Annotated in this window: 45 protein-coding genes and 5 pseudogenes (1 of these 50 only partly in view); 23 read left to right on the forward strand and 27 right to left on the reverse strand. The window is 59.7% G+C overall.

Features of this window, described 5'->3' with window-relative positions:
- From BSF44_RS00515 to BSF44_RS00540, 6 genes are all read left to right on the forward strand, one after another.
- Positions 1-1739: the 3' portion of a feruloyl-CoA synthase gene (locus BSF44_RS00515; RefSeq protein ID WP_095941791.1), read on the forward strand. 145 nt of this gene lie to the left of the window's left edge; only the last 1739 of its 1884 coding nucleotides appear in the window; its start codon lies off the left edge, out of view; the stop codon is at positions 1737-1739.
- A complete protein-coding gene (locus tag BSF44_RS00520) occupies positions 1736-2977 on the forward strand; it encodes a thiolase family protein (protein ID WP_095941792.1) in 1242 nt (413 codons plus the stop codon). Before BSF44_RS00515 ends, BSF44_RS00520 begins: the two co-directional genes overlap by 4 nt.
- A gap of 122 nt (positions 2978-3099) precedes the next feature.
- The gene (locus BSF44_RS00525) at positions 3100-3552 is read left to right on the forward strand and encodes a VOC family protein (protein ID WP_095941793.1); all 453 of its coding nucleotides are present in this window, start codon (positions 3100-3102) and stop codon (positions 3550-3552) included.
- 265 nt (positions 3553-3817) lie between these two features.
- Entirely contained in the window at positions 3818-4639 is an 822-nt protein-coding gene (locus tag BSF44_RS00530) for a transporter substrate-binding domain-containing protein (RefSeq protein ID WP_095941794.1), read from the forward strand.
- On the forward strand, positions 4636-5481 hold the full coding sequence (locus BSF44_RS00535) for an amino acid ABC transporter permease (RefSeq protein ID WP_095941795.1): 846 nt from the start codon (positions 4636-4638) through the stop codon (positions 5479-5481). The genes BSF44_RS00530 and BSF44_RS00535 overlap by 4 nt, the downstream gene beginning before the upstream one ends.
- Positions 5482-5515: 34 nt before the next feature.
- Positions 5516-6913, forward strand: coding sequence for an LLM class flavin-dependent oxidoreductase (locus tag BSF44_RS00540; RefSeq protein ID WP_095941796.1), 1398 nt, complete (start codon positions 5516-5518; stop codon positions 6911-6913).
- A 213-nt stretch (positions 6914-7126) separates the two neighbouring features.
- Here BSF44_RS00540 and BSF44_RS00545 read toward each other — a convergent pair whose 3' ends face one another.
- The 6 genes and pseudogenes from BSF44_RS00545 to BSF44_RS00570 form a co-directional block, all read right to left on the reverse strand.
- Positions 7127-8299 carry a DUF1624 domain-containing protein gene (locus BSF44_RS00545; protein WP_095941797.1) on the reverse strand — a complete coding sequence of 391 codons (1173 nt, stop codon included), beginning with the start codon at positions 8297-8299 and terminating at the stop codon, positions 7127-7129.
- A gap of 237 nt (positions 8300-8536) precedes the next feature.
- Complete coding sequence (locus BSF44_RS00550; RefSeq protein WP_095941798.1) at positions 8537-8935, reverse strand: hypothetical protein; 399 nt, start codon at positions 8933-8935, stop codon at positions 8537-8539.
- Between the two features lie 634 nt (positions 8936-9569).
- Positions 9570-9935 (reverse strand): hypothetical protein, encoded by a 366-nt coding sequence (locus BSF44_RS00555; protein ID WP_095941799.1) that lies wholly within the window; start codon positions 9933-9935, stop codon positions 9570-9572.
- A pseudogene (locus BSF44_RS00560) lies at positions 9932-10644 on the reverse strand (hypothetical protein). Before BSF44_RS00560 ends, BSF44_RS00555 begins: the two are co-directional and overlap by 4 nt.
- 9 nt (positions 10645-10653) lie before the next feature.
- Positions 10654-11142: a type VI secretion system tube protein Hcp gene (locus BSF44_RS00565; protein ID WP_095941800.1), complete on the reverse strand. Its 489-nt coding sequence runs from the start codon at positions 11140-11142 to the stop codon at positions 10654-10656.
- A 542-nt stretch (positions 11143-11684) separates the two neighbouring features.
- Positions 11685-12350, reverse strand: a complete 666-nt coding sequence (locus tag BSF44_RS00570) for a response regulator transcription factor (RefSeq protein WP_095941801.1) — start codon at positions 12348-12350, stop codon at positions 11685-11687.
- Positions 12351-12553: 203 nt separating this feature from the next.
- Here BSF44_RS00570 and BSF44_RS00575 point away from each other — a divergent pair, with 203 nt between their 5' ends.
- The 3 genes from BSF44_RS00575 (at position 12554) to BSF44_RS00585 (ending at position 19869) form a co-directional block, all read left to right on the forward strand.
- Positions 12554-12841: a PilZ domain-containing protein gene (locus BSF44_RS00575; RefSeq protein WP_095941802.1), complete on the forward strand. Its 288-nt coding sequence runs from the start codon at positions 12554-12556 to the stop codon at positions 12839-12841.
- A gap of 88 nt (positions 12842-12929) precedes the next feature.
- On the forward strand, positions 12930-18881 hold the full coding sequence (locus tag BSF44_RS00580; RefSeq protein WP_095941803.1) for a VCBS domain-containing protein: 5952 nt from the start codon (positions 12930-12932) through the stop codon (positions 18879-18881).
- A 223-nt stretch (positions 18882-19104) separates the two neighbouring features.
- On the forward strand, positions 19105-19869 hold the full coding sequence (locus BSF44_RS00585) for a tetratricopeptide repeat protein (RefSeq protein ID WP_095941804.1): 765 nt from the start codon (positions 19105-19107) through the stop codon (positions 19867-19869).
- Between the two features lie 305 nt (positions 19870-20174).
- Here the strand turns inward: BSF44_RS00585 and BSF44_RS00590 are convergent, their stop codons facing one another.
- Positions 20175-20399, reverse strand: coding sequence for a GDCCVxC domain-containing (seleno)protein (locus BSF44_RS00590; RefSeq protein ID WP_095941805.1), 225 nt, complete (start codon positions 20397-20399; stop codon positions 20175-20177).
- A gap of 201 nt (positions 20400-20600) precedes the next feature.
- On the opposite strand from BSF44_RS00590, the gene merR reads away from it, so the two are divergent.
- Complete coding sequence (merR, locus tag BSF44_RS00600; protein WP_095941806.1) at positions 20601-20999, forward strand: Hg(II)-responsive transcriptional regulator; 399 nt, start codon at positions 20601-20603, stop codon at positions 20997-20999.
- A 142-nt stretch (positions 21000-21141) separates the two neighbouring features.
- Here merR and BSF44_RS00605 read toward each other — a convergent pair whose 3' ends face one another.
- The 4 genes and pseudogenes from BSF44_RS00605 to BSF44_RS00620 form a co-directional block, all read right to left on the reverse strand.
- Positions 21142-22044, reverse strand: coding sequence for a universal stress protein (locus BSF44_RS00605; RefSeq protein ID WP_095941807.1), 903 nt, complete (start codon positions 22042-22044; stop codon positions 21142-21144).
- Between the two features lie 252 nt (positions 22045-22296).
- The gene (gene gfa / locus BSF44_RS00610) at positions 22297-22875 is read right to left on the reverse strand and encodes an S-(hydroxymethyl)glutathione synthase (RefSeq protein WP_095941808.1); all 579 of its coding nucleotides are present in this window, start codon (positions 22873-22875) and stop codon (positions 22297-22299) included.
- 393 nt (positions 22876-23268) lie between these two features.
- Positions 23269-23649 (reverse strand): annotated as a pseudogene (locus BSF44_RS00615) (chitin deacetylase); the annotation flags it as partial.
- Positions 23649-24521: a GNAT family N-acetyltransferase gene (locus tag BSF44_RS00620; RefSeq protein WP_095941809.1), complete on the reverse strand. Its 873-nt coding sequence runs from the start codon at positions 24519-24521 to the stop codon at positions 23649-23651. The gene BSF44_RS00620 and the pseudogene BSF44_RS00615, both read right to left, overlap by 1 nt.
- 460 nt (positions 24522-24981) lie before the next feature.
- On the opposite strand from BSF44_RS00620, the gene BSF44_RS00625 reads away from it, so the two are divergent.
- Positions 24982-26313, forward strand: a complete 1332-nt coding sequence (locus BSF44_RS00625) for an MFS transporter (protein ID WP_095941810.1) — start codon at positions 24982-24984, stop codon at positions 26311-26313.
- A gap of 84 nt (positions 26314-26397) precedes the next feature.
- On the opposite strand, the gene BSF44_RS00630 is transcribed toward BSF44_RS00625, so the two are convergent.
- Both BSF44_RS00630 and BSF44_RS00635 read right to left on the reverse strand, forming a co-directional pair.
- Positions 26398-27432 (reverse strand): AraC family transcriptional regulator, encoded by a 1035-nt coding sequence (locus tag BSF44_RS00630; protein ID WP_095941811.1) that lies wholly within the window; start codon positions 27430-27432, stop codon positions 26398-26400.
- A 445-nt stretch (positions 27433-27877) separates the two neighbouring features.
- Complete coding sequence (locus BSF44_RS00635) at positions 27878-28915, reverse strand: AraC family transcriptional regulator (RefSeq protein WP_095941812.1); 1038 nt, start codon at positions 28913-28915, stop codon at positions 27878-27880.
- A gap of 111 nt (positions 28916-29026) precedes the next feature.
- On the opposite strand from BSF44_RS00635, the gene BSF44_RS00640 reads away from it, so the two are divergent.
- Positions 29027-30070: an alpha/beta fold hydrolase gene (locus BSF44_RS00640; RefSeq protein ID WP_218194536.1), complete on the forward strand. Its 1044-nt coding sequence runs from the start codon at positions 29027-29029 to the stop codon at positions 30068-30070.
- 60 nt (positions 30071-30130) lie between these two features.
- Here the strand turns inward: BSF44_RS00640 and BSF44_RS00645 are convergent, their stop codons facing one another.
- From BSF44_RS00645 to BSF44_RS00655, 3 genes are all read right to left on the reverse strand, one after another.
- A complete protein-coding gene (locus BSF44_RS00645; protein ID WP_095941813.1) occupies positions 30131-31780 on the reverse strand; it encodes a 3-(methylthio)propionyl-CoA ligase in 1650 nt (549 codons plus the stop codon).
- 173 nt (positions 31781-31953) lie between these two features.
- On the reverse strand, positions 31954-32433 hold the full coding sequence (locus tag BSF44_RS00650) for a 2,4'-dihydroxyacetophenone dioxygenase family protein (protein WP_095941814.1): 480 nt from the start codon (positions 32431-32433) through the stop codon (positions 31954-31956).
- Between the two features lie 108 nt (positions 32434-32541).
- Positions 32542-33414 carry a TauD/TfdA family dioxygenase gene (locus BSF44_RS00655; RefSeq protein ID WP_218194539.1) on the reverse strand — a complete coding sequence of 291 codons (873 nt, stop codon included), beginning with the start codon at positions 33412-33414 and terminating at the stop codon, positions 32542-32544.
- A 773-nt stretch (positions 33415-34187) separates the two neighbouring features.
- Between BSF44_RS00655 and BSF44_RS00660 the strand changes: the two genes are divergently transcribed.
- The 5 genes from BSF44_RS00660 to BSF44_RS00680 all read left to right on the forward strand — a co-directional run bounded on the left by BSF44_RS00660 (position 34188) and on the right by BSF44_RS00680 (position 40219).
- A complete protein-coding gene (locus tag BSF44_RS00660) occupies positions 34188-35438 on the forward strand; it encodes an OprD family outer membrane porin (protein ID WP_095941816.1) in 1251 nt (416 codons plus the stop codon).
- A gap of 159 nt (positions 35439-35597) precedes the next feature.
- The gene (locus tag BSF44_RS00665) at positions 35598-36959 is read left to right on the forward strand and encodes an MFS transporter (protein WP_095941817.1); all 1362 of its coding nucleotides are present in this window, start codon (positions 35598-35600) and stop codon (positions 36957-36959) included.
- A gap of 85 nt (positions 36960-37044) precedes the next feature.
- Positions 37045-38019, forward strand: a complete 975-nt coding sequence (locus BSF44_RS00670) for an AraC family transcriptional regulator (RefSeq protein WP_095941818.1) — start codon at positions 37045-37047, stop codon at positions 38017-38019.
- Positions 38020-38114: 95 nt separating this feature from the next.
- On the forward strand, positions 38115-39221 hold the full coding sequence (locus BSF44_RS00675; protein ID WP_095941819.1) for an NAD/NADP-dependent octopine/nopaline dehydrogenase family protein: 1107 nt from the start codon (positions 38115-38117) through the stop codon (positions 39219-39221).
- Entirely contained in the window at positions 39221-40219 is a 999-nt protein-coding gene (locus BSF44_RS00680) for a 3-hydroxybutyryl-CoA dehydrogenase (RefSeq protein ID WP_095941820.1), read from the forward strand. Before BSF44_RS00675 ends, BSF44_RS00680 begins: the two co-directional genes overlap by 1 nt.
- Before the next feature lie 57 nt (positions 40220-40276).
- On the opposite strand, the gene BSF44_RS00685 is transcribed toward BSF44_RS00680, so the two are convergent.
- Entirely contained in the window at positions 40277-40978 is a 702-nt protein-coding gene (locus tag BSF44_RS00685) for an EthD domain-containing protein (protein ID WP_095941821.1), read from the reverse strand.
- A 239-nt stretch (positions 40979-41217) separates the two neighbouring features.
- Between BSF44_RS00685 and BSF44_RS00690 the strand changes: the two are divergent.
- A pseudogene (locus BSF44_RS00690) lies at positions 41218-41517 on the forward strand (LysR family transcriptional regulator); the annotation flags it as partial.
- 135 nt (positions 41518-41652) lie between these two features.
- On the opposite strand, the gene BSF44_RS00695 reads toward BSF44_RS00690, so the two are convergent.
- The gene (locus BSF44_RS00695) at positions 41653-42138 is read right to left on the reverse strand and encodes a DUF6130 family protein (RefSeq protein WP_095941822.1); all 486 of its coding nucleotides are present in this window, start codon (positions 42136-42138) and stop codon (positions 41653-41655) included.
- Positions 42139-42261: 123 nt separating this feature from the next.
- A pseudogene (locus tag BSF44_RS29365) lies at positions 42262-42354 on the reverse strand (LysR family transcriptional regulator); the annotation flags it as partial.
- Between the two features lie 211 nt (positions 42355-42565).
- Here BSF44_RS29365 and BSF44_RS00700 point away from each other — a divergent pair.
- Positions 42566-42904 carry a DUF6124 family protein gene (locus BSF44_RS00700; protein ID WP_224790029.1) on the forward strand — a complete coding sequence of 113 codons (339 nt, stop codon included), beginning with the start codon at positions 42566-42568 and terminating at the stop codon, positions 42902-42904.
- 160 nt (positions 42905-43064) lie between these two features.
- Here BSF44_RS00700 and BSF44_RS00710 read toward each other — a convergent pair whose 3' ends face one another.
- The 4 genes from BSF44_RS00710 to BSF44_RS00725 all read right to left on the reverse strand — a co-directional run bounded on the left by BSF44_RS00710 (position 43065) and on the right by BSF44_RS00725 (position 47432).
- A complete protein-coding gene (locus tag BSF44_RS00710; RefSeq protein ID WP_095941824.1) occupies positions 43065-44804 on the reverse strand; it encodes a dipeptidase in 1740 nt (579 codons plus the stop codon).
- 160 nt (positions 44805-44964) lie between these two features.
- Positions 44965-45264, reverse strand: a complete 300-nt coding sequence (locus BSF44_RS30575; RefSeq protein ID WP_095941825.1) for a hypothetical protein — start codon at positions 45262-45264, stop codon at positions 44965-44967.
- 167 nt (positions 45265-45431) lie between these two features.
- Complete coding sequence (gene gltS / locus BSF44_RS00720) at positions 45432-46646, reverse strand: sodium/glutamate symporter (RefSeq protein WP_095941826.1); 1215 nt, start codon at positions 46644-46646, stop codon at positions 45432-45434.
- Between the two features lie 225 nt (positions 46647-46871).
- Entirely contained in the window at positions 46872-47432 is a 561-nt protein-coding gene (locus BSF44_RS00725) for a YSC84-related protein (protein ID WP_095941827.1), read from the reverse strand.
- 1102 nt (positions 47433-48534) lie between these two features.
- Between BSF44_RS00725 and nirB the strand changes: the two genes are divergently transcribed.
- From nirB to BSF44_RS00740, 3 genes are all read left to right on the forward strand, one after another.
- Positions 48535-51096, forward strand: a complete 2562-nt coding sequence (nirB, locus tag BSF44_RS00730; RefSeq protein ID WP_095941828.1) for a nitrite reductase large subunit NirB — start codon at positions 48535-48537, stop codon at positions 51094-51096.
- Positions 51096-51482: a nitrite reductase small subunit NirD gene (gene nirD, locus BSF44_RS00735; protein ID WP_095941829.1), complete on the forward strand. Its 387-nt coding sequence runs from the start codon at positions 51096-51098 to the stop codon at positions 51480-51482. The genes nirB and nirD overlap by 1 nt, the downstream gene beginning before the upstream one ends.
- A 93-nt stretch (positions 51483-51575) precedes the next feature.
- Positions 51576-52016, forward strand: a complete 441-nt coding sequence (locus BSF44_RS00740; RefSeq protein ID WP_095941830.1) for a CBS domain-containing protein — start codon at positions 51576-51578, stop codon at positions 52014-52016.
- A 26-nt stretch (positions 52017-52042) separates the two neighbouring features.
- On the opposite strand, the gene BSF44_RS30260 is transcribed toward BSF44_RS00740, so the two are convergent.
- The 3 genes from BSF44_RS30260 to BSF44_RS00750 form a co-directional block, all read right to left on the reverse strand.
- Entirely contained in the window at positions 52043-52192 is a 150-nt protein-coding gene (locus BSF44_RS30260; protein ID WP_172435280.1) for a hypothetical protein, read from the reverse strand.
- Between the two features lie 92 nt (positions 52193-52284).
- Positions 52285-53256 (reverse strand): alpha/beta fold hydrolase, encoded by a 972-nt coding sequence (locus BSF44_RS00745; protein ID WP_095941831.1) that lies wholly within the window; start codon positions 53254-53256, stop codon positions 52285-52287.
- Between the two features lie 16 nt (positions 53257-53272).
- Positions 53273-54685: an FAD/NAD(P)-binding protein gene (locus tag BSF44_RS00750; protein ID WP_095941832.1), complete on the reverse strand. Its 1413-nt coding sequence runs from the start codon at positions 54683-54685 to the stop codon at positions 53273-53275.
- A gap of 306 nt (positions 54686-54991) precedes the next feature.
- On the opposite strand from BSF44_RS00750, the pseudogene BSF44_RS00755 reads away from it, so the two are divergent.
- A pseudogene (locus BSF44_RS00755) lies at positions 54992-56439 on the forward strand (TrkH family potassium uptake protein).
- 134 nt (positions 56440-56573) lie between these two features.
- On the opposite strand, the gene BSF44_RS00760 reads toward BSF44_RS00755, so the two are convergent.
- Positions 56574-57473, reverse strand: a complete 900-nt coding sequence (locus tag BSF44_RS00760) for a lytic transglycosylase domain-containing protein (protein ID WP_095941833.1) — start codon at positions 57471-57473, stop codon at positions 56574-56576.
- Between the last annotated feature and the right edge of the window lie 198 nt (positions 57474-57671).

Genomic DNA, 57671 nt, shown 5'->3' on the forward strand with positions numbered 1-57671 from the left:
CGCCGCGACTGCTCGACCGTCTGGTGCATTGGGCCCGGGTGCGTCCCGAGCAGACTTTCATCGCCGCCCGACAGGCCGACGGTGAGTGGCGTCGGGTCAGTTACGCGCAGATGCTCGACAGTGTCCGGGCCATCGCCCAAAGCCTGTTGAGCTACGGCCTGTCGGCAGACAAACCGCTGGTGCTGCTCTCGGGCAATGACATCGAACATTTGCAACTCGCGTTCGGCGCCCTGTATGCGGGCATTCCCTACTGCCCGGTGTCGCCGGCCTATTCGCTGCTGTCCCAGGATTTCGCCAAGCTGCGTCACGTCTGCGACCTGCTGCAACCCGGCCTGGTGTTTGTCAGTGATGCCGCAGCCTACCAGCGTGCCATCGATGCCGTGCTGCCGGTTGAAACGCCCATGATTACCGTCCGGGGCGAAGTCGCAGGACGCCACCAGGTCAGCTTTGCCAGCCTGCTTGAGCAGCCGGGCGCTGCCGAGGCCGAAGCCGCGTTTGCCAGCACGGGGCCAGACAGCATCGCCAAGTTCCTGTTTACCTCCGGCTCGACCAAACTCCCCAAAGCGGTGATCACCACCCAACGCATGCTGTGCTCAAACCAACAGATGCTGTTGCAGACGTTTCCGGTGTTCGGCGAAGAACCGCCGGTGCTGGTGGACTGGCTGCCGTGGAACCACACCTTCGGCGGCAGCCATAACGTCGGCATCGTGCTCTACAACGGTGGCAGTTTTTACCTGGACGACGGCAAGCCCACGGCGCAGGGTTTCGCGCAGACCCTGCGTAATCTCAAGGAAGTGTCGCCCACCGCCTATCTGACCGTGCCCAAGGGCTGGGAAGAGCTGGCCTCGGCACTGGAGCAGGACGCGGAACTGCGGGAGATCTTTTTCAAACGCATCAGCCTGTTCTTCTTTGCTGCGGCCGGCCTGTCGCAAAGTGTCTGGGACCGTCTCGACCGCGTCAGCGAACAGCACTGCGGTGAGCGTATCCGCATGATGGCCGGGCTCGGCATGACCGAGGCTTCGCCGTCCTGCACCTTCACCACCGGGCCGTTGTCCATGGCCGGTTATGTCGGCCTGCCGGCGCCCGGTTGCGAGGTGCGCCTGGTGCCGGTGGACGGCAAACTGGAAGGGCGTTTTCGTGGGCCACACATCATGCCCGGCTACTGGCGGTCAGCGCAGCAGACCCTCGAAGCGTTTGACCCCCAGGGCTTCTACTGTTCCGGCGATGCACTCAAACTCGCCGACCCGAGGGATCCGCAATTGGGGCTGATGTTCGACGGGCGCATCGCCGAAGATTTCAAGTTGTCATCCGGGGTGTTCGTCAGCGTCGGGCCGTTGCGCAGCCGCGCGGTGCTCGAAGGTTCGCCCTATGTCCAGGACCTGGTGGTGACCGCGCCGGATCGTGAATGCCTGGGCGCGCTGGTCTTTGCGCGGATGTTTGAATGTCGACGGCTGTCAGGGCTGGCGGCCAGTGCCAGTGACGCCGAAGTGTTGGCCAGCGCGCAGGTACGGGAGTGGTTCGCCGGCTGGTTGCAGCGACTCAATCGCGAGGCCACGGGCAATGCCAGTCGGCTGGAATGGATCGCCTTGCTCGATGAGCCGGCGTCCATCGACCGGGGGGAAATCACCGACAAGGGTTCGATCAATCAGCGTGCGGTATTGCAGTGGCGCGCGGAACAGGTCGAGGCGCTGTATCGCGGGCTCGATCCGGCCATCCTGCGCGCCGGGGCGAAGTCGTGAACACAGACGGGCAGTACTCGGCCTTTGCCGATGCGGCGATTTTCGATGCGGTGCGAACGCCCTGGGTGGACCTCGGCGGGGCACTGGCCGAGGTGTCGCCGATCGACCTTGGCATCAAGGTCGGGCGCGAAGTACTGGCGCGCGCGAAAGTCGACCCGCTGGCGGTAGACAGTGTGCTGGCGGGCTCCATGGCCCAGGCCAGCTTCGATGTCTACCTGCTGCCTCGGCACATCGGCCTCTACAGCGGCGTGGCGCAATCGGTTCCGGCACTGGGGGTGCAGCGCATCTGCGCCACCGGTTTCGAACTGCTGCGCCAGGCCGCCAGGCAACTGGATGACGGCGTGCAATTGGCCCTGTGCGTGGCCACCGAATCGATGTCGCGCAATCCGATTGCGGCCTATACCCATCGAGGCGGTTTCCGCCTTGGTGCGCAAGTGCAGTTCAGGGATTTTCTCTGGGAAGCGCTGTACGACCCGGCTCCCGGGGTGGACATGATCACCACCGCCGACAACCTTGCGCGGCGTTATGGGCTGAGTCGCGAAGCGGTGGACGCCTACGCCTGTGCCAGTCATCAGCGAGCGTTTGCGGCACAACAAGCGGGCTGGCTGGCACCCGAGATCGTTGCCGTGGGGCCTCAGGCATTTGAGTTGCAAGGCTATCAGCCACGGGGCATCCGCCTGTCACGCGGTGTCGTGACGGTGAGTGAAGACAGCCACCCGCGGCCTGGTGAGATCGCAGCGTTGGCCCGGTTGCGCAGCGTGCACGAAGGCGGGGTGCAAACCGCCGGCAACAGTTGTGCGGTGGTCGATGGCGCGGCGGCTGCTTTGGTCGGGCGCGCTTCGGCCTGCCGGGATACACCGTTGACCTTGCTGCGGGCCAGCGCGGTGGTCGGGGTGGCGCCAGAGTTCATGGGCATCGGTCCGGCACCGGCTATTCGCCTGCTGCTGCAGCGCAGCGGCTTGAGCCTGGAGCAGATCGACCGCTTTGAAATCAACGAAGCCCAGGCCGCCCAGGTGCTGGCGGTGGCTCAGGAACTGGAGCTGGATTGTTCGCGTCTGAACGTCCAGGGTGGTTCGTTGGCACTCGGCCACCCCTTGGCCGCCAGTGGCTTGCGTCTGGTGCTGACCCTGGCCCGACAACTGCGTGAGCACAATCTGCGTTACGGCGTCGCCGCAGCCTGTGTTGGCGGCGGGCAGGGCATGGCGCTATTGATCGAGAATGCGGCCTGGCGTGCCTGATGCCTCATCGGTTGAGCGGGGGGGATCCGCTGGTCAGTTCATTTTGTCGTCTTGCCCGGCAATGCCAAGCTAGGTGTTCGACTACTACGTTGAACGGCTACGTTGGGCAGCAAGGAGACATCATGACGGTCAAGCGAATGGACAACATCGGCATCGTGGTAGAAGACCTCGACACCGCCATCGAGTTCTTCACCGAACTCGGCCTCGAGTTCGAAGGGCGCGCGCCCATCGAAGGCGACTGGGCAGATGGCGTCACCGGATTACGTGACATGCGCGTCGAGATTGCCATGATGCGTACGCCGGACGGTCACAGCCGGCTCGAGTTATCCCGATTCCTCGCACCCCCTGTGGTCGCCGATCACCGCAACGCCCCGGTGAACGCCCTCGGTTACCTGCGTATCATGTTCACCGTGGAAGACATCGACGACACGCTCGCCAGGCTCCACAAACTCGGCGCGCAGCTCGTCGGCAAAGTGGCCCGGTACGAAGATGTGTATCGACTCTGCTACATACGGGGGCCCGAAGGCATTCTCATCGGGCTTGCCCAGGAGCTCGGGCAGCACGCTTCTCGATGAGCTCATCGCTGGATGCTCGCCTCAGTGCCTGAAACATCAGCGGCAGACGCCTACCCCAGCGACACCACGCTATTGAGCAAGGTCTTGACCCGTTGTGCCTGGCGCGTGGGTGTTGCTTGTCACCAGAAGTCAGCGCTGCAAGCACCTGACGCGCTCGATCCAATATAGCTTGAACGCAGTCTTATATTCCATAAAGGAAGTACAAACTATTTTTATAGTGCGTTTTAATCTATTCAGTATTTTGAATCGATTGGAGCACTTGTCTGTGAACACTAAGGCGCTTTTACCTTTTGGCTTGGCATTACTCGCTACCTGCTCGACGGCTTTGGCGGGTGCCACGCTGGATCGCGTAACCAGCAGCGGGGAGCTGACCGGCGTTCTGATGGAAAGTTATCCGCCATTCTCCTTTCTCAATGAACAGAACCAACTGGACGGGTTTGACGTGGATGTCGCCAAGGCCGTTGCGCAACGGCTAGGGGTGAAGCTGAAGCTGCAAACACCGTCCTGGGATGTCATCGCTGCCGGACACTGGAACGGTCGGTATGACATCTGCGTGTGCTCGATGACCCCGAGCAAGGCACGGGCCGAAGTGTTCGACTTCCCGGTGGAGTATTACCAGTCACCGGCCGTGATCGTGGTGAATGCCAACGACAAGAACATTGTCACGGGCAAGGATCTGTCAGGTAAAAAAGTCGGTGTGATCAGTGCGTCGACCTATGAAGCCTATCTGAACAAGGATCTGCTGATCGAGGGCGCCGAGGACAAGCCGTTGAGCTATCCATTCGAAAGCGTCCAGATCGCGCCATACGACAACGAAACGGTAGCCTTCCAGGATCTGGCCCTGGGCACGGGCGTGCGTCTGGATGCCATGGTCACCAACCTCATCACTGCTCGCGAACGCATCGCCCAGGATCCTCGCTTCAAAATTGCTGGCGACACGCTGTATGCGGAGCCCAACGTGGTCGCGATCGAAAAGGGCGATCGGCAATGGAATGCCAAGGTCACTGAGGTCGTCACCCAGCTCAAGGCCGATGGCACCTTGAGCAGGATTTCACAGAAGTGGATCGGTGCCGATATCAGCCAATGACAGCCCTCAATCCACACCCGGCCAAGGCGGTTATCGCCCCCGAAACCCAGACGCGTCGTTTCAGCCAGCTATTTGGTTTTCGCACTCGCCTGTATTTGACCTGGGCAATGCTGTTCGGCCTGTGCGTCATGTTTTTCATGAGCTTCGATCTGAAGTTCTCGATCATTGTGCAGAAGTTGCCCAACCTGGTCGGCCTGCATCCGGGGCCTGACGGTTTCTTGCAGGGCGCCGCGCTGACGCTGTTCCTGTGCTTCTGCTCGATCTGGCTGTCGTTGCTCCTTGGCTTCGTGACGGCACTGGCGCGCCTGTCTCGCAGTGCAGTGGCTTTGGGCATTGCCAGTTTTTATGCGTCCTTTTTTCGCGGTACGCCGCTGCTGATCCAGATCCTGCTGATCTATCTGGGGCTGCCGCAGTTGGGTGTGGTTCCGGGCGCGATCAGCGCGGGGATCATTGCGCTGTCTCTCAATTACGGTGCCTACCTCAGCGAGATTTTTCGTGCCGGCATCATGGCTGTAGCACCCGGGCAGCGCGAAGCGGCGATGGCCTTGGGTCTGAGGCCTGCGGCAACGTTTCTGCACATCATCCTGCCGCAAGCCATGCGCACGATCATTCCACCGACAACCAGCCAGTTCATTTCAATGCTCAAGGACTCATCGTTGATATCGGTGATGGGGGTCTGGGAAGTGATGTTCCTCGCGCAGTCCTATGGTCGCTCGTCCTACCGCTACATCGAAATGCTCACCACCGCAGCCGTTATCTACTGGCTCCTGTCCATTGGACTGGAGCTGATACAGAACCGACTTGAACGCCACTACGGCAAAGGTTTCAAGCCTCAGCGCTGACCCATCCGCTCAATGACTTTTTACAGGTACTACGATGTCCGATCCAAAACCTCTGTTGTTTGCGTTATACGAGCAAGCCAGTGTTGGCTGTGGCGGCGCGCCGAGCCTCTGGACGCACCCGGCTGACGAACGACTGGCCATCAACTCGCTGGGCTACTGGTCGAACCTGGCGCGCATCGCCGACCAGGCTCATCTCGACATGCTGTTTTTTGGTGATGTGCTGGGTTTCTACGATGTGTTTGGCGGTAATGCCGACGCGGCCATGAAGTGGGCGGTGGAAGCACCGGCCAACGATCCATTGATGATCATTCCGGCATTGGCCGCCGTGACGGAAAACCTGGCCTTCGGCGTCACCGTGACCACCAGTTACGAGCATCCTTTCACCCATGCCCGGCGTTTCAGCACGCTGGATCACCTGACCAATGGCCGGGTCGGCTGGAACATCGTCACGTCCTACCTGACCAGCGCTGCCCGTAACTTCGGCCTGGAACAGATGATCAAGCACGATGATCGCTATGAACGCGCCGATGAATTTCTCGATGTGGTTTACAAGCTCTGGGAAGGCAGTTGGGCAAACGATGCCGTGGTTGCCGACAAGTCTCGCCAGGTCTATGCCAAGGGCGATCGCGTGCGACCGATCAATCATGTCGGCGAGCATTACCGGGTGGCCGGGCCGCATTTGACGTCTCCGTCACCGCAACGCACACCCTTGCTGATCCAGGCCGGTTGGTCAGGCCGTGGTCGTGAGTTTGCGGCCAAGCACGCCGAGCTGATTTTCATCGCCAAGTCCAACCCGCTGGAGATTCGCCAGGGGCTGGAAGATATATGGGCGCAGGCCCGGGCACGGGGGCGTCACGCCAGGGATGTCAAATCACTGACCGTACTGCGCATCGTCACGGCCAGGACCGAGATCGAAGCCCAACGCAAATATGACGAGCTGCAAAGCAACTATCACTTGCAGGCACAACTGGTGAGCTATGCCGGTGATACCGGTATCGACATCAGCCGCTACGCGGACAGCGAAGCGTTGTCCACTCATACCGAAGGCATGACCTCCTATGTGATGCGGCCTGATGGCAGCGGCAAGCCCTTGACCGCCGGCGATGTCAAACAGCGCTTTGCCAATGTCACCCGGGGCAGTGATCTGATTCTGGTGGGAACGCCGCAACAGGTGGCTGACCGGATCGAAGAGCACGCCCGTATTTCCGGCACCAGCGGCTACATGCTCAACCCGCTGATCAGCCCGGGTAGCCTTGAGGACTTCGTAGAGTTGGTCATTCCTGAATTGCAAAAACGTGGCTTGTATCGCACCCGGCCGCAGAGCGGTACTTTCCGTTCGCGGTTACGGGACGATGGCGCTAGCCATTTACCGGATTCGGCTTACGGCGCCTCATTCCGCTTTGATAAAGGTTTTCAGGACGGGACAGTCTAGAAAAAAGGGGCTCTCCAAGGGCTAATGCCAATCAGTTAAACGTTTGAACACCGCAAACCTTGTGGGAGCGAGCTTGCTCGCGATGGCGGTTGAACAGTCACATAAGGGGTGCCTGACAGTCCGCTATCGCGAGCAAGCTCGCTCCCACAATGTCCGGGGCTTAACTGGCAGGCACTACTCTCCAGGCGCCCTTTTTGTGAGCGCATGTCCTGATCAGAAATATTTGAGCCATCCGATATCGCGACGGCGTGCCTTCAATGCCGCGAACCAGCGCACGGGTAAATACAGGGATAAAGCCAAGAGCACCGCCGTCAGCCACACCGCCCAAATGCTGTCGAAACCGAAAAAAACTCCCTGGTTCAATCCGAACAACGCCGCGCCGACCAGATACAGCGTCTTGAGTACGTAAAGGTGGAGCAAGTAGAAGAACATCGGCGCCGCGCCAAAGACCGCCAACGCATTGACCCACTTGCGTTGTCGGGCCCGTTCCAGGGCTCGAAGCAGTAACAGGCCCACTCCCAGCGTCAGCGAAAGGAACAGCAGGGAAGGTGGGTATTTTGTAATGTTGAAGAAGCTCATGAGGGTTTGCGTGATGCCTTCATGGGCGACCCAAGGCGCCTCGCCATAACCATTGACGGCTCGCAGTGCGACAAATCCGATCAATGTCCCGACCCCTGCAAGCAGCAGAGCACGTTGACGATCCGCGGCCAAGACCTGGCCGGCAAACCAGGGGCCGATGCTGTACCCAAGAGCAATCACACCAATCCACGGCAGTACAGGATACGAGGTGCGCAGACGCAAGCTGTCGGAGAAATCGATCCAGCCGCGATCATGCAGAATCGCCCAAGGTATATGCATGGGCGAGCTTGCCGCGAAGTGCAGATTATCCAGCAGGTTGTGCCCGGCCACGATCACCAGACCCAGACAGCACAGAATGGGCCTGGGTAACCAAACCAGTCCGGCCAGGGCCATCATGCAGATGCCAATGGCCCAGATCACCTGCATGTAAATGGCCGTAGGCGGGAACTGAAAGGTCCAGGCGAAATTCACCAGGGTGAACTCCAGCAGTACCAGGAACAGACCGCGCTTGAATAAAAAGGCTGACACATCGCCCTTGCCCTGGTGCTTTTGGCCGTACAGGCAAGCGGACAGTCCGGTGAGCAGTATGAAAACCGGTGCACACAAATGGGCAAGTGTGCGGCTGAAAAATAACGCCGGCTCAGTGGATTCGATGTCCATCGGGTCTACTACCTGACGGTGCAAAAAGAACGTTTCGCGCACGTGATCCAACAGCATAAGGAGGATGACTAATCCCCTCAGGGCGTCAATGGACAACAGGCGTTGGTTCAAGCTTGTGATGGGGGGGAGGTGATTAGACGTTGTCATCGAATGCCGCAAGCAGGGAGTGGATGGCTCTGTCAGTAACGCCTGACAGGTTATGTTGATATAGGATATAACATAACCTTTAAATCTGCTTCATGGGCATTCACATGGGGTGGCTGATTTCGGCGTCATCGGCACTTGGAGGAGGGCGGCGTTTGCATATTGCCTTTAACGCCGACGAGGAGGGCGAAAGCGGGGCGCCCGTATCCCGTCGACGTTTTTAACCTGCGGGGCGTCGCACTAGCGTCGATGGTAGCGGCGATCGTCCTCGTAGCGGTACCGCATGGCCCGATCCTGGTGGCGCTCCCAGTAACGATGGCGTTCTGCTTCACGGCGGGCTTGCTCTCTGCGCCAGTTATCCCTACGCCAGTCATCCCGGCGCCAATCGTCTCGACGAGAGTGCCAACGGCCGTCATGCCAGTATCGGTCGTCATGGGCAAGCAACGGTCCTGGCTGCTTGCCGGCCATACTGGCCAAGGTCGGCCAAGGGTTGACCGCAGCCTGGACCGGCACCTGAACGACCGCGACTTCAGGTGCCAAAACAGGGGTTGAGGTCTTCATCTGTGTGGCTGATGCCGAGCCCACTGCCGCGAACGCGAACAGGCCGAAGAGCACCATCCGTGGGTCATGGAATTTCATGAGCGAAGACAACCTCTGATTGATTTCTGGACGTGTGGCCATCCGGCTTCGGGGGAGCCTGCGGGTCCGCGCTTGGCGAATGGATGTGCCTATCCACATAGACCGATAAATAGGAAAAAGTTCTAGGAGGCGTTGCTTAAATAGCTAACGGCGTCAGAGTGCGGGGCTTTTGGGGTTTGCTGGCTTGATGTCCGTTCCTGGTCGGTTTTTGCCTGTCGCGAGAGGCAGAAAACGACCCAAAGCGGTCTCTCACATCAAGTAGCTATCGGTCGTAATCTAACTTCGACCTCTGTATCTGACTGGTTAAATGACGGCGGCGCTTCAAACGCCGCCGTCTATTCTAAAGGTTTGCTGCCAGTCACGTTCCCGCTATTAAAAAGGGTCCGTTAAGGCGTGTTTTGCAGTCCCAGGGGATCGAAAATGAACGATCTGTTGCTAGGTTCTACTTAGAAGTTGACGGTGTCTGAGAATTTGACGGGGCGCGGGTTACCTTGGCTCAGGTAGTCGCCTTTGACCAAGGCCCAGTAGTTCTATCCGTGATTTTCTCCACGTTGACAAGAGCTGGTCCGGTGACCGTGCCAATACCATCTAGCTGGCCACCGACCGGGTAAAGCCAATGCTAGCCGGCTAAGTTTCAACGCTGTGCATAATTGAAAATGGCCAGCGCGGTGAGCAACACGATGTGGATGCCTAACAGGCTCACCAGCAGTCGTCTCATACGGGGCGGGAATCGTTTGACTTCATCGATGTCAATCAAACCCCTGCGCACAAAGATCTTCGGTACAGCCAGCACCATAGAGATCAACCCCGTGCGCATAACCTTGCCCAGAAGGCCTGCATGTTGAAATGTATTTTTATTGCCGGTCACGAAAATACAATTCGTAAGAAACGATTCAAAGCGCTCAGTGTATTTATGAGCAATGCAACACTGTACGATCATTGCCAGTATCATGGGTGCAATGATCAGTAACGCGATCAGTCCAGGGTGAACTTCATTCACTCCGATACCTCACTATACAAAAAGTCACCCAGCATCTCGCCTCCCTTGCTCCCGAAATCACCGAAAATCTTACCGCCCGCTGCTCCACCGATGACAGCACAAGCTAGTGCTCCGGGGCCGCCTGTACTGATCCCCAGAACGACGGCACAAACACCAGTCCCTATCATACCGCCCACATACCCCCCCGCGCTGCCGCCCGCCAGGCTACCCATCAAGGTCGAACTTTCAACATATTTGGCGCGTCGACATTGGTCCTCCCGCCCCGTCGTGCAGGCTTTATGAATCGCCAGGCCGGTGGATGCCACATCCAGCGCGGTACCAATATACGTGCCTTTTTTGACCAGATTTGATGCTCTGGCAACCCCAGACACCTTGTCGGCATAGCCCGCGATTTCACCATGATTCAAATAGCTTCGCGTCGAAATACCCAATGCCTGTTTGATCTTCCCTTGATTACGTAAGCCTGAGCCGTATGCGGCAACGCTCGCCAACTGCTTTTCGAGCTTCATGAACAACAGGGTGCGCTTTGCGTAGAACGCGTCGCGCGCACTTAAGGTGCCACCAGCTCCCCTGCCATGACTACGCTGTTGGTAATGTGGGCATTGAGGACATCGAATTTGCCCCGGGCGTGCCCCGAAACCGGTGTGCTGGCTCTCAAAGACTGGTATGACTGAGTTCTGGGGTTGATGAAGCTCCTTGCTTCAGACATCGTCTTACCTCACGCATACGTCTTGTTGTTGATCCGGTCCCAGCCCCCCGTCACATTCCCGCCAGCGCTACCATCGGATCGTTTCTGTCGCGTGTAAGTGGTCTTGATGCGCCCGTAGTTCAACTGAACGACCTCGATGGGAACGCCCGAGCTGGCGTTCTGCGAGTAGTCGGCAATGATCACCTCTTCCAGGACTATTTCGTAGTACTTAAGCTTGTCTGTGCCTGCCCGGCAAAGCGCAAGCTTCACTTCTTTCAGATGCCGACCCGCACAGCTTGCTTCCAGCAGCTTGCAACTGGCGCTATCGAGAAACTTGGTGAAGGTGAAATTGGTCAGGGTCGTACGGCCTGATGTCGCACCGCCAGAAGAGCTTGCGGTAGCAGACGTGCTTTGATTGACGGCGAAGCCGTAGCTGGTGATCTCGATCCAGTTGTTGTATTGCTCATCCAGCGCTTCGCCAGCAATATCTTCGATTTGGATGTAGGCGTCGAAAGCCATAGTTACCTCTCCTTGGTAGTGATTGGGGTGACTCCTGATGGAAAGGTGTGACACTTGCATCAGCAAAATTTTCCATGGTCCGTTAGCGTTCGGCTAACCGTCTATCGCGATTAGACGTAAGCCTTGCCCAACTTACCCTTGAGTGAGTCAGGCCCGCATACGCGCGCGCGGTAGCGGTTGCCCGATTTCAATGGTCCGCTGCGCTGGCAGCCAGGTCAGTACATCTTTGAGATAGACATACTATCGTGCCTATTCATGCGTGCCGCCTGGATCAAACCCAAGCCATTTCTACCTATACATGGAATTGTGTTCAGTTTGCTGGACGTATTTGAGCGGCGGCTCCTGGCCGATTACCGCCTGCCAAAATACAGTTAACCCCAATTGGCACGTAGTGCCTGTCGCCCGCAATCCGTTTCCCGGCGTACGGTTTGCAATCACCGATTGAGAGAGTCTGGTCACCACCGATTGGAATGAAGTAGTGCCTCCCACTGTGGCCCAATGCAGGAGAAGGGTGGGGTAGATCGGTCGTGTTGCCGCGGCCCTCAGTCGCCTGTGGAAAGCCCATGCTTGTGTGCGTAGGCGTAAAGATCTACACGGTTCGTCAGGCCCAGCTTGCTGTAGATCGATGTCAAATGGTTGCGCAGCGTGTGCTCGCTGATGTGCAGCTTCTCGGCCACCAACTTGCCAGGGGCAGAGGGGTCGCTGGCCAGCGATGCAATGGTTTGCTGTTCGCGGCGCGTCAGCTTGGCGATTTTGTGTTGCTCCGGGTCAATATCGCGCTCGACTTTCTTGCGCGCCAGTTCAAGGAAGATACGGCTGGTCGCATTGCGGTCGATCCAGAGTTCGCCTTCATGCACTTTTTCTATGGCTTTGAGCAATGTTGATGCCGATGCCGACTCCCGCTTATCCACCACGCCACGTGCGCCCGCCAGCACCGCACTGTCATGCAGTGCCAAGTCACTCGACCCTGTCACTACCAGAATCTTGGCCTTGGTCCGGCTGTGCAGCTCGGCCAGCGACTCGATACAGTCCTCGCTGTCCAGGTCCAATACCACCACATCTGGTGTGTATTGGTGCAACGAAAGCAGGTATTGCGCCACCGACGCCGTCGAACCCGCCAGCTTCAACCTCGGTTGAGCGCTTTCCACCAGACGCTCAAGGCCCCAGGCCACGAGCGGTAGAGCGACTAACAGGACTTGAATTGGCATGCGGCTCGCTGCCTCTTTAGGCGGGTTGTGTTAGCTGACCATGATAGCAATCGTTGCAGCCCCTGGCTTTTTTCTATAGCGCTTCAGACATCCCCTCCCATGACATTTGTCCCATAAAACACTGTTTTCATGGGTGATTGACTCCCAGAAAAAAGGGATAGCGCGCTCATGTAAAAAACAGAGGCCGTTTTTAGACTGCTGCCATGAAAGACACACACCGAATTGAGCCCCGTGAACAAGTCACCCTGTCGCTGCAACTGATCGGCGGGGGTAGCGGTGTCATCCGTGACATCAGCGCCTCCGGTTTGTATTTCGAAACCGATAGCGAGCAGCAGGTGGGTAGCTTGATTGACTTCGAGATCGAACTCGACACTCCCGGCGGCCCCATGAAGTTCAAGGCGCAAGGACAAATCGTGCGCATTGAACCGCAGGGCGGCAGGGCCGGGGTGGGCGTGAAGCTGCTGGCCAGCCGGCTGGTACCGGTGGAGTGATGGGTTCGTGGGTGGGGGAAGAATCGGCTTGTGGCTGTTAGCGGCCCACAGCGGTTTTTTGCTCAGGGTGACTTCTAGGGAGAAAGACATGGCTAGCACTACAACTACCAGCGGCGGAACCATTACCTCGTTTTCCAACACGCCGCAGGCGAAGGATGACGTCTTTACCACCACTGAAAATCTGTTGGGGGTCGTGTATTGGGACGTCATGTCCAATGACCTCGGCGGTAACGCGAAGACACTCTGGTCACTCGACAATGCGGTGAGCGATCCTACTGCCACCAAGGTTTATGCTCCGGCCGACCTCCTGACCCAGGATACGGCGAGGGCTGAGGCGACGAGTTCTGACACCAGTTTGAATGGTGCAAAGATCTGGATCACCTCGGACGGTAAGGTCGGCTACGACGCCACTACCTTCTTCTCTGCTTTCAAGGCACAACTCCAGGCGCTGGCTACTGGCGAGTTCCTGACGGACAGCTTTACCTATGCGATGCGTCTGGGCAACGGAACGCTCAGCTGGGCCACCGCGACAGTGCAGTTTTCGGGCGTGAATGATGGTGTGACAATCAGCCTCGCCACGCAGGCCGGCATGGTGACCGAAGATGCCCACACCACTGCTAGCACGACCGACTCGCTGACGACCAGCGGCACGATTACCTTCAACGACGTCGACCTGAGCGATACGCACATGGCGACGTTCGCGCCAGCGGGGGGCAACGCTACTTATCTTGGTACATTCGTGCTCTCGCCGGTAAGCGAAGCCGCGAATGCGGCTGACGGTTCGGTGCAATGGACGTACAACCTGAGCAATGCGGCGGCACAGTACCTGGCACAGGGACAGACAGTCACCGAAACTTACCTGGTCACCATCAGCGATGGCCATGGTTCGTCGGTATCGCAGAATGTGACCATCACTATCACCGGCACCAACGACGGGCCGACGGTGTCGGCGGCAGAAATTGAAAGCGGTGCGGTGACCGAAGACGGCACCACGGTAGCCAGTGGCAGTTTCGCCTTCGGCGACGTGGACCTGGCCGATGACGCCCATGTGGCCAGCGTGAGCGCGCCATCCGGTGCGCTGGGTTCGCTGGTGGCCAATGTCAGCGACGAGAGCACCGGCGACGCGGCGGGCAGCGTGGGCTGGAGCTATACGCTGAACAACAGTGCGGCGCAGTACCTGGCCGAGGGTCAGACCAAGACCGAAGTGTTCACGGTGACGCTGACCGACGACTTCGGGGCGACAGTGACCAAGGACGTGACGATCACTCTGACCGGTACCAACGACCGGCCGACGCTGACCATCGACGACACGGCCGGGGCGATGAACGAAGGCAACGGCGCGGCCACCTTGAGCGACAGCGGAGCGCTGAGCTTCGCCGATCTGGACAGCAATGACGGGGTGACGGTCAGCCAGAGCGCCAACCACGATATCGCCTGGAGCGGCGGCACCCTCGGTGCGGCGCAGGCCGCGGCGCTGGTCGCCGGTTTCTCGGTCAATCAGGCCGGCTGGACCTACAGCAGCGGCGAGAACCTGGACTTCCTGAGCGCCGGTGAAACCATCAGCTTCTCCTACACCGTGGTGGCCACTGATGACAGCGGTACGGGCACCGCGACCTCGGCAGCGCAAACGGTGACGATCACCCTGACCGGCACCAATGACCAGCCGATGCTGACCATCGACGACACGGCCGGGGCGATGGACGAAGGCAACGGCGCGGCCACCTTGAGCGACAGCGGAGCGCTGAGCTTCGCCGATCTGGACAGCAATGACGGGGTGACGGTCAGCCAGAGCGCCAACCACGATATCGCCTGGAGCGGCGGCACCCTCGGTGCGGCGCAGGCCGCGGCGCTGGTCGCCGGTTTCTCGGTCAATCAGGCCGGCTGGACCTACAGCAGCAGCGAGAACCTGGACTTCCTGAGCACCGGTGAAACCATCAGCTTCTCCTACACCGTGGTGGCCACTGATGACAGCGGTACGGGCAACGCGGTCTCGGCGCCGCAGACCGTCACCATCACCATCACCGGCAGCAACGACGCACCGGTGCTCAGTTTCGTGGCGGGCAACGAGGCCGGCGCGGTGCAGGAAGACGGCACGCTCAGCGTGAATGGCCAGTTCAACTCGGCCGACATCGATCACGACGCCACAGCGACCTGGAGCATCAATGGCTCCTCAACAGGCACCTACGGTTCGATCGCCGTCGACACCACCGGCCAATGGACGTACACCCTGGCCAATGGCACCGACGGTGTCGCCAGTGCGGTGCAGTCGCTGAAGGCGGGCGAGAGTCACAATGACGTGTTTACGGTGCAGGTCAGCGACGGCCTCGGCGGTGTCGACACCCAACTGGTGACCGTCACCATCACCGGCAGCAACGACGCACCCGTGCTCAGCTTCGCGACGGGCAACGAGGCCGGCGCGGTGCAGGAAGACGGCACGCTCAGCGTGAATGGCCAGTTCAACTCGGCCGACATCGATCACGATGCCACGGCGACCTGGACCATCAATGGCCCGGCAACAGGCACCTACGGTTCGATCGCCGTCGACACCACCGGCCAATGGACCTACACGCTGGCCAATGGCACTGACGGTGTCGCCAGTGCGGTGCAGTCGCTGAAGGCGGGCGAGAGTCACAATGACGTGTTTACGGTGCAGGTCAGCGACGGCCACGGCGGTGTCGACACCCAACTGGTGACTATCACCGTCACCGGCAGCAACGACGCCGCCGTGCTGTCTTCGGCCAGCGTTACGCTGAGCGAAACCAATGCTCCGCTGACCACCGGCGGCAGCCTGACCATTAGCGATATCGACAGCCCGGAAAGCTTCCAGGCGCAAACCAACACCGCCGGCAGCTACGGCCAGTTCTCCATCGGCACCGGCGGTGCCTGGAGCTACGTCGCCAACTCCGCCCACAACGAGTTCGCCGCCGGTACCACCTACACCGACACCTTCGCGGTGAGCAGTGCCGACGGCACTCTCTCTTCGGTCACCGTGCATATCCTCGGCACCAACGATGCCGCCGTGCTGTCCGCCGACATCGCCAACCTCACCGAGACCAATGCCGCCGTCGACATTTCCACCGCCGGCACCCTGACCATCAGCGACGTCGACAGCGCCGCCACCTTCGTCGCGCAAACCAACACCGCCGGCAGCTACGGCCAGTTCTCCATCGGTACCGGCGGTGCCTGGACCTACGTCGCCAACTCCGCCCACAACGAGTTCGCCGCCGGTACCACCTACACCGACACCTTCGCGGTGAGCAGTGCCGACGGCACTCTCTCTTCGGTCACCGTGCATATCCTCGGCACCAACGATGCCGCCGTGCTGTCCGCCGACATCGCCAACCTCACCGAGACCAATGCCGCCGTCGACATTTCCACCGCCGGCACCCTGACCATCAGCGACGTCGACAGCGCCGCAACCTTCGTCGCGCAAACCAACACCGCCGGCAGCTACGGCCAGTTCTCCATCGGCACCGGCGGTGCCTGGAACTACGTCGCCAACTCCGCCCACAACGAGTTCGCCGCCGGTACCACCTACACCGACACCTTCGCGGTGAGCAGCGCGGACGGCACCCTCACTTCGGTCATCGTGCATATCGCCGGCAGCAACGACTCACCGACGATCACCTCCAACGGTGGTGGTGCGACGGCTTCGGTCAATGTGGCGGAGAACACCACGGCGGTTACGACGGTGGTGGCGACCGATGCCGATCTGCCGGCGCAGACGCTGAACTACTCGCTCCTGAATACGGCCGGGACGGACTTCAGCAAGTTCTCGATCAGTTCGAGCGGGGTGCTGACGTTCAACTCAGCACCCGATTACGAGAATGCCCAGGATGTCGGTGGTACTGACGGCGACAACGCCTACGTTGTGGACGTTCAGGTGTCCGACGGCAATGGCGGAATCGACACGCAGACGATTACGGTGAACGTGCAGAACGTCATTGAGACGCCAGTTGATACCGTGGCGCCAACGGTGATAGTGACAGGGACTGCCTTAGAGAATTCGATGGATGCAACGTCGACGGTCACATTCCAGTTCAGTGAGACGGTGAGCGGTTTCAACCTGTCTGATGTCGCAGTGACGACAACGAGCGCAACGCCACGCGCAACCTTCAGTAACTTTACCCAGGTTGACGGCGATACCTACACGGCAACGCTGACCAGAACGCTGCTCGGTAGCATAAAAGTCGACGTTGCCGCGAACAGCTACACCGACCTGGCGGGTAATCCGGGTGCGGCCGGGAGCAGTGCAAACCTTCCGGCAGGCGTTGCCGGCGAACCCGTCAATCTGGCCCTCAACGTTCCACTGGCCGATATTAGCGGCCCCGTGACGGTGACTATCAGCGGTGTTCCTTCGGGGTGGGTGTTCAATGCAGGAACCGACAATGGCGATGGCACCTGGACCGTGCAGACCAGCGATCCCGGCGCATTGACTGTGACAACGCCATGCGAATTCGCCGGTGCGTTGGTGCTCGATGTCAACATGTACTGGAGCAACGACGACGGCAGCACCGCAAGCGCCTACGTGTTCAACAACATCGAAATCTATGCCCCAGGCGCACCGATCTTCGCCTTGTCCACCGACGACAACCTGACCGGCTCGTCCGGTGCCGACACCTTCGTGTTCGCCCGGCCGATCGGCAACAACGTCATTTACAGCTTCGATGCGGCGGCCGACAAGATCGATTTGATCGGCTTCACGGGTGTCAACGATTTTGCGGATGTGACTATCGCCAACGATACGAACGGCAACGCCGTGCTCAGCATCAGCGCCGACCAGACGATCACGGTCAAGGGCGTGGATGCGGCGGCGTTGGGCGCGGGCAACTTGCTGTTCGATGTGGACCCGGTCACGACCAATACGGGCACCATCACCATTGCCGACGGCGCGATCATGCCGTTTGGTGGCAGCATCGACAACAGCGGCACCATAGCGCTCGGCTCCACCGGCAGCGGGACCGATCTCGAGATTCTGTTCCGTGGCGCGACATTGAGCGGTGGCGGGCAAGTGGTGTTGTCCGACAGCGCGCAGAACGTGATCTTTGGTGGTAGCGCGGACACGGTGCTCACCAATGCCGACAACACCCTCTCGGGTGCCGGCCAGTTGGGAGCGGGGCAGATGATGCTGGTCAACTCGGGCCTGATCCTTGCCAGCGGTGTCAATGCGCTGGTGATCGATACCGGCAGCAGCGCCGTCACCAACACGGGTGTGCTGCAAGCCAGCGGCAGCGGCGGACTGGTGATTGAAAGTGCGCTCCTCAACAGCGGCAGCCTGTGGGCGAATGATGGCAACATCACCGTCCACGCAGAGGCCAGTGGCGCGGGAAGCGCGACTATCAGCGGTTTGGCGATACTGGAGTTCGGTGCAGCCTCCGATCAGCATGTGACGTTCGACAGCGGCGCGGCAGGCACGCTCAAGCTCGATGAGTCGACGGCGTTCAGTGGCAGCGTCAGCGGTTTTGCCGAAGGTGACAAGCTGGACTTTGGCGATGTTGCGTTCGGCGCCAATACGCAGATCACCTATGCAGCGAATGACACAGGCACCGGCGGCATGCTGAGCGTGAGCGACGGTGCGCATGTGGCGCAGATCGTGATGAATGGCCAATACGCGGCGGCGGGTTTGCAGGCGAACGCCGAGGGTAGCGGCAGTGAGCTGGCCTACGACGCAGCGGCGGCAAACCACACGATGCTGGGCGGCCAGGCCAACGACACTCTGGTCGGCGGTGCGGGTGACGATCTGTTCTTCGGCGGGCTGGGCAACGACACGCTCAACGGCGGCTTCGGCAACGATACCTTCATGTTTTCCGCGGCAGGTTTCGGCAACGACTCGATCCAGGGCTTCGATATCAATCCGGCCGGAGGGCAGGACTTGCTCAATATCGCGGGGCTGGGGATCAGTAGCGAGACGTTCGCTGCCAACGTGAGCATTGCGGGTGACGGCGCGGACACAGTGATCGGGATCGGAGTGGACACTATTCGCCTTGTCGGTGTTAACAGTGCAGGTATCGATCAGACGGACTTTATCCTGACGACATGATGTTTTTGCCGCTGACCGCACGTTGCCATGCGGTTGCAGACCCCATCGCGAACAAATTCGCGATGGGGTCTGTTGGCGGTAAAGTTCTGGCTGCGGTGGCCTTTGCAGCGGGAACTTCAGGGTACTGCCCGGGTCAATGGGGGCCCTGTATCGCAGATGCCGAGCAGCGCTTTGGCCTGTTTTACTTCAGTGCCGTCCGAGATCAGCCGAGTTCGCCCCCCTGATGCCAACCAAGAGTTTTCTGTCGGGACTCATCCTGGCGTACTGCGCCGTCGCGTCGCTTTGTTCGGTTGCTGCCGAGCGAAGAGCACCCGCGCAAAGCAACAGCGCATCAACCACCCTGATCGAAACCGCCTCGCGGCAGTATGAAAATGGCCAACTGGACCAGGCCGCTGCCACGCTGGAGCGTGCCCTGCATATTCAGCCGAACAATCCCGCGACGCTGCATTACCTCGGTGTGTTGCGTCTTCAGCAGGGGCAGTACCAGCAGGCTGAAACCCTGGCGGCGCGCTCGAACTTGCGGGTTGGTCGCAACGTCGCGTTACGCAACCGCAACTTCCAACTGATACAGGCGGCGCAGCAGGCCCAGGCTTCGGGTACCCCACCCAATGCAAAAGAGGATCTGGTCGCAGTACAGAAGGGGCTGGAAGAGGAGACCCAAAGGCGCCGCGATGCGGAAATGGCGGTTGTTGAGCAATCCACTCCGGACACTGGGCGCGACGCTGGCAACTTCGCTGGCGCAGAGACAGGTGGGGTTTCGGATGCGCCAGCGGCTGGCAGGGCCGGGCCCGAAGGAAAATTACAAATGGCTAATGTCGAGTCTGAGCGGGCGTACGCTGAGGTTGAGATTCCCCGCGGCCATATGCCGCCTCCGGGTAAATGCCGAATCTGGTTTCCTGATCGTCCGCCGGGGCAGCAGCCTGCACCCGGCAAATGCAAGAAGCTGCGATATCGGGTTCCCTCAGGAGCCTACCTGGTGCGCGGTTGAGGTGCTGAGCGTCCCTTCTGGCTGGGGCTGATCGTCGCGAATGGCTGCACAACCCATTGCAGCCATTGCCCACCGACGCTGATCGGGACAAAGCTACCTGCCGAAAACGGTACCCAATGCGCACTGACCGATCGTCACCTATCGGATCAAAGCCAATACAGGAGCGCAATGGTATACAGCCAGCCGATGCCGAGGGTGATAGTCAGGTAAATCACCACGAGCACCAGAGAGTGATTCCACATGACACTGACCTCCCATAACCACGGTTTGAGGCGCGTCAGGGGCGTCCGATAAACCGAATAAACCTAGATCAAGCCCGTACCACAGCATCCGCGCTGCTCCTGAATCGGCGGGCACTTCACCGTGCCAAACGAACAGAACACACAGCAGTCACCGGGGTTCGGGCGTAGCAGGGCTTTGCAACTGCCACATTCGTAGAAAAACTGACAGGCATCTGTGGGCATGGCTTCCTGCTTGGCAAAACCGCAATGTGGGCAGGTCAATACGGATTCGAAGATGACGATGCTCATGGTTGCCTCACGTGTGAACGGTAGAAGGACAACTGCTCCAGTGAACTCTTGATCGCGATCGGACAGACCGGACAGGTCATGTTCCGAGCGTCGAGCCTGACGGTTTGCACTGGAGCCTGAGCCATCGTTTTCTCCATCGAACTGATCTAACCTAGGGTCACTTTACACTCCGTACCCGGGTACAGAATCAAGGGGCGTGTGATGGTGACAGGGCTGAGTATCGGCAAGTTGGCGGAAACTGCCGGGGTGAACATCGAGACTATTCGCTATTACCAGCGACGCGGCTTGCTGGATGAGCCGCCAAAGCCGCTCAGCGGTTATCGATGCTATCTACCGGAGCAGGTCAAACGGCTGCGCTTCATCAAGAGGGCGCAGGCGCTGGGATTCACGCTGGATGAGGTGGGCACACTGCTGACACTTGATGCGGCTTGCACTTGTCGCGAGACTCGGGCACTGGCCGTGCACAAGCTGGCCCTGATCGATCAAAAGATGGCCGACCTTGCCGCGCTGCGGCAGGTACTGGGCGCACTGGTGCAGGAGTGCGATGCAGGCGACGGCGGGGCCGCTTGCCCTATCATCAATGTGCTGAACAGGGAGTGATGCCTGGTTGCAGCCGTTCCCGACTGGCAGAAATCAACCAAAGGCAGACGGCCAGCCGTGTCCGCCCAGTCAACACTCTTGGTAAAACAAGGCCGTGATTGTCAGCTGCTGCCGTATCGAAGTGCGGACCTGAAGAGTATTCCTACTGATCAACTTGCCCCTTTATCGCCAAAACATTGCAGGGCACCTGATACAGGACGTGCTCTGTAGTACTGCCAATCAGCTTGTGCAGCCCTTTTCGATGTGTACTTCCCATTACGATCACATCGGTTCGGCTATAGGCTGCGAAGTCGGACATCGCTTTGGTTGGCGACCCTTCAATGAAGTGTTGTCGTTCAGAGGGTATGTGGTAACTGTCAGCCAACGTAATGAATGACTTATGCAGTGACCGACGTACGTCGTTGCTGAAGCCTGGCATCGTCACTGCTCCGGCCCCCGCGTCAGAGATATGTGTTTGCGATGGATCGAAGGCGTGCAGCAGGTGCAACTCTGCATTGCACTGCATTGCCATCTGCTGTGCAGCCAGGATGATGCGATCGTTGATGTCAGTGATCTGGTGCTCTGGATGCGATAAATCCACTGCTGCCACTATCACCCGTGGAAGTGGACACCTGACTTCGCTGACCAGATGAACAGCAACCGGGAGATCGCGCACCAGATGCCAATCCAGAGGCGTGACGAATACGCGTTTGATTGCTGATTCGTAGTGTACGTCCTTGATAACCAGGTCCGGTTTCAAGTCCGCCACATGCTGAAGGATTTCTTGAAGTACGTCCCGAGCCAATACAACTTCGGTGGTGACCGTAATCCCATTGCCGCGAATCAGTTGGGCTTCATCTTGCAACCACTTCCGGTTCTCTTGCTGACAGATCTCGCGAAATTGCTCATTCCCGCTCATCAACCCCAAGATGTCGACATCTTCGATAAACACCGTGATATGCAGTACTGCGCCAGTGGCTTTGGCAAGTGCGACTGCGCGCTCTAGCGCCGGCGTGTGACGCATGGCTGGACCGACAATCAGAAAGAGGCGTTGATATTGGCTCATGTCGCACCTCCAGCATTCAGGGGTATTCGTCAGTTTCCGCCGGCACTCTCGTTCGCCACACTATTGGCGACCACCTACCGCCTCAGCTACCCGGATCGACAATATCAATATACGCCCACATTCAATGAACGCGTACGGGACGAGTCGCTCTGCCTGCGCACATATCTACCCCACAGTTAATTATGTGGGGCGCACAACATCAAAGGTGAATCGGAGCCGCGGTCCGGAAAAGAAACCGCGGCGACCGATCAATCAGGCGGCGGGGAGCAAGCCTTTCTGTTTGGCGACATGGGTCGCCAGTGCGTCCATCAAATCCGGGGACAGGCAGTCATAGGGTTCCAGGCCGATCGAGCGCAGACGCTCGCGGATAGCCTTCATTTGCTCTGGCGGTGTGCCGGTTTCGATGATGGAGGACACGAACGCCGCGAATCCCGGCGCAGCCCATCCGCTCTGTGGCGAAAGCTCGGTGTGGACGAAGTCCAGGCCATAAAACGCATGGTCCTTGTTCTCGATACGCCCAAAGAGATGGGCGTGACACTGTTTGCAGGCGTGGCGCTGGATGGTGGCGGATTCGTCGACAATCGCCAGTTTTTCGCCGTGGGCAATGACACTGACCTTGTCTCGAGGCACCACGGCGATGACGGCGAATGTCGCGTTTTGTGGTTTCCAGCATTTGCTGCAGCCACACGCGTGGTTATGCAGAGTTTGTGCGTCGATCCTGACCTCGACCTTGTCGGTCGCACACAGGCATTGCAGGGTGCCGCCTGTGAAATTCGCGGCGGCGGGCTGGATACCATTGTCCAGTGCAGGGTGAAGTTGCAAGGTGCTCATGCTGGCGTCTCCGTTTCAGGGTGTCAGACAAAAGTGCCTGGGGCGTGCCCCAGCCCGGTAGTTCATCGGAACTCCATGACCGCGCGGATCGATTTGCCATCATGCATCCGATCGAACCGCGGCGGATTTCGAAAAGGACACAGTGCATAAACGAGTGACCTCCTTCGGTGCGACCGATCGGTTACCCAGATCAAGAATAGTCTGCGATGACGCCTCGAGCGCGGCCAGGGCCAGCGCTCGGGCGAGTGTGCCGAATTCAGATGGAATCCACACCGTGTTTGATATTGCTCCAGGAGCGTGTACGGACACGATCCACTGCATGGGACTGCGGTTGCAGGGTGAACAGAGTGGCTATCACTTGCGCAGTGAGGTAGATGTTCGGGTTGTCGTTCACCAACGGTAGCCATGCCCGGCAATCTCATGCCCGGCAGCGCAGAGCGCATGGCCGATCGCTAGGGTGAGTTCCAGCGCCCGGCCGACGGCGAAGGCGGTCAGCGGCAGGCCTCGGGCGCTGAACAGCTCCAGAATGCGCCACACACCTGCGCGCGATCCGTATTCATACATGCCCTCGACGCTCAAGTCCGGTTCCCCCACACGCGGCGGGCGGCCCGGTAGCTCGTGAAGCCAGGCCTGCGACTGTGCATCGCCATTGAGGATGCATGACTCGGCGCCTTCTTCGATGTTGAGGACGAACTGGACCGCGACGCGCGCCTCACCGGGCCATCGCGGATGGGGTGGGCAGCCGCCGTAACCGATGAGGTCGCGAGCGGACATCAGCCCAGCTCGAAGGTCGTGACGCCGAACACACGTTCGTGCGCGATCGCCGGAGGAGGGCCGAGGTACATGCGTGCGCAGCCGAACACCTCGATCATGCCCTGTTGGTGCACGAGCGCCATCGCGGCGGGGTTATTCTCCGGGGCATCGAGAAACAGCGGGCCACCCTCGGCAAATTCCGCCAGGCGGGCGTAGAGGGCATTGGCTGCCAGGGCGTCATCGGCGAACAAGGGGCCGATCTTGTAGCCTTCCCGGCAGCGCCTGACTACGCCATAGCCGCTTAGTCTGCCTTCGCGTCGGCAACCCACGGCGAGTGCATCGGCCTGGGCTGTCCACCCGCTCAGGAAGTTTGCGCGCGGGGCGGGGAAGCAGGTGCGGTCGTAATCGACAACCTGACTGAACGGGAAGGAGGCCAACGGGACGATGTCCTGGTCGCCTACCTGCGAGGTCGTCGGACGGGTGGTGAGATTGGCACGAAAACGCAGGTTGCGATGGGAGAAGACGAAACCGCCCTTGGCGTAGTAGTCCTGCATCGCAAAGACGCCGTCCATGCCGATGCTCGCGCCTGGGCGCAGGCGGGCGAGAAGTCGCTCGCGGCGTGCGTGCCAGAGGGTATCGCCCAGACCTTGACCGCGATATTCAGGCCGGACGATGAAAAAGCCCATGAAACCGAATTCGCCATCGTAGGAGGTGATGGCCCCACCGCCGATCAATTCGCCGCCCTGGTACGCCGCGATGAAGGCGGCAGAGTCCGTAGCCCAGAACAGCTCGGCATCGTGAAGGCCGGGATTCCAACCCTCACGGGCAGCCCACTCGACGAGCTCGTCCAGCTCGGGACGGGTCATGTTGCGTATGACCAGCTGATTCGACACCGTGAAGTTCTCCTCAGTCGCTATTGACGGTAAGCCCGACCAGGGTAAAAAAGAGGGTAGCAGGGCACCACCTGTTTGCCATTGACCTGTCTACCGACCGCTTTGACCCAGAGCATCGGAGGGTTCTTCGCGGATAAACAGCGCGAGCATGCCCAAACTGAACGGTCTTTTGTCCCAGTATCACAATATTGTGTCCTGAAAAGCTGAGTGCAAGGCGCCCTCTGAGGGCTACCTTCAAGCCGACTACTGAAAATAGATGGAGGTAGAAAGTGGATGCACTCACTGCAATGCGCATTGGTCAATCCTGACCGCCGACCCCCTGCTCAAGAACGTTCCGCCGGGCAACAACATGACCCTGGCCATGTAGATGCACTCCCGTGCGGGCTTTGAAGAGACTATCGCTCGCCGTCCGGCTACACGCTTGATAACAACAATAAAATAAAGACTTCGAGGAGGCTGCATGGCCTTTCATCCAATCGCCGCCGACGATGACGACGCTGGTTGCGTCAGCGTTTCGCGCCAATATGCCTGGATCGTTTTTGCACTGACGTTCGGCCTGTTGATTTCCGATTACATGTCGCGTCAGGTACTGAACGCGGTGTTCCCGTTGCTCAAGACCGAGTGGGCGTTGAGCGACGGACAGCTCGGCCTGCTCAGTGGCATCGTTGCCCTGATGGTGGGCCTGCTGACGTTTCCCCTGTCGTTGCTGGCCGACCGTTTCGGCCGGGTCAAGAGCTTGGCGCTGATGGCATTGCTGTGGAGCGTAGCGACCCTGGGTTGCGCGTTGGCTCAGGACTACCAGCAGATGTTCATTGCGCGATTCATGGTCGGTGTCGGTGAGGCGGCCTATGGCAGCGTCGGCATCGCCGTGGTGATCTCGGTATTCCCCAAACACATGCGCGCCACTCTGACCAGTGCCTTCATGGCCGGCGGTTTGTTCGGCGCTGTATTAGGGATGGCCCTGGGCGGCGCCATAGCGGCCAAGCTGGGCTGGCGCTGGTCGTTCGCCGGCATGTCGCTGTTTGGCCTGGTGCTGGCGATGCTTTATCCGCTCATCGTCAAGGAAGCACGCATTGCGCCGCCACGTGCCGCGCAAATGGCGAACAAGGCAACGGTGGCGGTCAAGCGTCCGCTGCGCACGCTCTGGTCCAGCCGTTCGGTGGTCTCGACCTACATCGCCAGCGGCTTGCAGTTGTTCGTCGGCGGTACGGTGATGGTGTGGATTCCCAGCTACCTCAACCGCTACTACGACTTGCCTACTGACAAGGCCGGTGGCATGGCGGCGGGCATCGTGCTGTGCAGCGGTGTGGGGATGATTGTGTGCGGCATGCTCAGCGATCGCCTGTGTCGGCACTCCCCGGAGCGCAAGGTCAGCCTGGCCATTGGTTTCTGCCTGGGCAGTTGCCTGTTGCTGTCTTCAGCCTTTGCCTTGCAAGCGGGGCCAGTGCAATTGGCGCTGATCTGCCTGGGCATGTTGATTGCCACCGGCACTACAGGCCCCAGCGGCGCGATGGTCGCCAACCTGACCCATTGCTCGGTGCACGGTACGGCGTTCGCCACGCTGACCCTGGCCAACAACCTGCTGGGGCTGGCGCCGGGGCCGTTCATCACCGGCCGGGTGTCGGACCTCATCGGTCTGCATGCCGCGTTTCAACTGGTGCCATTGATCAGCCTCGTCGCGGCGGCGGTGTTCTTTTATGCCAAGTGTCATTACCACAAAGACATTGCCCGCCTTCAGGGGCAGAGTGTTCCTGAGTCCATGAGCGAATTCGGGCTGGAGGTGAAACTGTGAGTCGTCGTTAACACCCCGACCTGTGCCACAAACACCGTTTTTTGCGGCGACTGTACCAGCAGTCGCCGTTTTTTTGCCGTGTGTTCAGAATGACTTGGAGGCGGCAGCGTCCGAACCGGACTGTTTCTGCGCGCTGCGCCACACCGCCGGCGGCATGCCGAACTGGTTGATGAACCAGCGGGTGAAGGAGCTCGCCATGGAGAAACCGAACATGTCGGCAATGTGGCTCAGCGAGTGGTTCGGGTTTTCCATATAACGCAGTACCAGGGCGCGGCGCACATCGTTGATCAGGTCGCTGAAGGCACAGCCGTGGTCCTTGAGGCGACGTTGCAGGGTGCGCACGTTCATCCCCTGGTGCTGGGCGATCTGCTCAATGGTGGCGCGGCCCATGGGCAACAGCAGGTAGATGGCCTTGCGCACTTCGAACAGTGTCGAGGTGGTCTCGGGGCCTTGCAGCGAGTCAAGGTAGCTTTGGGCATGACGGGCCATGGTCGGGTCGGCATTGAGATTGATCATGTCGAGACTGACGGCAGGGCAAACGATGCCATTGAACTCGCTGCCGAATTCCAGATTGCAGCCGAACACGCGCCGATGCAGGTACAGGTTGTCCGGTGGCTGGTGCATGAAGTTGACGCTGCAAGGGCGCCAGTGCGAGCCGAGCAGGGCCGAGCACAGACCGAACGTCACGCCGATGGCCAGTTCCGTGGCCTGGCGACTGGGCATCGGCGATTCGGTGACCATCTCTTCACGAATGATCACCATCTTGCCGCACTCTTCAACGAAGATGGCCAGCGAGTCGTTCATCAGATGACGGTAGCGCACCATCACCTGCAGCGCTTCGCGCAGGGTGCGTTGATGGCTGAGCAGCAGGCTGACCACGCCGAAGTCCGAAAACTGGCGCGACTCGGCCATGCTCAGGCCGAAGGTCTGGCAACCGCTGGCGATGGCCGAATCTTCCAGCAGACGCACGGCGGCATCGATGGGAATGCGCGATTCCGGGGCTTGCAGCTGAGCCTTGTTCAGGCCTGCGACTGCCATGACGTCGAGCGGGTTGAATCCCAGGTCCTGGCTAACTTCCAGGTATTTGGTCAAAACGGCGGCGCGAACAAGCGTGGGCATGCGTAGGACTTCCCTCGGCCGATGGTGACGTTTCATTTCCATTGAAGATGTGTTGCGCGATCAGGCGCTGTTCTGATGACGTTTGCGTGGCTTGCGCGTCGATCCCGGTGGAGGACTGCAAGTGGCGCGATCAGATCCAGGATCGTATTTTTGCATCACCATCGAATGGGTTGCTGGACCCGAATTCACGAACCGCTGGAGCCATCAAGGACCCAGGATCCTGGGCGGTCTACGTGTATCCGGTAGGTGTTGTGGCCCCCATCAACGGAGCAGGGATCACTGACCCATAGTAGGTTGCACGAGCGTCATGAAATAAGCATTGCGGGACATAATCTTCGCGTATTGGGACGCTTGCCCAGGGATGGCGGGGTCAGATACGTCGGGTGTGCTTGGCTCAGGCAATGTGGCTGGCCAGCAGGCTTGAGTCGGCCATTAACCTGCTTTCTTATTCAGGCGACAGGGGCCCGGATGCCATCTTGCTCGCTCGGTAGGAGACGGCCCAAGCCGAGGGTGTCTTGCCAAAACGGCTGCGGAACCAGCGTGAAAAGTCACCGGCAGAGGAAAAGCCGAGGAGTTCGGCGACTTCATACAATCGGCGCTTGCTGTTGGCCAGATACTCTTCGGCGAGTTCGGCGCGAACGGCATTGATGATCGTCGTGACACTCTCTCCCTCTGCCGCCAGGTGTCGGTTGAGGGTGCGTCGGTGCATACCCAGATGCTGGGCCACGCCATCGACAGAGCACAGTCCGCTTGGCAGCAGCATCTTGACGATCTGGCGTACCCGCTGCGCCGGTTCGTCGCGCAGATTGGCCAACTGCATGTCCAGCGATCGCTTCACCTCGCGATGCAACGCGGGGTCGGCCGTGGGAATAGGCAGGTCCAGATCATGCCGACGGCATACGATGGCATTGAATTCCTGGGAAAACTCGATATTGGTGCCCAACACGCGCTGGTGCACTTCAAGGCTGGAAGGTCGCTCGTGAGTGAAACTGACCCTTACCGGCCGGAAGGCATGGCCGCTCAGGATGCTCAACGTGCGAAGCATAATACCGGTTGCCTGTTCAATCGCCTGGCGCCAGACGCCACGATGGCCCTGCATGTTTACACCCACATGCAGCAGGGTCAGGTCGCCTGCATCCTCGAGCCACATTTGCACACCGGCGTTATGCAAGCGCGTATAGCGGAAGCACGATTGCAACGCTGCACGAAGTGTTGGCTCTTCGCGGATGAGCAGCGCGAGCATGCCAAAGTTGGAGAGGTGCCGGGTTTCCGCAAGCAGCAGCCCGAAGGCCTCCTGACCGGACAGGCGGGCTGACTCCTCCAGCAGCCAGCCTACCGAATCGCTGCTGATCATGATGTTCGGATCGTCGAGGACACTGGCCGGTAGCCGGGTCATGCGCAGCATGCGAAATGGATCGAGCCCCACTGAACGGGCCACCTGCTCAAAGTCGGTAAGGCTGGCGCTTCGCGTCAAGGTATACATGCTTGGCCTCGTGTCCCAGTTTCACCAGATTGTGTCCCGGGAAGCTTAGTGCAGGACGCCAGCCCAAGGCTACCTTCACGCCGACAACGACAACAAAGATGGAGGTAGATAATGGGCACGCACACCGCTACAGGTATCAGCCAACCGCTCGCGGCAAGGGCGCAGGTGGACGCCGACGACCCTGATGCATTCAACCACTGCTTTGCCGAACTCAACGGCATTCGCATGCATTACATCGACGAGGGACAAGGGCCTCTCGTCATCCTGCTGCACGGTTTTCCTTACCTTTGGTACATGTGGCGGCGCCAGATCGCGGTGTTGGCCGAGGCCGGTTATCGAGTCGTGGTCCCTGATCAACGGGGTTTTGGCCAAACCGATCGACCCGATGCCATTGAAGCCTATGACATGAGTCAGGCCGTCGGCGACATGGTCGGCTTGATGGCGACGCTGGGCGAAACATCGGCTGTGATCATCGGGCACGACCTGGGCGCCTGGGTGGCCCAGGCGGCGGCCATGCTGCGGCCGGATCTGTTCCGTGGCCTGGTGATGCTCAATACGCCGGTGCCACCTCGGGGCAAGGTCAAGCCGACCATAGGCTTGCAGGCAATGGCAAAGGGCAGGGTGTACCACCACCTGTATTTCCAGCAGCTCCACAAGCCGGACCGTGAGTTGGCCAGCGATCCGCGCAAGACCTTGCGCAGCGTGTTTTACTCGATCTCCGGCAGCGCTGTCGGGGCTGAACGCTGGCGCCTGTTCGTCGAACCTGGTGAACCCATTCTCAACGCGTTCACTGAGCCGAAGGGCGAGTTCCCGTCATGGCTTAGCGCGCGGGCGCTCGACTACTACGTCGCTGAATACACGCGCACAGGGTTTACCGGTGCCTTGAACTACTACCGCTGTCGCGACCGGAACTGGGAGATCACCGCGTTTCTTGACGGTGCGGTGGTACGCCAGCCGAGCCTGTTCATCGGCGGTGCCGCCGACCCTTCGCTGGAGCCGGTCGAAATCCGCGGGCTCTACGAACAGCTCGACACTTATCTGCCCGGGCTGCAGAAGAAGGTCTTGCTACCCGGCGTGGGCCACAGCGCCGCGGAAGAAAGCGTCGATCAAGTCAATGAATTACTCCTGACCTTTCTCGAGCAACTGGAGCGCTAGAAACAAGTGCACTGTGTGTGGTCGCGATCACTCGCGGCCACGCACAGTGCTTGCACTCCTTCAGCCGGCAGCCTTGACCAGCAGATGGTCACCGAACTGCTCGCGCAGACGGTTCTTCTGGATCTTGCCCGTAGCACCCAACGCAATCGTGTCGACAAAGATCACATCATCCGGCGTCCACCATTTCGCGATCTTGCCTTCATAAAAGTCGAGCAGTTCTTCGCGCGTCAGTGTTGCTTGCGGCTTCCTGACAACGATCAGCAACGGGCGTTCGTCCCACTTGGCGTGTCTGGCGGCAATGCAGGCCGCCTGGGAGACTGCCGGATGGGCCATCGCAATGGTCTCCAGTTCGATGGAGCCTATCCATTCGCCACCGGACTTGATCACATCCTTGCTGCGATCGGTGATCTGCATGAAGCCATCGACATCGATGGTCGCTACATCGCCGGTTGGGAACCACCCTTGGCCCGCGTGCTCGAGCAGCGGTGAATTGTTTGCTTCGTTCCTGAAATAATCGCGCACTACCCATGGCCCACGCACCAACAACTCACCCGAGGTTGCGCCGTCCCAGGGCAATTCCATGCCATCGACGTCAACGATCTTCATGTCGACGCCAAACACCGCCCGGCCTTGCTTGGATTGCACGGTATGACGCTCTGCCGGGGACATTTCGAGATGCCTGGCCTTTAGGGCGCCGACGGTTCCGATAGGGCTCAGTTCCGTCATCCCCCAGACGTGCAATACCGCTACGCCGTAGGTTTGCTCAAAGGTGTGCAGCATGGACGGGGGGCAGGTCGCGCCACCAATGATGCTGCGTTTCATGCTGGAGAATTGCCGGCCGGTTTTTTCCAGATGACCAAGCAGGCCTTGCCACACGGTCGGGACACCCGCGGACAGTGTCACGTGCTCGGCTTCGAGCAGTTCGAACAGCGATGCTCCATCCAGGGCCGGTCCGGGAAATACAAGTTTTGCCCCGACCATGCACGCGATGTAGGGAAGTCCCCAGGCGTTGATATGGAACATCGGCACAACGGGCAGGATCACGTCGTGCGCCGAACAATTCAGGGCGTCCGGCAGCGCGGCGGCATAGGTGTGCAGCACCGACGAGCGATGACTGTACAAAACCCCTTTCGGGTTGCCCGTCGTGCCGGAGGTGTAGCAGAGCGTGCTGGCGGCATCCTCGTCGAATATCGGCCAGGCGTAGCCGGAGGATCCCTGCTCAAGCAGATCTTCATAGCACAGCAGGTTGTCGATGCCGGTGTCTTTGGGCATACGCGCCTGATCGGTCATGGCGATGAACGCCTTGACCCCATTGCAGCGCCCGGCGATGGCCTTGATCAGTGGCAGGAAGGTCAAGTCAAAGAAGATGTACTGGTCTTCCGCGTGATTGGCGATGTAGGCGACCTGGTCTTCATGCAGGCGAGGGTTGATGGTATGGACAATGGCACCCATGCCGGCAACGCCGTAGTACAACTCCAAGTGCCGATAGCCATTCCATGCCAATGTGCCGATCCGTTCGGAAGGCTTGACACCCAGTCGGGTCAGCGCGCTGGCCAGTTGGCGCGCGCGGCGGTGGCAGTCGCGGAAGGTGTAGCGATGGATATCGCCCTCCACCCGACGGGATACGATCTGCGTATCGCCGTGATGGCGGTCGGCATGTTCAATGAGTGAGGAAATCAAAAGCTGCTTTTGCATCATCAGGCCTTTCATGGCATCGCTCCGTTCGCTTGTCTGTGATTGGGGAGCGAGCAGGCGGCCTGGCCCGGGTCAGATGTCGCGTCAAGACCGCGACCCGACACAGCCTGTTTCCCTCCCCTTAATGATTGCTAACCGGCAACTGGCCCGGTCGCCCCGAGGCGCCGGGTTTTCCCGTGAAATCCGGGTCAGTTGAATGCCGTCAGGTCTTTCGGCGCGATGTCATGCTGCTCGCAATAAGCAAGATAACGTTGCAACCCGGTCTTCCAGTTTTCCAGCGCGACGATGTTGTCGTTGCCGTCCAGGAACGCGAGATCGCCATTAACCTGAACCAGCGTGAGCACATACCCGTCTGTGCTTGCCGTGCTGACGACTTCCGGCGTGTGAGTCGATCCGGCCGTCTCATAGACGATGCTGCCGGGGCCGGCGATCCAGTCATGCTCCTTGTATTTCCATTGGCCTTCGATCGTGTAGACCATCACCGTACCCGTGTGGTGATGCTTGGGCAGTTGCATGTCGATCGGCGACTTCATCATGACGATCCATTCACCACGGATGGGGTCAAGCTTGAAGTACTTGAGCAGGACGTTTTCGGCATAGGGCGTAAAGGGAATCCACGGCAGTGATTGGCCATCGATGACGGCGGTGTCGACGTGTTCATAGAGCATGTCATTTCTCCAATAATGCGGTTCAGATCGAATATTTGTCGGCAGTCAGGACCGTCCGACGATTTCTGCTGGTCGGGTGCCCCGGTTGCTCTGGGGAGACTGTCCGGATCAGTTGAGCGGGGTACCCGCGAGGGTCGCGCGCAGCATCTTTCTGGGTGCATTGCCGTAATCAGCCACCGCGTAGTGCTGGACTTGCAGGTTGTCCCACATCGCAATCGTGTTGGTTCGCCACTTCAGGCGAACCTGGTACTCCGGAATGGCGGCCTGAGACATCAGGTAGTTCATCAGGTGATGAGCCTCTGGCATGAAGTCCTGGCCGTAGCGGATATCCTCGAAGTTGAAGAAATTCGAGAAGTGGGTCGTGAACGCGGAGTTGACGAACAAGACCTTTTCGCCGGTCTCCGGATGGGTAAGCACCACCGGGTGTTCAGCGGCGGGGTTCTTCGCAGCCATTGCATGACGATCTTCGCGTGGCAACTGGGCGCCGAAAGTCTGCTCGGCGCCATGCTTTGCATACAGCCCGTCGATTCGTTGCTTGATGGCCTGCGGCAGGTTTTCGTAAGCCATCACCATGTTGGAAAACAGGGTATCGCCGCCGGCCTCCGGCCCCATCTCGCAGCGCAATACCGCTCCGCGGGGCGGCGCCGGCTTGTAGGTGACATCGGCATGCCAGAGGTTTTCGCGGCTGGCCTTTTCGACATAGCTCTTGGGTTTACCCGGATCGAGATTGCGATACAGCATCAGCAGCTTGTCCGCCTCCGGATGGCTCGGTGCCAGGGGGTGGGCTTCCAGTTCGCCGAATTGCGCGGCGAAGTGCTGTTGCTCCAGGGGGGTGATGTCCTGGTCGCGGAAGAACAGCACTTTGTGCTTCAGCCACAGCGCCCTGATTTCTGCGATCAGTTCAGGATCCTGGGCGGCGTCGGCCAGGTTGACGTTGCTGAGCTCGGCACCGATGGCGGGGGAGCAAATCTGCACCTTGATCGAATGCTGGCGCACTGACGACCGGATAATGGCGGGTGCCGAGGTGGGAAGAGGTGAAGGAGCGTCTTGGGTTGCGGCGACTGTTGTCATTGTTGTCTCCAATCCGTGCTTGTGCACATCCGGTATAGGTAGCGGGTCCCTGCCAGTGGGGCAGGGATGCCGGTCCAATAATAGGTGTCGAAGTCGCGATGTCATGGGCATTGCAGGACAGCTTCTTCGCATATTGGGACGCTTGAGGGGAGGGGAGCGATCAAAGTCGCTCGCAGGCCGCAGTACCCAGGCGGTCTGCATCAGGCTGCGCAATTGGAGAATCGCCTGCGCAATCGGGGAGGTTGGCGGGCAGTGCAATCGCTAGCTTAGGGCTCATCCAACAACAAGACCTCGCTAAAGGAAGGCTTATGCAATTCAGGCTTGCCATCTCCCACTGTGTGCCCCGCGCTTTTGAGTCGACTAAGGGAAACCTTTAGCCGGGTTGAAGTTTTCCCCCCAACGGATGCTGTTCATCTCGATATCGGCGCGGCGCCTGCTGGCTTACCTTGGGTAGGCAAGAGGCGTGTCGTCGTGGCGGACTGTTCCATCGAGCCCGCCTGGCGTTTTACCCCATAACAACAATAGGCCTGTCAATGCTCGAACCCACCGTTCTTTATATCCCTGATGCAATCCGCCTTCCTGCGCAAGAAGGCTCGGTGTTCGGCTGCCGGCATTTTTAGTTTTTAGTTCGAATCTGCTCCTATAAATACAGTGCCCAGCACATACAAGTGTGGAGAAGTTAGATGTATCAGGTAAAACAATCTTGCCGTGGGCTCGGTATTGCCGGCGTGTTGGGAATTATCTGTTCGCCATTGGCAGCCTATGCCGATGTCGTTGATGACAGTCACTTGAAAGTGGATACACGCAACTTCTACTTGCACCGTAACTACACCAATAACAATGCGCCGGTTTCTGAAGTGCATAGTTGGTCTCAAGGTTTCGATGCGCAGTTTACGTCCGGGTACACCGACACGGCCCTGGCGATCGGCCTTGATGTGGATGCGCAGTACGCCGTACGCCTGGATTCATCGGGCAACGACGGTTCGCTGCCCTACAGCGTCCGTGACCAGCAGACGGCCGCTGACTACAGTCGCGCCGGTGCAACCTTCAAGATGCGCTACAGCAAGACCGAGTTAAAGGTTGGTGACCTTCGTCCACAATTGCCGGTGGCGTACGATGACACCAGCCGGCAACTGGATACGATCTATCAAGGGGCGGTGGTCGAGTCCAGGGAAGTCGATGGATTGACGATGACCGGTGGCCGGTTCTGGTCTGCCGTGACACGGGAATCTTCCAACCACGAGAAACTGTACAAGTTTGGCTCCACCGATAATCTCGACAGTGATGGCCTGGACTTCGGCGGCGCAACTTACGACATTACCAGGAACCTGCAAGCCAGTTATTTCTACGGCGTGTTGCACGATATTTATCAGCAGCACTATTTCGGCCTGATGCATATGGCTGACTTGGGTCATGGCTACAAACTCAAGACCGACTTGCGCTACTTCAATAACAATGAAGATGGCAATGCCTTGAACGGTGAGATCGACAACCGTTCTTACGGTGGCTTGTTCACCTTGCTCAAAGGCGCCCACATGTTTGGCCTCAGTTACCAGCGCATGCTCGGTGACAGCGTGTTCCCGACGATGAACGGTTTTATCCCGCAACCTTACCTGGTGCACTGGTCGTCCCTGGGGTTTGTTCGCCCGGATGAAAAGTCCTGGGGAGCGCGCTACAGCTATGACTTTGCCGGGATGGGCATGCCGGGGCTGAAGCTCTACACCCGCTATATCAAGGGTACCCACTGGGACCGTGGCAACAACCTGAGCGACAACCAGGAAAGCGAACGCTTCCTGGGGCTCAGCTACGTGGTCCAGAGCGGGGCGCTGCAAGGCCTGGGGCTGGACCTGCGCAACATCGACGTGAAACAGAAGTACGGCTACGACTACAACGAATTCCGTGTCGCCACGACCTACACCTGGAAATTCTGGTAAGCCCGTCCATCCAGGGATTGACCCCATAACAATAAGAGGCCTGACCATGTTCGAACCCTTTGTCCTTTGCATCTGCCCCGCAACTTCCCAATCGGTGTGCTGTGCACCGTTACCCGGCGCGCTGCGCCCATGAGCGGATTCCAAGAGGAGCAAACACTAGTGAATATCCAGGTCGATAACGCGGTCCTGCAACAGCAGAAGAAGAAAACCTACATTTACGAGTGGTACGTGGTCGGCCTGTGCATGATCGCCTACATCTTTTCATTTGTGGATCGGCAGATCCTGGCGCTGATGATCGAGCCGATCAAAGCCGACCTGCAGATCAGCGACACCCAGTTCAGCTTGCTGCACGGGCTGGCCTTTTCGTTGTTCTATGCGTTCATGGGCATGCCCATCGCTTATCTGGCCGACCGTTTCTCCCGGCCGAAGATCATTGCCGTCGGCGTGGTGTTCTGGAGCCTGGCGACGGCTGCCTGTGGCATGAGCAAGAACTTCCTGCACATGTTCCTCGCCCGCATTGGCGTCGGCGTCGGTGAAGCGGCCCTGTCGCCCTCGGCCTACTCGATGTTCAGCGACATGTTCCCCAAGGAAAAACTCGGTCGCGCAGTGGGTATTTATTCGATCGGCTCGTTCGTCGGTGGGGGCCTGGCCTTCCTGGTGGGCGGCTATGTGATCGCGATGCTCAAGGACATGAACACCATAGAGGTCGCCTTCCTCGGTGCGATGAAGGCCTGGCAACTGGCGTTCTTCATTGTCGGCCTGCCCGGTATCGTGGTCGGCCTGTTGATCTGGCTCACCGTGCGCGATCCGGCGCGCAAAGGCCTGCAGGTCGATGCGCAGGGGCGGGCCAAGAAGGTCGCGATGAGCGATGGCTTGCGCTTCCTCGGCCGCCACCGTGCCACCTTCACCTGCCATTACCTGGGCTTTTCGTTCTACGCCATGGCCCTGTTCTGCATGATGAGCTGGAGCCCGGCGCTGTACATCCGCAAGTTTGGCCTGTCGCCAATGGAGGCCGGCTACATGCTCGGCACCGTGCTGTTGGTGGCCAATACCGCAGGCGTGCTGTTCGGTGGATGGCTCACCGACTATCTGGCGAAGAAAGGTCATCAGGACGCCGCCATGCGCACCGGTGTCATCGGTGCCCTGGGCATGGCGGTACCGGCCGTGCTGTTCCCGCAAGCCGATCAACTGTGGCTGTCGGTGACCCTGTTGGTGCCGGCGATGTTCTTCGCTTCGTTCCCGATGCCGGCGTCCACGGCGGCGATGCAGATCCTCGCGCCGAATCAGGTGCGCGCACAGGTCTCGGCGGTGTTCCTGCTGATCAGCAATCTGCTGGGCCTGGGCCTGGGCACCACGCTGGTGGCGCTGTTGACCGACCGCTACTTCGGATCGCCCGCGGCGGTGGGTTCGTCGATGTCGCTGGTAATCGCCGGTGCGTCGGCACTGACCGTGTTGCTGCTCTTCCGTGGTTGCCGTCGTTTTCGCGAAAGCTATGCCCGGGAGTATCCGACCCGGGCTTGATTGGTCATAGTCCACGATCGGCGCCTCGGCCTCGCTCCCTTTGAAGGGCGCGGGGCCGAGGCGCTCCAGGTCAGGAGAACCCTTGATGTTGAATGATGTACACCTGCTGGAACGGCACAGCTTGCTCAGCTCGGCCGATTACCGCGAGATCAAGGACAAGGTCAGCCAATACCTGTGCCCGCACAGCTTCAACGTGCTGCGTGACGAGCCGATCCATACCCGGCTCAACGGCGTATTCTTCGGCGATTCGGCGCTGCTCGACCTGCGCTATGGCGCGCCAGTGGAGATCACCATCGGCGACATTGCCGATCAGTACCTGTTTCGCATCACTTTGCAGGGGCATTGCGAAGTGGTCCACGGGCGGCGCAGCGCGGCGATGCAGTCGGGCTACCTGAGCGTTTCCTCGCCGTTCGCGCAAAGCCGCATCGTCACCGATGGCGAGTGCCGCAACCTGATCCTGCGCGTCGACCGTGATGCCCTGGAGACGCAACTGCAACGTCTGCTAGACCGCAGTCTGCGCCAATCGGTGATCTTTGATATCAGCGTCGACCACCTGGGCGCCGGCGTCGTCAGCCTCTATCACACCCTGGACTACATCTGCCGGCTGTACGGCAGCGGCGTGGACGGTTCGCGCCTCGCCAGCGGCCTGTCCGAATACCTGATGCAACTGCTGCTCACACAGCTGCCCCACAACTACTCGGCGGATCTGTTGATCGACTCGCGCGCGCCGCTGCCGCACCACGTGAAAAAGGCCCGTGACTACATCGAGGAACACCTCGACGAACCGATCAGCCTGACGACCCTGAGCGAACTGTGTGGCGTCTCGGTGCGCACCTTGCAAAACGGCTTCAACCAGTTCCTTCAGCAGGCGCCGGTCGAGTACATCCGTGACCGTCGCCTGGCGGTGATCCACGAATCGCTCAAACAGGGCAATGCCTACGAAACCGTCACCGATATCCTGTTGCGTCACGGCATCAACAGTTTCGGGCATTTCTCCAGCGCTTATCGGCAACGCTATGGCTGTCTACCGTCGGACACCCTGCGGCGGCAGAAGCATTGAGACTCCTGCGCAATCCGTCATTCGGCTGCGCAATCGGATGAGTCCGGGGCGGAGCGGCTCGATAGGATCGAGTCTCTAACAAAAGGAGTATCTGCATGAATATTACCGTGCTGGGTGGTGGTCACGGCTGTTACGCCGCTGCTGTCGAAATGGCTGAAAAGGGGCACCAGACCCGTCTGTGGCGTCGAGACTGCGCCGCACTCAAGGAGCTGCTGGCCATCGGCAGCCTGACCATCAAGGACTACAAGGGCACTCGCAAACTGTCCGTCGGCCAGCAGGGCGACAAGCTCTCGTTCACCGACGACCTGGCCGAAGCCCTGGGCGATGCGCAACTGGTGATCATCCCGCTGCCGTCGACCTCCCACGAAGACCTGGCCAAACATGTTGCGCCGCACCTGCACGACGGTCAGGTGGTGTTCCTGCCGCCGGGCACCTTCGGCAGCTTCGTGTTCGCCAAGGCCATGGCCGATGCGGGCAACCGGAGCAAGGTCGCCTTCGCTGAAACCGGTACGTTGCCGTACCTGGTGCGCAAGCATGGCGCCAGCGACCTGGTGATCAGCGGCTACGCCACCCGCCTGCCGACCGGTGTATTCCCCGGCAACCTGTCCGAGCATGCTTTCGCGGTACTGCGCGAAGCCTACCCGAGCGTCGAGCCGATTGAAGACGCCCTGAGCGGTGCGCTGATGAACGCAGGCCCCATCATCCATCCGCCGCTGATCATGATGAACGCAGGTCCACTGGAGCATTTCGAGGCCTGGGACATCCACAACGAAGGCACCCAGCCGTCGATTCGTCGCGTGACCAACCAGCTCGATGCCGAGCGCATGGCCGTGCGCGAAGCACTGACCTACGGTGCTCCGCACTTCCCCCTGGCCGACCACTACAACACCACCGAAGGCGACGAGTGGATGTACGGTCGCGGTGCCCATGGCAAGCTGACCGACAGCGGTGACTGGCGCGAAGAGATCGACCTGCAGAAACACCGCTACATGCTCGAAGACACCCGCCTGGGCCTGTCCTTCCTGGTGTCCGTCGGCCGCTGGGCCGGCGTGCCGACCCCGGTTGCGCAGGGCCTGCTGAGCATTGCCTCGGTCGTCGCTGCACGGGATCTCTACGCCGAAGGCCGCACCCTGGAAAACCTCGGCCTGGCCAAGCTGAGTCGGGCGCAGATGACCGAGCTTCTGACCAAGGGCTACAACTGATGAACGCCGCGCTGCCCCAAGTCAGCGTGGTCGGTGCCGGCCGGATGGGCGAGGGCATTGCCCTGGCGTTCATCCATGCCGGTCTGCCGGTGACCCTCATCGACATCAAGGATCGCGCCGAGGATGAGCGGCACGGTTACTTCGAGCGTGTGTGCAACAACATCCGCAGCGAACTGCAGAGGCTGGTACGCCTTGGTGTGCTCGAGGGGGATCAGGCGGACATCGCGATAGCCCGGTTGACGCTGCAATCGAAATCCCAGGCCGCAGCAACACTGACTCAGTGCGACCTGGTGTTCGAAGCGGTGCCGGAAGTCATCGCGGTCAAGCAGCAGACCTTCGCCTGGGTCAGCGAGCATGTCCCGGCGTCGGCCATCATCGCGTCCACCACCTCGACTTTCCTGGTCACCGAGCTGAGCGAAATGGTCAGTACGCCTGCGCGCTTCGTGAACGCGCACTGGCTCAATCCGGCGTACCTGATGCCGCTGGTGGAAGTCAGCCGCAGCGAAGCCACCTGCCCGCAGGTGGTCGAGCGGCTGCTGCAACTGCTCAAGCGCATCGGCAAGGTGCCCGTGGTGTGCAATCCGGTGGCCGGCTACATCGTGCCGCGCATTCAGGCACTGGTGATGAACGAAGCGGCACGAATGGTGGAAGAGGGCGTGGCCAGCGCAGAAGATATCGACACGGCGGTGCGCGTCGGCTTTGGTTTGCGCTTCTCGGTGCTGGGCCTGCTTGAGTTCATCGACTGGGGCGGCGGCGACATTTTGTACTACGCCTCGCGGTACCTGAGTGGAGCACTGTCACCGCGTTTCGAGTCGCCGCAAGTGATCGCCGACAACATGCAAAACGGTCGCAATGGCTTGCGCGATGGCCAGGGTTTCTACGATTACCGAGACATGGACGTGGACGCCTACAAGCAGCAGCGCCTTGGCGACTTTGTGCGCAAGCTGGAGTTGTCGGGGCTGACGCTCGCGTTCGATGGCGCCCTGGGGCAGACCTGAGCATCAGGGCCCGGATGCCGGGCCCTGACACGTTTCACGCTTGACGATTTCCCGGTCCTACAGGCGGTACTGACTGGTGGGCAGCACGTCGATCTTGTCGAAATCGATGAAGCGGCTGCAACTGTCCATCATCGCGGCCAGGTTGCGCTGGAATTTCGCTTCGTCGCCCGCCGCATCGAAAAAGGCCATGGGGTCGGTCATGGCCGCTGGCGGAAAACATTCTTCGACGATGGCATCGATCCGTGGGGCGCCGTGGGTCAGTGCCGACACCACCAGGTTTTGCACGTACTGGAAGTTGGCTTGCGTGTCCACGGCCACCGCCGTGTGATGGTTGCGCCAGATGTCCAGCCAGGCCTCCGGGGTCAGGCGTGGAGGGCGGGTCAGCAGGGCCAGTTGGGCAAACCCGTGGGTACGCTCACCGGGGGTTGAAGGGAAGCGGGTATTGGCGATGGCGACCGATTCGCAGACCAGGTAGGCGGCCATGCGCGCCGTTGCCGTGCTGATCAACTGGTCGAACGGGCGACGAGCCGGCCCGTTGGCACTGTCCAGCCACAGCGACAGGCTGCCATCGGGCAATGGCCGGTTGTTCTCCTGACGCAGACCGGCGGCTGGCTGCACATCGGCATCGCACAGGTTCAATTGCACACCATGGGCACCGAGTGCCTGCAATTGCCCGGCAACCTCACTGCGCAGGCGATGGGCGAAGGTATCAGGACTGACTTGAGTATCACGCCACAGCAGATAGATGACTTTTTCCATAGCTATCAAGCTCCTCGTTGCGGTTGATGGATGGGGCAGCGGTCGTGCTGTCTGGTCCATCCGGATGACCGAAAATCCCTGGCGTCATAGTCAATCAAGGTCCGCGCCGGGTAATACCTCAAACAGACTATTGACCAACAATATGAGGGCGATGGCTGCGCCGCTCGACGCCGGGCAGCCCTGGAGAACCGCAGCCAGGCTTTCTTGCGCTGGGGCGGCAGAGGAAGTGTTGCCTCGGCATACCCGGCGCCAACAGCCGCCTGCGCAGCACCAGCGTGGTCGCCCATTACCACGCAGCCCTGGAAGGGCGGGCGCTGGCCATCCTGCCCTGCTTCCTCGCCGGCCCCGATCCCCGCCTGTGCGAAGTGCTGCCGGGTGAAGTGGAGGTCACGCGGCAGTTCTGGATGTATTACAGCGAAGACCTGCGCAAGCTGAAGCGGATCACCCTGGTGGCCGAGTACCTGCGTGCCAGCGCGGAACTGAATCGCCCGCTGCTGATGGGCGAGTCACGTGTGATGGGCTATCTGCCGTCACCCTGAGGGGGGAGTTGTGCAGCCAGAAGTAAAACGCAGTGCAGGTTGGCGAAAAGACTTGAAAACAGCGTAGTCAGTTAGATGTGTTTTCGAAATCAGAGGCTACTCACACCACCGCAGTCAGCTATGAACACTCAATCGTCATGGTTTTACTGCGTGATCATTGTCAATGTGGGGAACGTCCGCCGGTTTCTTCTGCGGAACGATAAAGCTCACTGTCGTACTGGTGAGGATCTTGTGAGTCGGGTCGGCCACTTCAAGAAGAACCTTGTGAGTGCCGGGCGTCAGTCCGACCAGGATGATCGGGTCTTCGCTGGTGTGCGCCCATGTGCCTTTCCAGTCGTCGACGGTCACGTGGAGGTGGCCGAGACGTGGTGATACTTCAACAGCCGTTTTGCCAAATACCGGCATGATCCTGGCGTGTTCCGTTCGATACTGGATAATGACAACACCGCGGGCGAGTGGCTCGGCAAGCGGGGGGTAGGCAATGAGTGTTGGCGCAGTCTCGGATTCCAACGGAAGTATTGCCGGAGGGGAATCGGTGTCCGCTACCCCTTGTCCGCACACGGCTGTGCAAAAGAAGACACCCAAAGCCAGGGCCAATAGATTTCCGGGAGCGAGGGACATGGTTTTTTCCCGCGTGATTTCATTCAAGCCTAGATCAAACCGAGTATTTCCCGGTGTTTATTTGAAATCGGAATCACTCACGTATTTCATCCGTGCCATCCAGGCATCTTGACCATGGATGACTCAGCGCTTGTAACGCAGAGCGTCCACCACTACGCCGAACGCTGAAGAATGCTCACGGCGATTGGGGTAGTAAAGGTGGTAACCGGCAAAAGGCGCCGGAGGGCGTTTGTTTAAAGGTGTTTAAGGTTACTTCATGCAAGCTACAAGACCTTGCGCCGTTGCCTACGGTTACGTCAGAGTCCGCCGGCTTGTGCGCCTCGGGGGCCATCGGTAACTTGATTCGTATCACTGCCCATTAGTGATCGGGTTTAGTCGCCCGGTGGTTTCACGAAGCGTATTTGCATCCAGACAGTCAGGTCATTTCATGCCTGCACTTCATGGTAGCTGTGCGCAGGGCGCCTTCGTGCGAGCCGGTTTCGTGTCTCCCCGGTCGACTAACCTGCGTACAGCTGCCACCCCCTCGATTGCCGATATCAAAGCCACACCGCGCACGCCCGGCACCTTGTTCACCGTGGACCCGCAGGCGAGTCCCGAAACCTTGATGGTTTATCTGGTCGAAACCCTCGCGTCGGTCGATGTGATGGTCCATCAGTTGGTGGATCACCTGGACGGTGGGTCGCGCAATGCGCTGCTGGGCATTTCCAACAGTGTGATGCTGGCGGAGATCACGGCGAACCGGGTGCTGGATCAAATCGACCCGTAGGAGCGAGCTTGCTCGCGATGGAGGGTAACGATGACGCGGGAAACCAGACGGCCCGTGGCGCCCTTGGGTTTTTCGCGAGCAGGCTCGCTCCTACAGGGGGCGGCATGTGGTTTGGAAGTGAAAGGAATGGACCCGCCAGGGCGGCGGGTCCGAAGGGGGATCAAAGCTTCGGCAATTGCCCGATGCGGCCCATCATTTCGGTCACGATCTGCAAGTCCAGCAGGAACTGCTCGGTGGTCTTGAACTCGTTGTCGTTGTGACCGGTGTATTTGACGTTCGGCATCGCCAGGCCGAATTGCACGCCGTTGGGCAGTTCATGCACGGAGGTGGCGCCGGCGGAGGTGCCGAACTTGTGTTCCATGCCGAGGTTTTCGCTGGCCACCGCGAGCAGGGCCTTGACCCATTCACCCTCGGGATTGCGGTACATCGGTTCGGCAATCGACAGGTCAAAGGTTGGTGTGATGCTGGTTTGCTTGCTCCAGGCGTCCAGCTTTGCGGCGATTTCGGACTTGAGCACTTGCGGGGATTTGCCCTTCGGCACGCGCAGGTTGACCGCGAGCCTGAAGGCTTTGTCGTCCATCCCGACATAGGTCAGGGAGGTGGTCAGCGGGCCCATGAATTCATCGGCAAAACCGATCCCCAACCTGCCACCCAGGTAGTCCAGCCCCCAGTTGTCGGCGGCGTAGCGGGCGGCGTCCGTAATCTGGTTGTGCTTGAGCGCAACCTTGCCGTCCAGGCCATTGATGAAGTCGAGCATCCTGGCCACCGGGTTGACGCCGGACTCGGGCTCGGAGGAGTGGGCGGACACACCGGTGACCGTCAGTTTGACGTCCTTGCCGTCGACCTTGGCGGTGACCTCGAAATTGCCGCCGTTGCGCTTGGCATACTCGGTGCCGGCCTTTTGCAGGCTGGCGGCCAGCTCGGCGGGCTTGTCGGTCACCAGGGTCGCGACCGATGTCGACGGAATCTGGTTGGTGGCCAGGCCGCCGGTCATCGAGGTGATTTGCGCGCCCTTGCCTTGTGCGGTGCGCTTGGCGAAGCTGGCCATGACCGTGCCGTAGCCTTTCTCGGCGATTACCACCGGGTAGCCGCCATCCAGCGCCAGGTTGTAGTTGGGCGTCGGGTTGCGTTCGAAGTAGTAGGGGATGGCGTCACCCGTGGTCTCTTCGGTGGTGTCGACCAGCAGCTTGAAATTGCGGGCCAGCGGCAGTTTCTCTTCCTTGATGATCTTCATGGCGTACAGCGCCACCACGATGCCGTTCTTGTCATCCTCGGTGCCGCGGCCATACATGCGATCGCCGATCAGGGTGACCTTGAACGGGTCGAGGCGGGTGCCGTCCTGCAGCACCCAATTTTCCGGCGTCACCGGCACCACATCGGCATGGGCGTGAATGCCCACGACTTCATCGCCGCTGCCTTCCAGGGAGATCTCGTAGACGCGGTTGTCGATGTTGCGAAAGTTCAGGTTGAACGCCTGTGCCAGCCCCTTGATCTTCTCGGCAATCTTGAGGAATTCGGGGTTGTCGTGCTGGGCCACCCCGTCCACGTTCACGGTCGGAATGGCCACCAGCTCCTTCAGGGTTTCGGTGGCCGCGCTGCCGTATTTCACCCGGGCATAGAGGCCAAGCAAACGATGGATTTCGTTTTGCTGTTCAGCGCTAAGCGTCTTGTTGTCGAGGAAGGCACGGATGGCCGCGCCGAGGTCGTCGGTCTTGGCGATATCGCTCTTGGCCAGGCTTGCCAGGAACTGCCGGAAATCCTTGACCGATGCATCACTGAAGGTCTTGAGGATGATCGCGCTCTGTTGCGGGGTGATGTTGGCGTGGGCAGCGGTGGTGAACGACGAAAGGCTGGCGAGCATCAGGGTGGTCGCAGCCAGGTGCTTGAGGGAAAAATCCATTGCTGGGGGCATTCCTTTGCAGGCGGTTTGTAAGAAATATCTGATCGGTCGATCAGAAACCTTTCAAAACTAACACCGCGAGCGTGTGAAACGGGAGCCCCTGAAGTGGGATCTGTCGCACAGAAATGCAAAAGCGACGCAGAAATGAAAAACCGCTCTATCAATGCTTACATTCCGCCATCACCACTTTGCAGGTGCTTGGCGTGCCGCCGGATCGGCCGGAATAACGTATGCAATTACTCAGGGATTTCTGGCGAGCCATGTCCAGGGTGTCGCCCCAGGCGAGGCCACCTTCGCCGACAGTGGGGAGGGCTTTTGCATAGCAGGCCGAGCCGGTGCCGGGGGCTGAATACCGAGCCGTACTGGCTTTGCCCGAACAGCCGGCTATTAGCGCCAGATCGACGGCGAGCAGGGATAGCAGGAGCCATGACGACCATGGGGGCGCAGTGTGTCCCGTCATCCCGGTTCCCCTGTAGCAAGAGGCGCATTTGAGATCGTGCCTGGCCGGATCAGGGCTGGGGCACACTCTATCTCTGAGCCTATCCTTGCGGCATTGATCCTGCTGCGCCTTTCGTCCGCTTTCCTGAGTTCGGTGTGTCTGGCCGTCCGAGAGTCGAGCCGACGTCGCTACAGACCACTGAACAGGCTGATGATCACGGCATTGACCAGGTCAATGAAAAAGCCGCACACCAGCGGCACGATCAGGAAGGCCTGGTGCGCCGCACCGTACTTTTGCGTCACGGTCGACATGTTGACGATGGCCGTCGCCGTGGAGCCGAGGGCAATCCCGCCGAATCCGGAAGCGATCACGCTGGCTTCGTAATTGCGCCCCATAAAGCGGAAGACCACAAAGTACGTATAGGCGACCGTCAGCAGGATTTGCAGGGTCATTGCGCACAGAATGAACATCAACGCGCCGTTGAGTTGCCATAGCTGAAGCCCCATCAGAGCCATGGTCAAGAACATGCCCAGACAGATGTCGGAGATCAGCGACAGGCCCAGGCTGGCACCGCTCCAGGTTTTCAGTCGCTGATCACCGACAAAGGCCAGAACGAGGTGGTGAATGACGATGCCTGCAAACAGGCAGCTGACAAACCTGGGCAGAGTGATGCCGGCATCGACCAGCAGCAGGTTGAGTCCATAGCCGAGCATCAGGGTCAGGTTGAGCCACATCCAGGCCCAGAGCACGTCGTAGTAGTCCAGCGCCTTGCCCGGTTGTTGCTCGAGAATGCCGACTTCCAGCTCCGCATCCCTGGACGGCGTCAGTTGATAACGGCGAATCAGCTGGTTGGCGATCGGGCCACCGATGACGCAAGCGGCAATCAGGCCGACGGTGTTGCTGGCGATGCCCAGTTCGTGGGCGTTACCGATGCCCAGTTTTTCGACGAAGAGCGGTGCCCAGGCCAGGGTGGTGCCCACCCCACCGGTGAGGGAAATGGAGCCCACCATCAAGCCCGCCTTGGGATCAAGCCCAAACGCCTGGGCCACGCCCACGCCCAGCGAGTTCTGCAACAGGATGAACACGGCGGCGAGCAACAGCAGGATCAGCAGCGGACGCCCACCCTTGAGCAGTTGGCGCATGTCCGACTTCAAGCCAATGCCGGCAAAGAAATAGAGCAGCAGGGTGTCGCGAACTTGCAGATCGAATTCGATCTGGATATTCAGGCCGAAGTACAGCAAGGACGTCACCGCCGCACAGACAAAGCCGCCGACCACAGATTCGGGGATGCAGTATTGACGGAGAAAGGCGTTGTGCTGGACGAGGGTCTTGCCGAGGAAAAGCAGGAGGATGGCAAGGGTAAAACTCACGAGGCCGTGAACCTGGAAGAGCTGTGAAGTCATTTAAGGCCTACCTGAAAACCGGAAAGTCATTATCAGGATTCGTTCGTCCAATGTTTAGACCTGTATCAATGAACGGTCGAAACAGCCTTGCTCGTCCAGATAGCTTCCCAATCATCAGGTGCGTCTGTGCGCCAGGGGTGAGGACAGCCTGACCTGAACGGGAAAACCCATCCCGGTTGGCACAGGCTGCCATCACGCTTGCGATGGGCAGTCAGACACCTGACTTCAGCGCTTGATCAGCGAAATCTTCGTTCCTTCGATACTGACCCCCGCCATCAATCCTTGCTGGTCGAAGATGAATGCGTAGGCGTCGTCTTTGAGCGTTGAGCTGGACAGGTTCTTCGCAACCCCTTCATCCACAAACACAACTGTTGGCCCTACACCGATTTCCCAGCCCTTTGTTTTGGCGACATAGTCCACGGCTTTGTCGGTCATCAGGAAAACCACATAGCCATACGACTGGGCGCCGGCCTGAAGCCCCCATGAACCGCTGACGGAGTTGTAGTAGTTCTCGACTTTCGTGCCCTTCATTAGAACGCCTTCGCCATAGCTGCCGCCGAACACGAGACCCGCCTTGATGATGTTCGGGAAAACCAGCACAGCCTTGGCTTGATGCGAGATGGTTTCGGAGAATGGGTTGGTCTTGTAGAGCGCCTGCAAGGCTTGTCGAGCATCGGTATTCAGATCCTCGGCGGTGGCCGCTGCGGCATTGTTCAGGAAACCGGCCGATGCCAAGGTTGCAATCGCGAGGAAGAACGAGAGGAAGAAGCGCATTGATTGAGTCATTTGCGTACTCCGCCGAGGGAGCAGGGGATGAGAGCAGCGGCAAGTACCTGCATCAGGCAGGAACCGAACCCACTGAGGTTATCCGGCGCACCCTGAAAGGTGTGAATTGCAGGCATCGCTCGTGAATGAAGTTGGCCTGAGGCCACTGAACATTTGCGTTGCCATCAGCTGTTGTGACCACGGCGTAATGGCCGGGTTCGCTGTCAGTTCAGGTTCTGGCCGTCAGTTTCACCTTACGAAGGATTGAATCGGTTCGTCATGCGATCAATGCAGGCAGCAAAAGGCCCGCGCAATGGCGTAATGCTGTTCAGTTAAGGAAGTTGTAGGAGCGAGCTTGCTCGCGATGGACTCAAGAACGCCGCGTTTAGCCAGTAAATACGCGTTATCGTTAACGACCATCGCGAGCAAGCTCGCTCCTACAGAGGACCACATTCGCTTAAGTGAACAGCATTACGCGCAATGGCGGGCCTTCTGTTTGGGGTCAAATCCTTTTGTGCTTCCAATCTGCGCCCCATCTTGTGAGCGTTTCGTGAAAAGCATGTCGTAGCAATGAAAAAAGCCCGGCGTCGGTCGGACTCTCTGTAGATGGGCCAAATCCTTTTGGCTGATCCCATTGTGATGGGTAGATGTGACGACGACATGACAGCGCTGACCGGAAAAGCTGATCGCTGCCAACACCAGGCTTGAGTTCCAACGAGCTGTGGAATCGAACGGTCCATGCACTTTTATAAAGCGCCATGGGCAACAACGTGCACCAGTCGGAAGCGCCGCAAAACGCGTTCGCCTGCGGTAGTTCCAGCGTCGTGACAATCCTCCCGGGCTCAAGAGTCAGTGTTTCCAGACAGTTGAAGTCTCTCTGTCGCAGGCTGGCACAAAGGCTGCAAGGCTGACATCAGGTCCACCTGGAACGCATTCGTGTGGACAGCCCCCTCGGTCAACGACGATCGATTGGCCGAACAGGTCGTGGGCAGCATCGGTGGACCGGGCATAGATGCCTGATTTCAACACCGCAAAAGAACAGGCAAAGACGCCTGGAACCGCAAGGTTTCAGGCGTTTTTTTTTGCTTTTAAAACCGTGATTGGCTCGGGCTGGGTGCTTTCTATGAATTCCAATGTTGCCACGTTGAACAAGATGCAAACGTTGATCGTGATCGGTAATGGCATGGTCGGACATCATTGTGTCGAACAGCTGATCGAGCGGGGAGCGCTGGAGCATTACCGGCTGCACGTCTTCAGTGAGGAGCCGATGCGGGCCTATGACCGTGTGCATCTTTCCGAGTACTTCGCAGGTCGTGATGCCGAGTCGCTGGCGCTGTCCGATGCGTCGCTTTACCAGACGCCCGGCGTTACGCTGCATCTGGGTGTGCCGGTATTGGAAATCGACCGCGTCCGTCGTCAGGTGGTCACCTCGCAAGGTTGCGTCACGTATGACAAATTGGTTCTGGCCACCGGGTCTTATCCGTTTGTTCCGCCAATCGAAGGCGCCGAAGGTCAATCGCGCCTGGTCTATCGCACCCTGGAAGACCTCGATGCCATTCGGGCGGCGGCGGCCAATGCCCGGCGTGGCGTGGTGGTCGGCGGGGGCTTGCTGGGTCTGGAAGCCGCGAACGCATTGAAGAGCCTGGGCCTTGAAGCCCACGTGGTGGAATTCGCGCCGCGCTTGATGCCGGTACAACTCGATGACCTCGGTGGCCAGGCACTCAAGGCGCAGATCGAACGATTGGGCGTCGGTGTCCACCTGTCCCGCGCCACTCAATCGATCAGTGCGGGCGAGCAGTACCGCTATCGCATGAATTTCGCCAATGACGAGTTCCTCGAAACCGACCTGATCGTGTTTTCCGCCGGTATCCGCGCTCAAGACGCGCTGGCTCGTCAATGCGCGCTGCAGATCGGTCCGCGCGGTGGCGTGGTGATCGACGACACGTGCCTCAGTTGCGACCCGAACATCTACGCCATCGGTGAATGCGCTTCATGGAACGGCAGCCTGTTCGGCCTGGTCGCGCCGGGCTACCAGATGGCGCGCAGCGTCGCGGCCCGGCTGTGCAACGAAGTCGCCGAGCCGTTCATCGGTGCCGACATGTCGACCAAGCTCAAGCTGCTGGGGGTGGATGTCGGCTCCATCGGCGACGCCCACGGCAACACCCCGGGCGCACGCAGCTATCAATTCATCGATGAAACCAGCGCCAGCTATCGCCGCCTGGTGGTGGATGCCAGTGGCAAACACGTCCTCGGTGCAGTGCTGGTCGGTGACAACAGCTATTACGACACCTTGCTGCAATACATGCAGAACGCCATTGTCTTGCCAGCGGAACCCGCCAGCCTGATTCTGCCGTCCTCCGAAGGCGCGCCGACCCTGGGCCCGGGTGCGCTGCCCGAGTCGGCCACGGTGTGCTCCTGTCACAACGTCACCAAGGGCTCCATTTGTTCGGCCATCGACGGCGGCTGCACCGACCTGGGCCAGCTCAAGGCGCAGACCAAGGCCTGTACCGGCTGTGGCGGTTGCGCCGGGTTGCTCAAGCAAGTGTTCGAGCATGAGCTGATTGCCCGTGGCGTCAGTGTCGACAAGAGCCTGTGCGAACACTTCGCCTACACCCGCCAGGAGCTTTATGCGCTGGTCCGGGTAGAGGGCGTGATCACCTTCGACGAACTGTTGGCCAAACATGGCCGGGGCCACACCGGCTGCGACGTCTGCAAACCGGCGGTGGGCTCGATCCTCGCCTCGTGCTGGAACCAGCCGATCATGGACACGTCGCTGGTGCCGTTGCAGGACACCAACGACACCTTCATGGCCAACATGCAGAAAAACGGCACCTATTCGGTGGTGCCGCGCATCGCCGGGGGCGAGATCACCGCCGACAAACTGATCGCGATTGGCGTGGTGGCGAAGAAATACGACCTCTACACCAAGATCACCGGCGGACAACGCATCGACCTGTTCGGCGCTCAGTTGCATCAGTTACCGGACATCTGGGCCGAGTTGATCGAGGCCGGTTTCGAAACCGGGCACGCCTATGGCAAATCGACCCGCACGGTGAAGTCCTGCGTCGGCAGCACCTGGTGCCGTTACGGCGTGCAGGACAGCGTGCAAATGGCCCTGACCCTCGAGGATCGCTACAAGGGCCTGCGCTCGCCGCACAAGCTCAAGTTCGCAGTCTCCGGCTGCACCCGTGAGTGCGCCGAGGCGCAGAGCAAGGACGTGGGCGTGATCGCCACCGAGAAAGGCTGGAACCTCTATGTGTGCGGTAACGGCGGTATGCGCCCGCGCCACGCCGAACTGTTCGCCACCGACCTTGATGACGCCACCCTGATTCGCTACATCGACCGCTTCCTGATGTTCTACATCCGCACCGCCGACAAGTTGCAGCGCACCTCGGTCTGGCGCGAGAGCCTGGAGGGCGGCCTGGATTACCTCAAGGACGTGATCATCAACGACAGCCTGGGGCTTGGCCTTGAGCTCGAATCGCAGATGCAGCTGGTGGTCAACCGCTACGAATGCGAATGGGCCAACGCCCTGAAAGACCCGGAAAAACTCAAGCGCTTTCGCACCTTCGTCAACGATCAACGCCCGGACCCGGACATCCATTTTGTCCAGGAACGCGGTCAGCGCCGGCCGATCATGGCCTCTGAACTCCACCTTATCCCTGTCATCGAGGAGATTGCCTGATGAGCCAGTCCGATACCCAGCGCGCTTATTCCAGTTTCTCCCTGGTCAATCCCGATGCCTGGCAAGCGGTGTGCAGCCAGGAGGATCTGGTGAGTAACTCCGGCGTCGTCGTTTGGCTCGACGGTGCACAAGTGGCGCTGTTCTACCTGCCGGCTGCCGAGGGCAAGACCCTCTATGCCGTCGATAATCATGACCCGCAATCCGGGGCGAATGTCATCGGTCGCGGGCTGATCGGCAGCATCAAGGGCGATCTGGTGATTGCCTCGCCACTCTACAAACAGCATTTCCGCCTTGAGGACGGCAGTTGCCTGGAGTATCCGCAGCAGCGCCTGCGGGTCTGGCCGGTGCGCCTGAACGCAGGCCGGGTGGAGGTCGCGGTGGCCTGACCACCTGCGGGGGCTGAACGCTCATTCAATCAATGATTCATGCCAGGCTCCGGCGGAGTCGATGATCAATGACAAACAGTATCGGAGGCTTGTATGAAAACAGCTGCGCAACTGCTGAAGCTCAAGGCCGTGCAGAACCGGCGGGTGCATAGCATCGCGCCAGACCAGACGGTGCTTGAAGCGTTGAAGATGATGGCGGAAAAAAATGTCGGTGCTCTACCCGTCATGGAGGAGGGACAGGTGGTCGGCGTGATCAGCGAACGCGACTATGCGCGCAAGGTCGTTCTGCAAGGGCGCTCTTCGGTCGGTACGCCGGTCCGGGCCATCATGAGCGCGCCAGTCGTGACAGCAGACAGTCAGCAAAGCATCGAGCGTTGCATGGCGGTCATGACCGACAGTCATCTGCGCCATCTACCGGTGGTGGAGGGCGACCAACTGATCGGCCTGTTGTCGATTGGTGATCTGGTCAAGGAAGCCATCGTCGAGCAGACCGAGCTGATCCGGCAACTGGAACACTACATTCGCGGCCATTAAAACGACCGGGGGCAGGGTGGATCACCTCACAGAAATTCAGCGATGCCAGCCTTGATAGTCCGGGCTATGAGATAGGCCGGAACAAACGCAAATCCTGCGAGCAGCAAGCAGGCGTAAACCCTGACCATGAGGCGAACGGCTTCAGGTGGCTCGTCGGTGGCGATGAGATTGCTCATGGTTCCCTCCAGTCTTGAATCCTTATAGCCAACACCGGCCCGGTGTTGGCGCCGCCTGCATGTTCTATGGCATTTCAATTATGGATAAAAATTCAACCTTCTGATGAGAGCTTCTTCAGGAAGTCGAGTAGCAGCTCATTGACCTCTGTCGCGCGCTCTTGCTGTATCCAGTGACCGGCACCTTCGAGAATATGACACCCGCGCAGTTCCGGCAGTGTCTGCGCGAAGGCTTCGATCTGCCGCGGGGAGCTCGGAAACTTCAGCACGCCGTCGCGGCTCCCGGCAATGAACATCGACGGCTGCCGGATAACGCAACCGCGCCAAGGTGCCAGCAGTGCCCATGAGCGCGTCATGTTGCGGTACCAGTTCAAGCCGCCGCGAAATCCGCTGCGGTTGAATTCGCCGGTGTAGTAGGCAATATCCTCGAGGCTTAGCCAGTCTGGCAGGGTTTCGGGCTCGATCATCGCGCCCAGGAAACCCTGGCCCGGCTGCAGCCGGCCGAACACCGGCCAATCGGGGCCGTCACCCGAGCCACTGAAGTAGATGCGCCGGATCGACGACTCGACGTCCCTTTCCAGCTCGGCCTCGGCCACGCCCGGCGTCTGGAAATACTGGATGTAGAAGTCGCTGATACCCCGCGAGGCCAGCGCGCTTAGGAGATCAACGCGCGCCGGTGGCGAGAAGGGAACGCTCATGCCGACCACTGCGCGGAACAGATCGGGTCGCATCATTGCCGCGCTCCAGGCCACCTGCGCGCCCCAGTCATGGCCGACGATCACGGCTTGCTGTTCGCCGAGTGCGTTGACCAACTCGACCATGTCGCCGACCAGGTGGAGCGTGGTGTAGGCGTCGGGCTCGGCTGGCGCATCCGTGCCGCCATAGCCGCGCATGTCGGGCGCTACCGCTCTGTAGCCGGCGGCCGCCAGCGCAGCAAGCTGGTTGCGCCACGAGTACCACAGCTCCGGAAAACCGTGGCATAGCAAGACCAGCGGGCCGCCACCTTGCGTTGCTATCTGCATGCGGATGCCATTGATGTCGAGCAGTTCGAGGTGTGGCTCGTTCATATGCGCTTCCTGAGATTCAAGCGATGGACCCCAGCAACCGTGGCAAACTCGCCTGAGCCTGCTGCCTGCTGACAGAGAGCCGATGCAGCTGTGCCAGTTTCTCGGTGTCGGTTTCTTGCAAGCCCCTGACCACCGCCGTCATAAAGTACAAACGCGACTGCTTGATCCAGCGGGTCAAACCTTCATGTCTTCCCCAGCGTAGTTGGTTACCCAGGTAGACCGCCCAGATTCTGATCCAGTCCGTGGGGACGTGAGGCGGGGGGACCATCATGCACAGCGAGTTCATTTGTGCCGGGTCGACCATGTGGCTTTCCACATAGGCGATCAAGGCCGCGCTGAACACGGGTTGGCAGCTGCTTACCATCAACAGGTTGATCTTGCCGCCGTCGAACACCTTCATGTCAGGGAGTGTCGGGATGGCACTGGCGCTGCAATCAATGTGCAGAGCATTTGGGCTCGTGGCGATGCTGCCTTGCTCGAGCACGATGCGCATTGGCTCGATAACGCGCACTCTCCCCAGGCGCACAATGTTGTCGATGCGTCGCAGCTCGCGTAATTCCGCTTGAGTGACGGTGGCGCAGCGGTAAGCAGTGGGTTCGACGGACGTATCCATGCGCAAGAGCTGACCCGCTGCCTCAAGCCTGGAGAACAGGTCCGGGATCGAGTCTGCGGCTGCGATGGCCTCGAACTGTGCCGTGAGGCCGCCGATTGTTCGTTCGAAGCTGTCGAGGCCGGGTTGCATGTTGGCCCGGTCGATCAGCCACGGATCGTTTGGCATGATCCAGCAGATTGTTGCAGGCGCAACACCGTTTTGCAGCAACCACAGGCAGGCGTCGATCCCGGTCTTGCCCGATCCCACCACTACGTAACTGGAGTAGGGGTGCCGGATTTCCGGCAAGTCGTTCAGTGGCACGCATTGCACGCCGGGCTCCACCCTGTACCTGGGCGGGTGGGTCGAGGGCACGGCTGTCTGGGCATGGGTGGCGTCCACCACCTTTTTGTACACCCGGACCTGATGGTTTTCGCCGCTGACGAGCGAGGTAAACCGGTGGTCGTCAATGCGGTCGCCGGTGTAGTTGCACATGGGGAAGTAACGGACTCGACCTGATGGCAGAAACTGCTGATTCATCACCTGGTCGAAATAGCTCACCACCTCGGCGCCGGAGGCCAGCTCATACAAACCCTCGTTCAGTTCCGTCGTGTCCTTCGTGCCGCTGCCCAGTTCCCGTGAGTTGACGCCATAGAAGGCCGAGGGCTGGTGCAATCGGACAAAGGGGTAGGCATCATTCCAGTGCCCGCCAGGTCGACCGTGTCGATCCACCATCACGATGTGTGCATTCGTTTCCTTGAGTAGCGTATCGACGAAGGCCATGGCCGTCGCGCCAGCCCCGATGATCAGGTAGTCGGTTTCGATCGGATTTGCGTCCATATGGTTGCACCCTCCTGACGATGGCCCCCCTCAACCTCCGTAGATTAGCCACCCATGCCGCGCGCCATAGAACGAATGCTCCTCACCCACATAACCAATGGAATTAATGGCAGCAGCCTGAATGTCCATACTCAAGCCGGCGTGCGCGAAGAAACATCCAACTGCGCGGCCCGGATTTCAGTTAAACGGTAGTCAATGACCGCGAGGTAGAAAATCAGGCTGCCAGTAGAAATTTTTACGTAAAATTTACGGGGCCTTGTGGTTGAGTATCCAATACTGCCCGGTGCTAATCTGGAAGGCTCTGTTATGTCCCTCGCAGCAATTCGACTTATCGGCTTCATCCTGGGCATTTTTCTGATCACGCTGGCCATAAGCATGGCTATTCCCATGATCACACTGGTGGCCTATGAGCGTAGCGACGATCTGTCGGCCTTTCTCTGGTCGAGTTTGATTACCTTCATCTGTGGCTTGTTGTTGATTGTGCGGGGGCGCCCGGATGCTGCCCAGCTTCGCCCCAGGGATATGTACCTGCTGACGACTGGCAGTTGGGTGGTTGTGTGCACCTTCGCAGCGTTGCCAATGGTGTTCATCAGCCATATCAGCTACACCGACGCATTTTTTGAAACGATGTCTGGCATCACAACCACGGGCTCGACCGTACTCACCGGTCTGGATAGCGCATCTCCCGGCTTGTTGATATGGCGCTCCATGCTGTGGGAGGTATCGGTTTTATCGGCATGGCTGTGGCGATCCTTCCACTGTTGCGAGTAGGCGGCATGCGTCTGTTCCAGACAGAGTCCTCAGACTGGTCGGAGAAAGTGACGCCACGTTCCCATGTGGCCGCCAAGTACATTCTTTTGCTCTATCTGGGGCTTACCGGCATCGGCGCTCTGGTGCTCTGGCTCGCTGGGATGACGCCATTTGAGGCAGTCAACCATGCAATGTCGTTGATCTCTACCGGTGGGTTCTCAACATCGGACGCCTCACTTGGGCATTGGACGCAACCCGCGATTCACTGGGTGGCAGTGGCCATCATGATTCTGGGCAGCCTGCCGTTCACCTTGTACGTCGCGACATTGCGGGGCAATCGGCGTGCGCTGATCAAGGATCACCAGGTACGTGGATTCATTGGATTCTTGCTCGTCACATCGCTGGCCGTGGGTACCTGGCTGTGCTTTCACAGCGATTACGGATGGTGGGATGCGTTTCGTATCGTGGCGGTCAATGTGACCTCGGTCGTTACGACCACCGGAATTGCGGTGGGTGACTACACCTTGTGGGGCAGCTTCGCTGTCTTGCTGTTTTTCTATTTGACCTTCGTGGGTGGATGTTCCGGCTCCACTGCAGGCGGTCTGAAAATCTTCCGTTTTCAGGTGGCTGCCGCTCTACTGGTCAGTAGTTTGAAGCAGTTGATCCATCCTCGAGCCGTCATTCAGAAGAAGTACAACGGTCATCCCATTGACGAGGAGATCGTGCGCTCGCTTTTGACCTTTTCGTTTTTCTTCACCATCACCATCGCGGCCATCGCCTTGGGCCTGGCTCTCATCGGGCTTGACTGGACAACAGCGTTGAGCGGTGCCGCTACTGCGGTGTGTAACGTCGGGCCGGGGCTTGGCACGATCATTGGGCCGGCCGGTAATTTCTCATCATTACCGGATGCTGCCAAATGGCTACTGACCGTTGGAATGCTTCTGGGAAGGCTGGAAATCCTGACAGTGTTGGTGCTCGTCACTCCCGTTTTCTGGAGATATTGATTCACTTTGTCAGGCTCTGAGTCTAAAAGGCGCATGCCGCTGGTTTACGTCATCTCGCCAGCGACAATGTTGTGTTTTAGAGACGCGGCGAAGACAGCGTCACGACTGACCGTTATTGGCCTCACGGAGGGTCGCTAGGGGTCGATAGCGACCGGTGAGCGTGGAAGTTCGGTTGAGCCATTCCCCGCCCGGCGTATTACCTGTTCCAGGTTATGCGCCCTACGGTACTCGCGATGGTTGCGATAGCGTTCGGTCAAGGACTGCACGAGGGTGACGTAGGATTGCGTCTCGGCGTAGGGAGGCACCCCGTTGTACTCGACCACGGACGCTTCGCCCGCGTTGTAGCCTGCCAACGCCAGCACCTGGTTGCCGTTGAAGCGCTTGAGCAGCCAGGCCAGGTAGCGCACGCCGCCACGAATGTTCTGTCGTGCGTCGAACGGATCGTCCACGGCGAAGCGCTCGGCGGTGGCGGGCATCAACTGCATCAGCCCCTGGGCGCCGGCTTCGGAAATGGCGTTGGGGCGAAACGCCGATTCGGCATGTATCACTGCGCGGACCAGCGCCCTGTCGACACCATAATGACCCGAAGCGGCTTCGATCTCCTGCCGATAGGCATGGGTGTCCAGGCGCAGTGAGGCGACCTTGAAATCCTTCGGCGCCATGCACAGATAGCAGCCCTTGATGTAATAGAGCTCAAGGACATCGACCCGTGCGGAGATCCCGACGGGGCGTCGGCTCACAAATTGACGAATACCCTTGTGGATGAAGGTGAACACCCGAATCCGCACTGCGCCTGAGTCGTTGTCCCGTACAACCCGTGGCGTGGCCGTTGCCTTGGCGCCTCTACCTGCGCCCGTCATGCCATTCAGGCGAGTGCAGCGGGCGCTGGCGATGGCTTGGCTGGTGTAGCTGATGGCTTCGTCCCTGGCCTGGCACTTGAACGTGGCGCTGGCGCACAGTGGAGCGACCAGCAAGGCCAGCTCGATGCAGCCAAGAAGGCTCTTGCGAGCCCATCGCCATGCTCTGGATCTCATCACATCGCTCCGCGCCGCAGGCGCCGATCAGGCCTGGGGTGCCTGGCCCGGGCGCTACCTTTGGAGGGCCTGTTCTGGGTGCCCCGCCTTTTGTTCTGATAGTTATACCCCTTGTAACCGGCCTTGGAACTTGTGTTGACGTACGGGCTGCCGGCGTTTCCAGGCGAGGCGCATGGTGCCTTCGAGGGTGTGGCACAT

It is taken from the genome of Pseudomonas sp. ACN8 (genome assembly GCF_002303925.1).
Taxonomy (GTDB): Bacteria; Pseudomonadota; Gammaproteobacteria; order Pseudomonadales; family Pseudomonadaceae; genus Aquipseudomonas.

Excerpts from the sequence above, each read along its gene's own strand:
- BSF44_RS00710 (WP_095941824.1), bottom strand. The coding sequence starts at position 44,804 with ATGGATTTTTCCCTCAAGCACCTGGCTGCGACCACCCTGATGCTCGCC.
- BSF44_RS00540 (WP_095941796.1), top strand. The coding sequence starts at position 5,516 with ATGTCCGATCCAAAACCTCTGTTGTTTGCGTTATACGAGCAAGCCAGT.
- BSF44_RS00580 (WP_095941803.1), top strand. The coding sequence starts at position 12,930 with ATGGCTAGCACTACAACTACCAGCGGCGGAACCATTACCTCGTTTTCC.
- BSF44_RS00725 (WP_095941827.1), bottom strand. The coding sequence starts at position 47,432 with ATGACTCAATCAATGCGCTTCTTCCTCTCGTTCTTCCTCGCGATTGCA.
- BSF44_RS00605 (WP_095941807.1), bottom strand. The coding sequence starts at position 22,044 with ATGAGCCAATATCAACGCCTCTTTCTGATTGTCGGTCCAGCCATGCGT.
- BSF44_RS00625 (WP_095941810.1), top strand. The coding sequence starts at position 24,982 with ATGGCCTTTCATCCAATCGCCGCCGACGATGACGACGCTGGTTGCGTC.
- nirD (WP_095941829.1), top strand. The coding sequence starts at position 51,096 with ATGAGCCAGTCCGATACCCAGCGCGCTTATTCCAGTTTCTCCCTGGTC.
- BSF44_RS00535 (WP_095941795.1), top strand. The coding sequence starts at position 4,636 with ATGACAGCCCTCAATCCACACCCGGCCAAGGCGGTTATCGCCCCCGAA.
- BSF44_RS00575 (WP_095941802.1), top strand. The coding sequence starts at position 12,554 with ATGAAAGACACACACCGAATTGAGCCCCGTGAACAAGTCACCCTGTCG.
- BSF44_RS00585 (WP_095941804.1), top strand. The coding sequence starts at position 19,105 with ATGCCAACCAAGAGTTTTCTGTCGGGACTCATCCTGGCGTACTGCGCC.
- BSF44_RS00680 (WP_095941820.1), top strand. The coding sequence starts at position 39,221 with ATGAACGCCGCGCTGCCCCAAGTCAGCGTGGTCGGTGCCGGCCGGATG.
- nirB (WP_095941828.1), top strand. The coding sequence starts at position 48,535 with ATGAATTCCAATGTTGCCACGTTGAACAAGATGCAAACGTTGATCGTG.
- BSF44_RS30260 (WP_172435280.1), bottom strand. The coding sequence starts at position 52,192 with ATGAGCAATCTCATCGCCACCGACGAGCCACCTGAAGCCGTTCGCCTC.
- BSF44_RS00630 (WP_095941811.1), bottom strand. The coding sequence starts at position 27,432 with ATGCCCACGCTTGTTCGCGCCGCCGTTTTGACCAAATACCTGGAAGTT.
- BSF44_RS00660 (WP_095941816.1), top strand. The coding sequence starts at position 34,188 with ATGTATCAGGTAAAACAATCTTGCCGTGGGCTCGGTATTGCCGGCGTG.
- BSF44_RS00545 (WP_095941797.1), bottom strand. The coding sequence starts at position 8,299 with ATGACAACGTCTAATCACCTCCCCCCCATCACAAGCTTGAACCAACGC.
- BSF44_RS00670 (WP_095941818.1), top strand. The coding sequence starts at position 37,045 with ATGTTGAATGATGTACACCTGCTGGAACGGCACAGCTTGCTCAGCTCG.
- gltS (WP_095941826.1), bottom strand. The coding sequence starts at position 46,646 with ATGACTTCACAGCTCTTCCAGGTTCACGGCCTCGTGAGTTTTACCCTT.
- BSF44_RS00590 (WP_095941805.1), bottom strand. The coding sequence starts at position 20,399 with ATGAGCATCGTCATCTTCGAATCCGTATTGACCTGCCCACATTGCGGT.
- BSF44_RS00565 (WP_095941800.1), bottom strand. The coding sequence starts at position 11,142 with ATGGCTTTCGACGCCTACATCCAAATCGAAGATATTGCTGGCGAAGCG.
- BSF44_RS00550 (WP_095941798.1), bottom strand. The coding sequence starts at position 8,935 with ATGAAATTCCATGACCCACGGATGGTGCTCTTCGGCCTGTTCGCGTTC.
- BSF44_RS00640 (WP_218194536.1), top strand. The coding sequence starts at position 29,027 with ATGGGCACGCACACCGCTACAGGTATCAGCCAACCGCTCGCGGCAAGG.
- BSF44_RS00740 (WP_095941830.1), top strand. The coding sequence starts at position 51,576 with ATGAAAACAGCTGCGCAACTGCTGAAGCTCAAGGCCGTGCAGAACCGG.
- merR (WP_095941806.1), top strand. The coding sequence starts at position 20,601 with ATGGTGACAGGGCTGAGTATCGGCAAGTTGGCGGAAACTGCCGGGGTG.
- BSF44_RS00525 (WP_095941793.1), top strand. The coding sequence starts at position 3,100 with ATGACGGTCAAGCGAATGGACAACATCGGCATCGTGGTAGAAGACCTC.
- BSF44_RS00675 (WP_095941819.1), top strand. The coding sequence starts at position 38,115 with ATGAATATTACCGTGCTGGGTGGTGGTCACGGCTGTTACGCCGCTGCT.
- BSF44_RS30575 (WP_095941825.1), bottom strand. The coding sequence starts at position 45,264 with ATGACGGGACACACTGCGCCCCCATGGTCGTCATGGCTCCTGCTATCC.
- BSF44_RS00635 (WP_095941812.1), bottom strand. The coding sequence starts at position 28,915 with ATGTATACCTTGACGCGAAGCGCCAGCCTTACCGACTTTGAGCAGGTG.
- BSF44_RS00760 (WP_095941833.1), bottom strand. The coding sequence starts at position 57,473 with ATGAGATCCAGAGCATGGCGATGGGCTCGCAAGAGCCTTCTTGGCTGC.
- BSF44_RS00700 (WP_224790029.1), top strand. The coding sequence starts at position 42,566 with ATGCCTGCACTTCATGGTAGCTGTGCGCAGGGCGCCTTCGTGCGAGCC.
- BSF44_RS00750 (WP_095941832.1), bottom strand. The coding sequence starts at position 54,685 with ATGGACGCAAATCCGATCGAAACCGACTACCTGATCATCGGGGCTGGC.
- BSF44_RS00745 (WP_095941831.1), bottom strand. The coding sequence starts at position 53,256 with ATGAACGAGCCACACCTCGAACTGCTCGACATCAATGGCATCCGCATG.
- BSF44_RS00570 (WP_095941801.1), bottom strand. The coding sequence starts at position 12,350 with ATGCCAATTCAAGTCCTGTTAGTCGCTCTACCGCTCGTGGCCTGGGGC.
- BSF44_RS00645 (WP_095941813.1), bottom strand. The coding sequence starts at position 31,780 with ATGAAAGGCCTGATGATGCAAAAGCAGCTTTTGATTTCCTCACTCATT.
- BSF44_RS00685 (WP_095941821.1), bottom strand. The coding sequence starts at position 40,978 with ATGGAAAAAGTCATCTATCTGCTGTGGCGTGATACTCAAGTCAGTCCT.
- gfa (WP_095941808.1), bottom strand. The coding sequence starts at position 22,875 with ATGAGCACCTTGCAACTTCACCCTGCACTGGACAATGGTATCCAGCCC.
- BSF44_RS00650 (WP_095941814.1), bottom strand. The coding sequence starts at position 32,433 with ATGCTCTATGAACACGTCGACACCGCCGTCATCGATGGCCAATCACTG.
- BSF44_RS00695 (WP_095941822.1), bottom strand. The coding sequence starts at position 42,138 with ATGTCCCTCGCTCCCGGAAATCTATTGGCCCTGGCTTTGGGTGTCTTC.